This is a genomic window from Actinoplanes sp. NPDC026619, assembly GCF_040638295.1.
Classification (GTDB): Bacteria; Actinomycetota; Actinomycetes; order Mycobacteriales; family Micromonosporaceae; genus Actinoplanes.
The window spans coordinates 106514-164184 of sequence record NZ_JBEZYA010000017.1; the positions used below are offsets into that span (position 1 = coordinate 106514).

The window sequence follows — 57671 nt, forward strand, 5'->3', positions numbered from 1 at the left end:
GCTCCGTCCGCGTTCAGCCCGCTCTCCGCCGCGCTGGGCGCGTCCGGCCCAGCTTCCCTGGGGCGCCCTGCCGAGCGTGCGTCCGATTCTGAGGAGCTGGCGGCTCCGTCCGCGTTCAGCCCGCTCTCCGCCGCGCTGGGCGCGTCCGGCCCAGCTTCCCTGGGGCGCCCTGCCGAGCGTGCGTCCGATTCTGAGGAGGCGGCCGCTCCGTCCGCTTTCAGTCCGCTCGCGGCCGCTCTGGGTGCCTCCGGCCGGGCTTCCCTGGCGCCGGCCACCTCCGGCCGGGCTTCTCTGGGTTCGGTTGCTCGTGAGCCGGAGTCGGCGGAGCCCGCGGCCCCGGCCGCCTTCAGCCCGCTGGCCGCGGCCCTGGCCGCCTCGATTCCAGCCGCCTCGGCTCCCGCCGTCACCCCCGACATCGACGAGCCGGAGGCCGACTCCGAGCCGGAGACGGATTTTGCGGCGGACGCGTCGGCCGAGGTCGAGTGGGACGAGGAGGACGAGGAGGAGGACGACGAGGACGAGCCGCTCCGGCTGGCGTCCCGGCCGCTCGGCCAGGCGCCGCTCCTCGACTCCGACCCGCTCCCGGCCACCCGCCCCGGCATGCTCCGCCCGCGTTCCGCCGACGACAACCCGGCCGGCGAGGGTTTCTCGCTGCCGGTCCAGCGGCCGGCCTTCGACCTCGGCTCACCGGCCGACATCGCCTGAGCCCAGCCGCCAGCCCGCTGGGCGGGCCGCCGGCTCGAGTGGTTACTTGTTCAGGGTGTTCAGGAAGTTTTCGACGATCGGCACGGCTGCCTCGGAGCCGGCGCCGCCCTTCTGGACCATCACCGCGAAGGCCACGTCGCCCTGGTAGCCGATGAACCAGGAGTGCGTGTCCTTGCTGTTGGTGTCGAACTCGGCGGTGCCGGTCTTGCCGAACACCGGCTTGCCCTTGACGTCCTCCAGCGCCGTACCGGTGCCGCTCGTGACCACCTCGCGCATCATCGACTTCAGCGCGGTGATCGCGGCCGGGTCGAGCGCGGCGCCGTCCGCGACGGCCTTGGCCGGTGCCGGGTCGAGCACGACCTTCGGCTGCTTGAACTGGCCGCGGGCGACCGCGGCGGCCACCGAGGCCATCGACACCGGGCTGACCGCGGTGGCGCCCTGGCCGAAGGTGGCCGCGGCCAGTTCGGTCGGGGTCTCGGCGGCCGAGACCTTGCCGCTGAACGCGTCGATGCCGAGATCCCACTGGCCGCCGAGGCCGAGCGCGGTGGCTGCCTCGTTGAGCCCGGCCGCGCCGAGCTTGCCGGAGAGGTTGACGAAGGCCGTGTTGCACGACTTCGAGTAGTCCTCGTGGAACGGCACCTTGCCGAGCACCTCGCCACCGGAGTTCTTGAACTCGCGGCCGTCGACGGTGATCGTCTTCGGGCAGTCGACGGCGGTGTCGGCGGTGACGGCCTTCTTCGACAGCAACCCGTACGCCGAGACGGTCTTGAACGTGGAACCGGGCGGCACCTGCCCGGTCAGCGCGGTGTCGACGGTGCCGCCGTCCGGCCCGTTGGCGACCGCGAGCACCGAGCCGTCGCTGACCTTGATGGCGACCAGCGAGCTGGGCTGTTTCTGGGCGGCGAGGGCCGCGTCGGCCGCGTTCTGGGTGTTGGTGTCCAGACTGATTTTGATCGGCTTACCGTCGACCGGCTTGGTGCTGAACAGCTGCGAGTCGGTGACCGTGCCGTCGGCCGCTTCCCGGGCGATCACGACCGAGATCCCGGCCGCGCCGCGCAGGGCCGTGTCGTACCGCTGCTGCAGGCCGCCGTGCCCGACCACATCGCCCTGGGCGACCGAGTCGGGATTGGCGTCGATGTCCTCGCGGGTGGCCACGTCGGCGGTGCCGAGCAGGGCGCGGGCGAAGGTCCGGGTCGGCGCGAGGGGTTTGGTGCTCTCGTTGAAGACGGTGCCCTGGTACGTGCGTACCTTGTTGCGGATCTTGTCGTAGTCCGGGCGGCGCAGCGTGACCAGCTCGACGAAGGCGTCCTTGTCGGCGTTCTTGACCCGGTCGGCGAGGTTCGACATGTCGACCGTGACCTTGATGCTCTTGAACGCCGCGTCCAGGTCCTTCTGCAACTGTGCCAAGTTTGCGACCCGCTGCGGTTCGACGCCGATCGTGACCACCTCACGCGGGGTGACGATCGGGGCGCCCGAAGAGTCCAGGATGTCGGCGCGTTTCGAGGCGACCCGGCGGACCCGCAGCTTGTCGCCGGTGGCCATGTCGGCCTGCACGATAGGCGGCTCCCACACCACCCGCCAGCCCTTGCTGCCCTGCTTGGTGAGGCGAACCGTGCTGTTGTACGACCACGGCGTGCCGCCGGGCAGCGTCCAGTCCAGCTTGACCTCGGCGGAGGCGATGTCCCCGGTCGTCTTCGGGTCACCGACCGGAGTGAGCACCAGCGACTGTTTCTTCAGGTCACCGGAGAGTTCCTGCAGCTGGGTCACCACGTCGTTGGCCGAGACCTTCGCGCCGTCCGCGCTGACGAAGCCCACCGGGGTCAGGTCGCCGCTGCGCCAGCCGGCCAGGAAATCTTTGAGAGTGTCGTCCGGGCCGTCCTTCGAGCAGGCTGCTAAACCACTCGCAACCAGCGTCAACGCGGCCGCCAAAGCGACCGTTCGGTAACGGGTCAGTTGCCGGCGGTAGAGCATGAAGCACCTCTTTCTGGGTACGCCTTTGGGGCGACGCTACGGAACGGTAACTAAAGGGCGCACGTCCTGCCGACCCGGCCAGGGTGACGTGGAGCTATTTCGGCGACGTTCGGCCCGAACCCACTACGGGTCTGATCCTCCGACGTTGTGTCAGCCGTAGGCTGTGGGCGACACGTTCGAACCCACAGTGTCGTGGGTGAGGGGAGCGCCTGGCCATGTCTGTCGCCGACGAGGCTGCGACGGAATCTGATCCGTCCGTCGATGATTTAGATCTTTCCCAAGGTCCCGGATTGGCCCTGACCGGCCGCCTGGGCGCCTCCGAGGACGGGGAGCTCGACGAACCGCTGCCGAACGGCGAGCGCCTGGTTGAGCAGGCCGTCGAGGTGGCCGGCGCCGACCACGCGACCGCGTCGCTGGTCGGCCGGTTCTGGCGATTCGCGCCTGACGAGGAGTTGGTCGGGCTCGATGCGAAGGAGATGTTCGACGCCGCCGTCGCGCATCGCGAGCTGGCCGCGGTGCGGCTGCCCGGTGAGCTGAAGCTGGCGATCACTCCGCCGGCCGGCGAGCAGTGCCACACCGTTCTGCAGATCGTCACCGACGACATGCCGTTCCTGGTCGACTCGGTGATCGCCCTGCTCACCGCGCACCAGTTGCAGGTGCATCTGATGGTGCACCCGTTGATCGTGGTGCGTCGCGAGCCGCTGGGCGCGATGGCCGAGCTGGCCGCCGACGTGGAGCCCGACGACGCGATCGACGGCGACCTCGTGGAGAGCTGGATCCGCATCGAGATCGATCCGATCCGGCGCGACGATGCCCGCGAGCAGTTGCACAACGAGGTCCGCCGGGTGCTGACCGATGTGCGCGAGGCGGTCGAGGACTGGCCGCGGATGCGTCAGCGGGCCCTGGTGATCGCCGACGAGCTGGCCACCGCGCGCGGCTCCGAGACCAAGCTGCCGGTTCCGGACAAGGACGTCACGGACTCGGTCGAGCTGCTCAAGTGGCTGGCCCACGACCACTTCACGTTCCTGGGCTACCGGGAATACCGCCTCGACGGCGACGTGCTCAAGGCGATCGACGGCACCGGGCTGGGCATCCTGCGGGGCGATTCGACCCCGCGGCAGCTCTCCTCGATGACCCCGGAGGCTTACCAGCGGGCCCTGGAGAAGCGGCTGCTGGTGATCACCAAGGCCAACTCGCGGGCGACCGTGCACCGCTCGGCCTACCTCGACTACATCGGCGTGAAGCTCTTCGACGCGGCCGGCAACGTGATCGGCGAGCGTCGCTTCCTCGGCCTGTTCTCCTCGTCGGCCTACCGCACCAGCGTGCGCGAGCTGCCGGTGGTCAAGCGCAAGGTGATGGAGGTGCTGGACCGCTCGGGCCTGTCCCCGCGCGGCCATTCCGGCAAGGACCTGCTCCAGATCCTGGAGACCTACCCCCGCGACGAGCTCTTCCAGATCAAGACCGACGACCTCTACGAGGCCGTGATCGGCGTGCTGCGCATGGCGGGCCGTCGTCAGCTGCGGCTTTTCCTGCGGCGTGATGGGTACGGTCGTTTCATCTCCTGCCTCATCTACCTGCCGCGCGACCGCTTCACCACCGGCAACCGCCTTCGCATGCAGGAGATCCTGCTCCGCGAGCTGAACGGCATCGGCGTCGACTACACGACCCGGGTCACCGAGCGGATGCTCGCCCGGGTGCACTTCATCGTGCGGACCGACCCGGCCGACCCGCCCGGCCGGGTCGACCCGAACACGCTGGCCGAGATGCTCGCCGACGCCACCCGCATGTGGGACGACGACTTCTCCCTGGTGCTCGAGCGCAAGCTGGGCGAGGAGCCGGCCCGCGACCTGTTCACCCGCTATGCGGCCGCCTACCCGGACAGCTACAAGGACGGGCACACGCCGTACGAGGGCATGCAAGATCTCGCCAAGCTGGAGCTGCTCGAGGAGCCCGGCCAGCTCGAGATGCACCTCTATCGCAAGCGGCACCCGGGCAAGGGCGGCGAGCCGGAGCCGGACGATCACGACGTGCGGTTCAAGGTCTACCGGTACGGCGAGGCGATGATGCTCTCCGCCGTGCTGCCGGTCCTGCACTCGCTCGGTGTCCAGGTCGTCGACGAGCGGCCGTACGAGATCCGCCGCACCGACGGCACCGTCTACCTGTACGACTTCGGGCTGCTCCCACCGGCCGCCCACCGCGAGCTGGCCGAGGTGCGCCCGCAGGTGGAAAATGCGTTCGCGGCGGCCTGGCGTGGTGAGGCCGAGGTCGACGGGTTCAACGAGCTGGTCCTGCGGGCCGGGCTGACCTGGCGTCAGGTGGTGGTGCTCCGCGCGTACGCCAAATATCAGCGCCAAGCCGGCGGCGTCTTCTCCCAGCGCTACATCGAATCGACCTTCATCGCCTACCCGGAACTCGCCCGCCTGCTGGTGACGCTGTTCGAGACGCGTTTCTCGCCCCGGCTGGAAGCCGGCGAGTCGGAGCGGAGCCGGCTTGCCGGCGAGCTGGTGGAAAAGATCACCGAGCTGCTGGACGGGGTGGAGAGCCTCGACCAGGACCGGATCCTCCGGTCGTACCTGACGTTGATCCAGGCCACTCTGCGCACCAGCTTCTTCCAGCGGGGCGCCGACGGCCGGCCGAAGTCCTATGTGGCGTTCAAGCTCGACCCGCAGGCCATTCCCGACCTGCCGCAGCCGCGTCCGAAGTTCGAGATCTTCGTCTACTCACCGCGGTTCGAGGGCGTGCACCTGCGCTTCGGCGCGGTCGCCCGCGGTGGTCTGCGCTGGTCGGACCGGCGCGAGGACTTCCGCACCGAGGTCCTCGGCCTGGTCAAGGCGCAGATGGTGAAGAACGCGGTGATCGTGCCGGTGGGCGCGAAGGGCGGCTTCGTGCTGAAGCAGAAGCCGGGCGACCGCGACGAGGCCGTCGAGTGCTACAAGCGGTTCATCACCGCGCTGCTCGACGTCACCGACAACATCCACAGTGGCAAGATCGTGCCGCCGCCGGACGTGGTCCGGCACGACCACGACGACCCCTACCTGGTGGTGGCGGCGGACAAGGGCACCGCGACGTTCAGCGACATCGCCAACGAGATCTCGGTGGCCAAGGACTTCTGGCTCGGCGACGCGTTCGCCAGCGGTGGTTCGGCCGGCTACGACCACAAGAAGATGGGCATCACCGCCAAGGGCGCCTGGGAGTCGGTCAAGAAGCACTTCCGCGACCTCGGCACGGACACCCAGACCGAGGACTTCACGGTGGTCGGCGTCGGTGACATGAGCGGCGACGTGTTCGGCAACGGGATGCTGCTCTCGCAGCACATCCGGCTGGTGGCCGCGTTCGACCACCGGCACATCTTCCTCGACCCCAACCCCGACGCGGCCACCTCGTTCGCCGAGCGGCAGCGGTTGTTCGACCTGCCCCGGTCGTCGTGGGCCGACTACGACGCGATGCTGATCTCGGCCGGGGGCGGGATCTTCCCGCGGACGGCGAAGTCGATCCCGGTCTCACCCGAGGTGCGGGCCGCGCTCGACCTCGGCGAGGTCACCGCGCTCAGCCCGACCGACCTGATGCGGGCCATCCTGCGGGCGCCGGTCGACCTGCTGTTCAACGGCGGCATCGGCACCTACGTCAAGGCGCTGAGCGAGACGCATGCCGACGTCGGTGACAAGACCAACGACGCGATCCGGATCAACGGGTCGCAGCTGCGGGTCAAGGTGGTCGGTGAGGGCGGCAACCTCGGGCTCACCCAGCTCGGCCGGATCGAGTTCGCCCTCGCCGGTGGTCCTTCCGGCGGTTCGGGAAAGCACGGTTCGGGCGGACGAATTTTTACCGACTTCATCGACAACACGGCCGGCGTCGACTGCTCCGACCACGAGGTCAACATCAAGATCCTGCTGGGTGGCGCGGTCGCCGACGGCGACATGACGCTGCCCCAGCGGGACGAGCTGCTGGCCACGATGACCGACGAGGTCGCCGCGCTGGTGCTGCGGGACAACTACGAGCAGGCGATGGCGCTCGGCAACGCGCGGGCGCAGGCCCACTCGCTGCTGCCGGTGCACCGGCGCATGCTCGACGACCTGGAGTCCAGCGGGCAGCTCAACCGCGAGCTGGAGGCGCTCCCGTCGGACGCCGAGCTGGCCAGCCGTTACGAAGCGGGCGACGGTCTGACCGCGCCCGAGTTCGCCGTGCTCCTGTCGTACGTCAAGATCTCGCTGGAGCAGAACATCCTCGCCGATGAGCTGGTCGACGAGGCCTGGACGGCCGGCGTGATGGCGCGCTACTTCCCGACGCCGCTGCGCGAGCGCTTCGCCGGCCGGATGGCCGGCCACCGGCTGCGCCGGGAGATCATTTCCACGGCGCTGGTCAACGAGATGGTCAACCGCGGGGGTACGTCGTTCGTCTACCGGGCGATGGAGGAGAGCGGCGCGTCCGCGGCCGACGTCATCCGGGCATATGTGGTGGTCCGCGAGGTGTACGGCCTGGCCGACATCTGGGCCGCCGCCGAGGGCCTGGACAACCAGGTGCCGACGTCCGCCCAGACGCTCGTCTTCCTCGAGTCCCGGCGGCTGCTCGACCGGGCCGTCCGCTGGCTGGTCAGCACCCGCCGCTCGCCGCTCGACGTGGCCGGCGAGATCGCGAAGCTGGAGCCCGGCGTGCGCGCGCTGTTGCCGCAACTGCCGTCGGTTCTGCGTGGCGTCGAGCGGCGCTCGATGGACGAGCACGTGGCCACGCTGTTCGACAAGGGCGTGCCGATGGACCTGGCCGAGCAGGTCACCTGGTGCAACTACGGCTTCGGCCTGCTCGACGTGCTCAGCGCGAGCGCGGCGACCGACCGCGACCACACCGAGGTGGCCCAGGTCTACTTCGTCCTGTCCGAGCGCTTCCAGTTCGACCAGTTGCTCTCACACATCTCGAAGCTCCCGCGCGGCGACCGCTGGGAGACCCTGGCCCGGATGGCGCTGCGCTACGACCTGTACGCCGCGCTCGCCGCCCTTACCATCGAGGTCCTCCAGTCGACGACGGCGGAGTCGGCGGCGCCCGACCGGGTGTCGCAGTGGGAGCACCTCAACGCGGCATCGATCGCCCGCGCGTCGAACGCGATGGGCAACGTCGACGACACCCCGGCCGAGCTGGCCGCCCTGTCGGTGCTGCTGCGACAGATCCGCACGATGGTCAAGACCTCGGCGGCTTGATCCTCTTTTAACGCCGGCCTTCTGGCACGCCGGTCCGATGCCTCCTGCACCGGGCCGGCGTTCCGACTGATCAAGCCGACGGCGCCCAGTCGCGGCCGAACCAGCGCCGGATCCGCTCGGTGCCGAAGGCGCTCTTGTCGGCCATCAGCTCGGCCGAGGGACCCTGCAGGCTGCCGATCGGGCGCTGGCCGGCCACGAACCTGACCTCCACCTTCGCCATCTGGCCGGCGCCCATTTCGAGGTAGCAGACGCCGAGGCCGTCGTACTCCGCGCCGGATGTCTCGCCGTTGATCGTGGCGACGATGCGGGTCGCCGCCACGGCCGCCTGGCCCTCGGCGAAGACGCCCGCCTTCGGGGTGCCGACGCTGGTCACGTCGCCCACCGCGTACACCTCGGGGAATGATGTTTCGAGCGTCAGCGAGTCGACCGGAATCCAGCCGTCCACGGCCAGCCCGGACTCGACCACCACCGCCGGCGCCCGGTGGACCGGCACGCCGAGGAACAGGTCGTAGGGGATCTCCTCGCCGTCGCTGAGCACCGCTTTCCCGTCGGAGAGGGACCGCACCAGCTTCTCCGGCTGCCACTCGATGCCCCGCTCGGCGAACGCGGCCAGCACCGCCTTGGACGCGTCCGGTGACGGCGGGATCGGCGCGCCCAGCGGCATGATCAGGGAGATCTCCGACGAGTCGCGCAGGCCCCGCTCGGTGAGGAACTCGTGCAGGAGCAGCGCGGTCTCGCTCGGCGCCGGCGGGCACTTGAACGGTGTCGAGGTGACCGCCACGACGATCTTGCCGCCGGTGAACTTGTCGAGCGCGTCCCGGGCGGCGAACGCGCCGGGCACGGTGTAGAACTCGTTGCCGCCCTCGAGCAGGCCCGGCGTCGCCTCCGGGTGCAGGTCAGCGCCGAGCGCGACCACCAGGATGTCCGCCTCGAACGTGCCCGCGCTGGTCGTCACCCGCTTCGCCGCCGGGTCGATCGCGGTGATCTCCGCGCGGACGAAGCGCACGCCCGGATTGACCATGTCGGCGTAGCGGTGCAGCACCTGCTCGGCGCCGGCCCGGCCGAACATGACGTCCAGCTTCGAGAAGCCGAAGACGAACCCCTCGGATTTGTCGATCAGGGTCAACTCGACCGCGTCGCCGCACTCCCGGGCCACCACGGTCGACAACTCGAGCCCGCCGAAGCCGGCTCCCAGAACTACCACACGTGTCGTCACCTGCGAAGATTATCGCGCTGATCTTGGACTAGGGCTCCACCGACGAGGCGAAGTCGGCGATCGCCCCGGCCAGACGAAGCAGGAGCTGCTCGACGGCATGGCGTCGGCGATCATCGTCGCGGCCGGGATGGGTCCGCCGCGGGAGGATCCCGACGAGGCGTTCGAGCACGGGCTGAGCGTGCTGGTCGCGGGCACCGAGGCGGTGCTGGGATCTGTACCCCAGGGGGGTATAGACTAGGCCCGTGCCTCAGGTGATCGAGCTGGAGATCGGCGGGATGACGTGCGCGTCGTGCGCGTCCCGCATCGAAAAGAAGCTGAACCGGCTCGACGGCGTGACCGCGACCGTCAACTACGCGACCGAGAAAGCGCGGGCGACGGTCCCTGGGTCAGTTACCGCGGCCGACCTGATCGCCGTGGTGGAAAAAACCGGATATACCGCTTCCGAGCCGGTTACTGAGCCGGTCGTGGCTTCGACCGCCCGTGATCCACTTCGGGACCGGCTTCTCGTCTCCGCCGTCCTCAGCCTTCCGGTGATCGTCCTCGCGATGGTTCCGGCCTGGCAGTTCGACTACTGGCAGTGGCTGTCGCTCGTGCTGGCGTCACCCGTCGTGGTCTACGGCGGCTGGCCGTTCCACCGGGCCGCGTTCGTCAACCTGCGGCACGGCGCGGCCACCATGGACACCCTGGTCTCGGTCGGCACTCTCGCGGCGTACGGCTGGTCGCTCTGGGCCTTGTTTCTTGGCGATGCCGGGATGCCCGGCATGACCCACCCGTTCTCCCTCACCGCGAGCGCCGGTGACGCGATCTATCTCGAGGCGGCCGCGGGCGTGACCACGTTCCTGCTGGCCGGGCGCTATCTGGAGGCGCGCGCGAAACGCCACGCCGGCGACGCCCTGCGGGCGCTGCTCGAGCTGGGCGCGAAGACGGTCACGGTGCTGCCTTCCGGATCTCGCGAGGAGCGCGAGATCCCGGCGGCCGAGCTGCGGGTCGGCGACCACTTTCTGGTACGGCCGGGGGAGAAGGTCGCCACCGACGGCGTGGTGATCGACGGCGCCTCGGCCCTTGACCTCAGCCTGCTGACCGGCGAGTCGGTGCCGGTCGAGGTGCGCCCGGGCGACCCGGTGACCGGCGCGACCGTCAACGCCGGCGGCCGTCTCGTCGTGCGCGCCACCAAGGTCGGCGCCGACACCCAGCTGGCCCAGATGGCCCGCCTGGTCGAGGACGCGCAGAACGGCAAGGCGGCCGTGCAGCGCCTCGCCGACCGGATCTCGGCCGTCTTCGTCCCGGTCGTGATCGCCCTGGCCGCCGGAACGCTCGGCTTCTGGCTCGGCACCGGCCGCGACACGACCGCCGCCTTCACCGCCGCGGTCGCCGTGCTGATCATCGCCTGCCCGTGCGCCCTCGGCCTGGCCACCCCGACCGCGCTGCTGGTCGGCACCGGCCGCGGCGCCCAGCTGGGCATCCTGATCCGCGGCGTGGAAGCCCTCGAGTCCACCCGCCGCGTCGACACGATCGTCCTCGACAAGACCGGCACGGTGACGACCGGCCGGATGTCGGTGGTCGCGATCGTGCCCACCACCGGGATCACCGACGACGAACTGCTCCGACTGGCCGGCGCGGTCGAATCAGCGTCGGAACACCCACTCGGCCGGGCCGTCGCCGCAACGGCGAATGAGCGTTTTACCTTGCCGCCGGTGACCGACTTCCTGGCGACCGCCGGTGTCGGGGTCCGCGGCCGGGTCGACGGTGTGCTGGTCGAGGTGGCCACGGGAACGCCTCCCACCGATCTGCCGACCGCCCGGCTTGCGCCGGTCGCGGACCCTGCGGCCGACCGGCTTTCGCCAGGGGCGGATTCCGCGACCGTTCGGCTCGCGCCGGGCGCGGATTCCGCGACCGTTCGGCTCGCGCCGGTTGCGCTTTCCGCGGCTGACTCGGCGACCGTCCGGTTGCCGGCCGCCGGCCGGCCGGCGGCGGCGACGTGGATCGAGGTTCGGGTCGACGGTGAGGCGCGCGGTTGGCTTGCGCTTGCTGATGCCGTACGGCCGAGCAGCGCCACCGCCATCACCGCCCTTCGCCGCCTGGGCCTGGAACCGATGCTGGTCACCGGCGACAACCCGGCGGTGGCCCAGGCCGTGGCCGCCGAAGTCGGCATCGACCAGGTCTTCGCCGGCGTGCTCCCGGCCGGCAAGGTCGACGTGGTCAAGCGCCTGCAGGCGAACGGCCGCTCGGTCGCGATGGTCGGCGACGGCGTCAACGACGCGGCCGCCCTCGCCCAGTCCGACCTGGGCTTGGCCATGGGCGCCGGCACCGACGTGGCCATCCAGGCCTCGGACCTCACCCTGGTCCGCGACGACCTGACCGCCGCGGTCGACGCCGTCCGGCTGTCCCGCCGCACACTCGGCATCATCCGCGGCAACCTGTTCTGGGCCTTCGCCTACAACGTCGCCGCCCTGCCCCTGGCGGCCGCCGGCCTGCTGAACCCGATGATTGCCGGCGCCGCCATGGCCCTGAGCTCCGTCTTCGTAGTCCTCAACAGCCTCCGCCTGCGCCGCTTCGCCCCGCGTTGATCTCCGTCCACTTCGAACCCGGCGGCCGTTACCGTCGTGTGTAGGTAACGGGGCAGAGAGTGATTGTCTCCATCGATATGATGGGGAGTCGCGGTTCGGGAACGGGGAGGAAACGTGTCCGGCGGAGTGCAGATAGACACCGACGGGGTCGGTGACTTCGGAACAGGTATGCAGAAGCAGTCGACCAACGGTTTCGCTGACATCGCGAGCCGGGGCGCCGACCTTCATCGGCAGGGCGTGGGCTTCGGCTCCCGCATGACGCCGAGCGACATCGTGCATCAGGCCAAGGTCCGCTACGCGGAGGCGCTGGCGCACGCCGAGGCCAACCTGCGCGCCTATCAGACGGCAGCCGGGGTGTTCGCCGCGGTGGCGGAGCAGATCGCGCGCCAGTTCGCCACGGTCGACATGAACTCAGAGCAGGCCCAGCAGGAGGTGCAGCACCTCATGGCGCAGGCGACTCAGGCGGCGAACCGGGCGCTGACCCTCGATGGCACAAACGGAGCTGTCTGATGGCCGGCGCGAACTGGGAAAACTACAACCTGCCGGCGATCTTGGCGATGATCGAGCCAGACAATGTCTGCACGGGCGCGGACAAGGTGCTCGCCTGGGACTCGCTGGCCACCTCGGTCCAGGATCAGCATGACCGGCTGAAGGCCGCGGGTCAGAAGCTGGCCGACTCGTGGCCACCGGAGAAGAACGACTCCGCCAAGATCTTCCTCACTCAGATCGACGTCCTGCTCGATTCGATGAAAGAGACGATGACCGCCGCGGCGAATACCCATGCCGGGCTGCGCGGGGTCATGGGTGCAATCAGCAAGGCGCAGGCCGACGTCCGGCAGTGGTCCGGAGACCGCGAGGGCGTCAGCACCGACCTGATGCCACGGTTCATCGACCACGCCGAGGACGAGTACGACGCCAAGGCTCAGCAGGCGATGCGCGACATGGAAGCCACGATCGCCGACCACAGCTCCCAGATCACGGCACCTTCGCTGTACACCCTGCGCTCCGACATCAACGACCCTGGGGAACCTGAACTGGGCGGTAACGGCTCATCAGGGGGCGGTTCGGGTTCCGGCTCGGGTGTGCGAGCTACGCCAATACCGGTCCCGGTGCCCCATGACCCGGTGCTCCCAGATCCGGGAACAGGCTCGAATACCGGTGGATCCGGAACAGGGAACGGTGTGGGTTCGGTCACCGGTCCGGGAACCAATCCGGGAACCGACCCCTCGCTGGGCATCGGTCCGGGTCTTAGCGGAGTCACCACCCCGCAGACCTCATTGCCTCTTACCGGTCCGATCTCCACATTGGGATTGCCGACCAATACCGGACTTGGCACCGGTGGATTGCCTGGTGGGCTGCCCACCGGAATGGGACTGCTTCCGGGCGGCGGCCTGGGCGCGGGCGGCGGCTTGGGTGGGTCTGGCGGTGTGGGCGGGCTCGGTATGCCGGGAATGGGCGGCGGCCGGGGCGCGTCAGGTTCTCGGCGAGCGGTGTCGATGCGTCGGGGCCTACCTTCGGGCGCGGTGCTTGGTGAGGGCGGGCTTGGTGGCGGCCGTGGTGCGGGCGCGGGTCAGATGCCTATGGGAGGCCAGCCCGGCCGACGTGGGCAGCGTGGCGAGAACGAGGAGCTGATCGGTGGGGAAGCGGACGAGCAGTGGGAGACCGCCGAAGGCGTGGCTCCGGTGATCGCTCCCGATGACACTCAGGTGCGGCACGATCCCGGCCCCGGCGTTCTTGGCTTCGGTCGATGATCGGACGTGTGCTGGCCGGTGCTGCGGCTGCTCTCACACTGGTGGGGGTCACCGCGGCGCCGGCCGTCGCCGACACGACTCGTGATCGGCAGTGGTACCTGACGGATCTGAAGATCGCCGAAGCTCAGCAGATAAGCCGCGGCCAGGGTGTCATCGTCGCGGTGATCGACTCCGGCGTCGACCCTGACCACCCTGACCTCGCGGGTGCGCTGCTTCCCGGCATCGATACGACGGACAGCAATCTGGCCGGCCGCAGCGGCACTGAAGACCTCGATGGACATGGCACTGCTATGGCCGGACTCATCGCGGGCCGTGGGCACGGATCCGGCGCGGGAGTGTTGGGTATCGCCCCGGCGGCGAAGATTCTGCCGATCGTGTCGCCAGCCGACTCCCTCACCTCGTCGACGTTCATGACCAAAGCGGTCGACTTCGCGATCCAGCAACACGCCAGCGTGATCAATATGTCGTTCATCAAGGCCGACGATGACGTGTTGCATGAGGCGATCCGGAAGGCCCAGGCTGCCGACATCGTGCTGGTCGCTGGTTCGGGTAACAACAACGACAAGAGCAAGGACGTCGACAAATACCCGGCTAAGTACCCGGAAGTGCTTGCCGTGGGTGCGTATGGCAAGGACCGGAAGATCGCGCCGATTTCCGTCACCGGCTCATACGTCGATCTGACCGCTCCAGGCGAGCAGATCGTGTCCACCGGCAAAGATGGTGACTACCAGGTCAGCGACGGCACCAGTGACGCGACCGCGATTGTCAGTGGGGCGGCGGCGCTGTTGCGGGCTAAGTACCCGGAGATGAGTGCGGCTGAGGTTGTTCACCGGCTTACCGCCACTGCGGATGACGCTGGGGCGGATGGGCGGGACGACACCTATGGCTATGGGCTGTTGAACGTCGTCAAAGCGCTCACTGCCGATGTCGCGCCGCTGCCGGCTGCCGGGGCGTCCGGTGGGGCGATTCAGGCGGCGCCGCCGGCTAGCTCGGACGACGATCTGCCCAAGCCGGTTGGAGTGTTGGTGCCGGCGCTGATCGTCGTTGGGCTGGTGCTGCTGGCCGGGGTTGTGGTGGTGGCGCTCGTGATGCGGCGGCGTCGGGCCGGCTGACCGGAAGCTTCTGGAACGACGTGAGCCGGGCTGCGGCTGGACTGCTCCCGAAGTCTGCCGCGCCCGGCTCACCGTTTCGGTCGCGGAAGGCTCGGACTGGTCCCGTTAGTCCGAGACGTCGCGACGTCCCCAGATCCACCTGCGAACATCACGCTACGTGCCGACTTGGCCGGGTTGGAAGCGTTCCGTACGCAAAATGTCCGTTCGGCTAAGCCAACATAGGCGACAGATCCGGAAATCGCCGGACAGCGGTGCTCATATTGCGTTACGGCGTTACTCAGCGTGAACAGGTGGATCAATTACCCGCAGTGACTAATCGTCCCGGCGGACCGATTCGATCAGGGACAGGATCTGGCGGAGGGCGGGGCGCAGCACCCGCAGCCGGGACAGGCTCACCAGGCGGTCGATCAGCGGGACCGCGCCGTCGATGAGGCGGCGGGTGCGGCGCTGGTCGGGTGACTTGTCGTAGACCCAGAACAGGATCACGCCCATCCAGCCCAGCCAGAGCAGTTCGGGCAGTTCCTTGCGTAGCTCGGGGTCGAGCTTGGCCGACGAGCCGTCGATGACCTCGCGGAAGATGGCGATCGAGGCATCCCGGGCCGGTGACGACTCCCGGGAGAACGGGCTGAGCGGCGACGACGGCTCGGCCGCGCTCTTGAAGAGGGTGCCGGCGAAGGCGTGGTAGGGCGCGTTCACCTCGATCCCGGCGTGCATCACCCCGCGCAGCCGCGCGGCGAACTCCTTCTCGCCGGCCAGCACCAGCTCGGACGCCGTCCGCATCTCGCCCTGGTTGCGGTCGTAGAACCCCTGGATCAGGTGTTCCTTGGAATCGAAGTAGTAGTACGCGTTGCCGACCGCGACCCCGGCCTCCTTGGCGATGGCCCGCATGGTCGTTTCCGCATAGCCCCGCTCGCGGAACAGGCGCAGCGCCGTCTCGAGGATCAGCTGCCGCGTCTGCTCACCCCTGGCCCGCCGAGCGGGGTCCGGGGAAGCGGGTTCAGTGGCAGCGGTCGTCACATTGGTCACCGTAGTCCGCCGCGGCGGACTCGTCGGGCCCTGGGGAGCGGGTCTGCTCGCGGACAGCGGAGATCGCCGCGATGAACCGCCGGGCGCCGGGCAGCAGGCGCGGCGAGGAGAAACGCTCGGCGGTGGCCCGGTAGTCGGCCAGCGCCCACAGGCAGGCGAACCAGGCGGCGTCGCCGGCGTAGTAGGCGCCGTCGTCGCCGATCACGGTCAGGTCCCGCAGCGTGGCCGAGTGATCGAGTTCCGGGAACAGGGCGCGCGCGGTGGCCGACCCGGCCGGCACGAAGGTCAGCGGCACCAGCTGGGCGCGACCGGAGAGCCACCGCCGGGCGGTGCGGCAGATCGGGCAGCTCTCGTCGTAGAGAACGGTGAAGGACCCGACCCGGCCGGCCCCGTGACCGGCCGGATCGGAGCTCGCGCCGATCATGCGTGGGCCGGCGGGGCCGGCGGCGGCATCATCGGCCGCTGCGGGTGCTGCGGGTGCTGCGGGTGCTGCGGCTGCTGGGGGTGCATCGGCAGCCGGCCGGTGGGCGGGAGCGGCGGCTGGCCCTGCTGCTGGCGGAGCCGGCCGCGACGGTAACGCCCGAGGAAGAACACGTTGCAGAAGTGCAGGACGCCGAGCACGAGCAGCACCAGGCCGACCTTCGTGGAGAGCGTCTCCAGCGCCTTGCTGGTGTCGTCGACCTGGGCGCTGGACCGCATCGCGAAGGTCACGTAGCCGAGGTTCAACAGGTAGAAGCCCATCACCAGCAGCTGGTTGACGGCCTTGGCGAGCTTTTCGTCGGCGAAGACGTCGGCGAGGAAGACCAGCCCGTTGCGGGACAGCGTGGTCGCCACCCACACGGTCAGCCCCACGCTGACCGCGAGATAGACCAGGTACATCCAGACCTTCGGGTCCATCGGACCACCTCTCTTGAACGTGTTCAACTTACCTGAGCTCAGAGTAGAACACGAACTTGAACGCGTTCAAGATGGATGTGACGCGAGAGTCAGTCGAGGCCGAGGAGGTCCATCACGGCGCGGCCGCTGGCCCAGCTCGCGCCGTAGGTGGTGACGAAGGCCCGGACTCCGGCCGGCCGCCACGACGAGGGCCAGCCCATCTCGACGACCACGACCGGGCGGGCCGCCGCGAGCTGTTCGATCAGGGCGCGGTCGGCCGGGTAGTTGTGCAGCCGCCGGCCGACCACCACGACCGGCCGACCGGCGGGCAGGGCCGAGGGATCAGCCAAGGAGGTGTGCGGCGCGAGCCCCCATGGCACCCGTCCCGCGGCGATCGACTGAGCCGCGTCGAGCTGCACGACGAGCGGCGCCGAGAACCCGTCAAGTGATCCTTCGATGCGGACGGCCCGCCTGGCGGCAGAGGCGCCGACGGCCCGCCTGGCGGCAGAGGCGCTGACGGCCCGCCTGGCGGCAGAGGCGCTGACGGCCCGCCCGGCGGCAGGGACGCCGACGGCCCGCCTGGCGGCGGCAACCCCGATGGGTGAGAGCGCTCTTCCGGATGGCACGCTCCGGGACGCCATTTCCGCCGTACGGGAAACCGCTTCTTCCAATCGCCGAAGGGCGAGTCGCCCGTCCCGGGCCGCCGTGGCGATCTCCGTCGCGATCGCCTCGATCAGCCCCGCATTGACCCGCGACCCGAGACACAGCAGGTCAGCCCCAGCATCGAGGGCCCGCACCGCCCCCTGCGCGATCCCGCCCGCCGCGAGCACCGCTCCGCTCATCTCCAGCGCGTCGGTGACCACGACGCCACCGAAGCCGAGTTCGCCGCGTAGAAGAGAGAGCGCTTCCCGGCTGAAAGTCGCCGGATCATCCGCGGTCAGCGCGGGCACCCGAAGGTGCCCCGTCATGATCGCCCGGACCCCGGCGGCGACGGCGGCCGCGAACGGCGGCAGATCCCGCGAGCGCAGCACGCCGACCGGCACGTCCACGGTGGGCAGGGCGAGGTGCGAGTCGGTGACCGTGGCGCCGTGCCCCGGGAAGTGCTTCGCGCAGGCCGCCACGCCCGCCTCCTGCAGTCCCACGACGGCGGCCGCCGCGTGCCGGGCCACCAGCGCGGTCGACGCCCCGAACGACCGCGTCCCGATCACCGGGTTGGCGTCCGCGGTGTTCACGTCGACCACCGGCGCGAGGTCGAGGGTGACTCCCGCCGCGACCAGTTCCGCGCCGATCGCGGTGTAGACCTCCCGGGTGAGTTCGAGGTCGTCGATCACGCCGAGTGCGGCGTTGCCCGGGTAGGGGCTGCCGGTCCGGTGCGCGAGCCGGGTGACGTCGCCGCCCTCCTCGTCGATCGCCACCAGCATGTCGCCACGTGCCGCCCGCAGCCCGGCGGTCAGCGTCGCGAGCTGCTCGGGCGTCTCGACGTTGCCGCCGAAAAGCGTGTATCCGGCCAGCCCGTCGGCGAGCAGCGACAGCGCCCACGGCGGCGCGGCCGGCCCTGGAAACGCTCCCAGAATGGTGCCGAGGGCGAGCCGACGGAGACCGTGATCGATGACCATGCTGTCCTTTCGATGGGCGTAAGTGTGGCTGACTGGGCCCGCGAGCTGCCATGATCGCTCCGAGTCGATGATGTGCACTGCGGACGGCTACGATGCCGACGGTTACTCTGCGGCTACAGCGTCGGGCTCGGAAGCCAACTGAAAACAATATTTAGTTACTAGGGGACGTAGTTATGGCCGCCACCCGCCTTCCGGGCACGCCTCGGCTGCTGCGCGCACTCAACGACCGCGCCGCGCTGGAACTGCTGCTCGACCGGGGCCCGCTCACTCGCGCGCAGCTCGGCGAGATGACCGGGCTGAGCAAGGTCACCGCTTCCCAGCTGGTGGAGCGCCTCGAGCAGCGAGGCCTGGTGCGCCGGGTCGGCGAGCAGGCCGGCGGCCGCGGGCCGAACGCGCAGCTCTACGCGGTCACGCCCGGCAGCGCCCACGTGATCGGCGTGGAGGTCGGCCCGGAGCGGGTCGCGGCCGCCTGCGCCGACATCACCGGCGCCATCGTGAGTCGCGTCGAGCAATCCACCAAGGACACCGACGACCCGGTCGGGGTCGTGCACAACGCGGTCGTGCAGGCCGCGGCCGAGGCCGGCACCGACATGAGCTCAGTCCGCCGGGTCGTGCTCGGCACCCCCGGCCTGGTCGACCCGGTCAGCGGCGAGATCTCGTTCGCCTGGGACCTTCCCCGTTGGCACCGTGGCCTGCTCGACGACCTGCGCCGCGACCTGAGCAGCCCGGTCGTCTTCGGCAACGACGTCAACCTGGCCGCGATCGCCGAGCAGAGCACCGGCGCGGCCAAGGGCGTGCGCGACTTCGTGCTGATCTGGATCGGCCGCGGCGTCGGCCTGGCCAGCGTCATCGACGGCCGGCTGCACCACGGCTCGACCGGCGCGGCCGGCGAGATCGGCTACCTGCCGGTGGCCGGCGCCGAGGTGCCCCGCAACCAGTCGAAGCGGGCCCAGAAGGGCGGCGTGCGCGGCGGGTTCCAGAGCATCGCGGGCGCCGACGCGGTCAAGGCGATCGGCAAGAAGTACGGCTTCCGCGGCGCCGAGGCCTCCGACGTGGTCCGCTCGGCGGTCGACGCGGGCGAGGCCGGCGACCAGGTGCTCGACGAGCTGGCCGAGAAACTGGCCCTCGGCGTGGCCGCCACCTGCGTGGTCCTCGACCCGCCGCTGGTCGTGCTGGCCGGCGAGGTCAGCCAGGCCGGTGGCGTTGGTCTGGCCGAGCGGGTCGAGCGCGAGGTCGCCGCGATCACCCTGGTCACGCCGCGGGTGGTGATCACCGAGGTGGAGTCGGAGCCGGTGCTGCACGGCGCCCTGCACACCGCCCTGGACGCGGTCCGCGACGAGGTGTTCGGATCCACAACCGGGTGAGCCGGGCGGGCGTGGAAGGATGAAGCCGTGCTGATCCCGCCCCACGACGACACCGTCATCGCGTTCGACCGGGTGAACGTCATCCGGAATGGCAACTACCTCGTCCGGGGTCTCTCCTGGCAGGTGGAACTGGACGAGCGCTGGGTGGTCCTGGGTCCGAACGGGGCGGGCAAGACGACGCTGCTCAACCTGGCGTCGGGCCGGTTGCACCCGTCCCGCGGCACGGCGTACGTGCTGGGTGAGCGTCTCGGCCGCACCGACGTGAACGAATTGCGTATGCGGATCGGCCTGTCCACCGGCCAGTTCGGCGAGCGCATCCCGCCCGACGAGCGGGTGCTCGACGTGGTCGTCACGGCCGCCTGGTCGGTGGTGGGTCGCTGGCGGGAGAGCTACGACCCGCAGGACGAGGGTCGCGCCCGCCAGTTGCTCGGCCAGCTCGGCATGGGCGCGCTGGTCGACCGCGAGTTCGGCACCCTCTCCGAGGGCGAGCGCAAGCGCACCCTGATCGCCCGTGCGCTGATGACCGACCCCGAGCTGATGCTGCTCGACGAGCCGACCGCCGGGCTCGACCTGGGCGGCCGGGAAGACCTGATCGCCCGCCTCACCGAGCTGGCCCTCGACCCCGACTCGCCGGCCATGGTGCTGGTCACCCACCACGTCGAGGAGATCCCGCCCGGCTTCACCCACGCGATGCTGCTGCGCGAGGGCACGATCGTGGCGGCCGGCTCGCTCGGCGAGGTGATGACCGCCGAAAACCTGTCCAAGACCTTCGGCCTGCCGCTGGTGGTCGACCGTTTCGGCGACCGCTTCACCGCCCGGGCGGCCTGACCCATGGCTCCGCGCATCGTGGTGGCCGGCAGCGCCAACATGGACCTGGTCGGGCTGGCCGAGAGGCTGCCGCTGCCGGGCGAGACGGTGCTCGGCGACGACTTCGTGATGATGCCCGGCGGCAAGGGCGCCAACCAGGCGACCGCCGCGGCCCGGGCCGGCGGTGACTCGGTCTTCCTCGGCGCGATCGGCTCGGACGCGTTCGGCGTGACGCTGCACGCCCGGCTGAGCGCGGCCGGCGTGGACGTCTCGCACATGCGCACCAGTTACGGCGCTTCCGGCGTCGCGGTGATCATGGTGGACCACGCCGGGGAAAACTCGATCCTGGTCTCGCCCGGCGCGAACAGCGCGTTCACCGACCTGACCGAGGCCGAGGCGCGGCTGATCGCCGGCGGCGACGTGCTGCTCTGCCAGCTGGAGATCCCGGTCGCCACGGTCACCGCGGCCTGCCAGGCGGCTCGCGCCGGCGGCGCCCGCACGGTCCTGAACGCGGCGCCGGCCCGGGAGTTGCCGACCGAGCTGCTGGCGGCGGTCGACCTGCTGGTGGTCAACGAGCTCGAGGCGCAGACGATCGCCGGCTCCGAGCGTCCGGACGTGGCCGCGCTGCTGGCCCTGGTGCCGCGGGTGGTGCTGACGCTGGGCAGCGCCGGCGCCCGCTACGCCGACCGGGACGGCCGCGACGAGACCGTGCCCGCCTTCCCGGTGGAGCCCACCGACACCACGGCCGCGGGCGACGCGTTCACCGGCGCTCTCGCCGTGGCCTGGGGCGAGGGCCGCGACCTGATGGAGGCGGTGCGCTGGGCCAACGCGGCCGGCGCCGCCTGCGTCCGCAAGCTGGGCGCCTCGAACGCGCTGCCCACCCGCGACGAGATCGACGGGATCTACAACAGCTAGTTCTGGCGCGCCGTAGCCATGAAGCGGTGGAACCGGGACAGACGGCCGGAACGGCCGAATTCAGCGCGCGACGCGGCGGGCCCAGAGGATCAACGGCAACTGCAAGGGCAGCCGGCCGTACGCGATGGCCCGCTTGCTCGGCGGGGCGTTGCGCCAGTCGTACGCCATCTTGATGTTGGCCGGGAAGACCCCGACGAAGAGCGCCGCGGCGGCCAGGGCCCCGAGCCGGCGGGTGCGGGGGTGCGCGACGGCGGCCGCGATGGCCAGCTCGGCGGCGCCGCTGACGTACGTGTAGGTACGCCGGGACCCCGGCAGCGACCGCGGCACGATCGAGTCGAACGGCTTCGGCGCAACGAAGTGCAGCACTCCCGTGGTGGCCAGCAATCCGGCCAGGCCCATCGCCTGCTTGTCCATGATCGGGAGCCTAGCCGAAGTTACCGGCGGGTAGCACTCTGTGGTTCGAGAGCCCGCTGAAGTGCCCGATAGATCCGGCCGAAGCGGGACGCATCCGCCGTGTGCAGCAGCCGCACCTCGCCGGCCGGGGTGCGGGCCCAGATCTCCAACTCCCGGGAGCCTCGGTCGTGCGAACGGTCCACCTGCTCGAGCAGGATGTCGGCGAGCGGCGCCGCGGCCAGCCCGACCAGGATGCCGCCGCCGATCAAGCCGATCGTCACCGCGGTGGACGCGTCGATCACCAGCGCCACGCCGACGCCGAGCACGCCCACCAGGATGGGCAGCAGCATCGCCAGGCCGATCGCGCCCCGCCCGGCGACCTTGCCCCACGACCTGCGCCCACGCCGGTGCCACACCTGGCGCAGCTCGGGCAGCGCGAAATCGCGCCCGTCCATCCGCACGCCGGCCGATGTCACCCAGACTTCGCGATCCCGGTAGTAGGTGGTCATTTACTCTCCGTACCCGTCGTAGGCTTCCGCTTAACCAACACTCAGGGAGGCGTGTTTCGTGGGCGAGTTCGTGAAGCTGGAAATCACCGACGGTATCGGCACTATTCGGCTCGACCGGCCCCCGATGAACCCGCTCAGCACGCAGGTACAGGAAGAGCTTAGAGAGGCCGCGCATTCCGCCGCGAGCTCCGACGTGGTCAAGGCGGTGGTGGTGTATGGCGGGGAGAAAGTCTTCGCCGCGGGCGCCGACATCACCGAGTTCACCACCCAGAGCTATCCGGACATGGTGCTGCGGGCCGGCGAGCTGTCCAGCGCGTTCGACTCGGTGGCCCGGATCCCCAAGCCGGTGGTCGCCGCGATCACCGGTTACGCCCTCGGCGGCGGCTGCGAACTGGCCCTGGCCTGCGACTGGCGGGTGGTGGCCGACAACGCCAAGCTCGGCCAGCCCGAGATCAAGCTGGGCCTCATCCCGGGTGCCGGCGGCACTCAGCGGCTGGCCCGGCTGGTCGGCCCGGCCAAGGCGAAGGACCTGGTGTTCTCCGGCCGCATGGTGGACGCCGAGGAGGCGCTGCGGATCGGCCTGGCCGACCGGGTCGTTCCGGCCGCCGACGTCTATGCGACAGCGATCGAGCTGGTAAAGCCGTTCGTGACCGGCCCGACGCTGGCGCTGCGCGCGGCGAAGCAGGCGATCGACGGCGGCCTGAACACCGATCTCGCCTCCGGGCTGGCGCTGGAGTCGCAGTTGTTCGCCGCCCTGTTCGCCACCGACGACCGCACCGAGGGCACCTCCGCCTTCGTGGCGAAGCGTAAGCCCACATTTACCGGGCGCTGATACTCGCCTTCATCGATCGGGTGCCATAAAGTCCGTCGGGTGGAATCGGTTCCCGCCACAGGCACGGTGCGACGTACCGTCCGGGTGGCGGTTGCCCTCGTCGTGGGGCAGGCGCTGCTCTGCGCGCTGATCGGCTATCTCACTCTGGGCCGCGCCGGCGGCTCCGGCTCGGTCACGCAGATGGCCGAGCCCCCGCCGGCGCCGGCGCCGACCTCGTCGAGCGCCTACGCCGCGCCATCCGCCTCCGCCACCGGGTTGTCCGCGACCGCCACCAGCAAGGCCACCCACCGGGCCCGTGACCTCGCCGCCACGCGCACCAGGGCGGCGCCCGACCCGGTCCCGCCCGCGCCGCCGGCCGCTCCGGAGCTCCCGCCGGAAACGCTGATCTCGACGCCGCCGTCGAGCGCCGCCACCACCGTCTCGCCCCCACCGCTTGCGGGTCTGCTCCCGCCGCTGCCACCGACCACTTCGCCCAGCGCCGCGGTGCAGCAGCCAGTGACGATCGGCGACCCTTGTGCCCCGGAATGGGCGTTCGGGCGGACCGCGGAAGACACCCTCGTTCGCTGTCTGCGCACGCCCCATCACCGCCCGCGCTGGAAGATCGCCTAGCTGCGCGCACCCCCTAGACTCACCGCATGGCCAACGACCCTGGGGGCCCGAAGCGGCACGCCCTCGGCGTGGACTTCGGCACGTCGAACACCGTTGCGGTGGCGCGCTGGCCCGACGGCCGCGCCCGCACCATCCTGGTCGACGGTTCGCCGCTGCTGCCCTCCGCCGTCTATGCCGAGCCCGGCGGCGAGCTCAGCGTGGGCCGGGACGCCGTGCACAGCGCCCGCCTCGATCCGGCCCGCTTCGAGCCCAACCCGAAGCGGCGCATCGACGACGGCGAGATCCTGCTCGGCGACCAGGAGTTCCCGGTCGTCGACCTGATTGCGGCGGTGCTGGCCCGGGTCGCCGAGGAGTGGCACCGCGCGGTCGGCCCGGTGCGGCCCGATGTCACCCTGACCTGCCCGGCCACCTGGGGCGCGACCCGCCGCACGCTGCTCGCCGAGGCCGCCGCGCGGGCCGGCCTCGAGGGCGCCCGCCTGGTCGCCGAACCGGTCGCCGCCGCCACCTACTTCGCCGAGGTGCTCGGCCGGGACGTGCCGATCGGCTCGGTCGTGGTGGTGCACGACTTCGGCGCCGGCACGTTCGACGCCAGCGTGGTGGCCCGCACCGCGTCCGGCTTCGAGGTGATGGCCGTCGACGGCCGGGACGACATCGGCGGCCTCGACGTGGACGCCGCGATCGTCGAGCACCTGCGCACCGACGAGTGGCAGCGGCTGCTCGAGCCGACCACGGTCGAGGAGCGCCGCGCCCGCCGTCAGCTGTGGGACGACGTGCGGATCGCCAAGGAGCGGCTGTCGCGCACCCAGTCGGCCGACTTCATGGTGCCGCTGCTCGACACCGAGGTGCACCTGACCCGTGACGAGCTGGAGAAACTCGCCCGCCCGGTGCTCGACCAGACGGTTCGCATCACCCAGGGACTGCTCCGCTGGGCCGACCTGCCCGAGGGCCGGCTGGCCGGGGTCTTCCTGGTCGGCGGGGCCAGCCGGATTCCGCTGGTCGCCACCCTGCTGCACCGTGAGCTCGGCGAGGCGCCGGTGGTCATCGAGCAGCCCGAGCTGGTGGTGGCCGAGGGCAGCATCCTGGCCGACGCCGCCCTGCTGACCACCGGGGCGGCCGCGCCGGGGCCGACGGCCGAGCTGCGGCTGGTGTCGACCCGCCGGGCGGAGAACGGCGCCGCCGAGAGCGCCGAGGAGCGCGGTGGCCCGGACGAGAACGAGACCGTGCCGGTGCCGCGCAGCATCGTCGCGGCGCACATCCCGGGCACCACGGGGCTGCAACCGCCGGTCGATCCGTGGCCCGATGCCGATCACGGGCACTGGATCCCCGACCCGCAGGCCACGGTCGCGACCCCGAAATTCGAGAGGCTGCCACGCGTACAACCGCCGCCGCCTGATCCGACGCCGAGCGGAAGCCGGCCGATGTCGGCCGCGATGGCCCCGGCCCGGCCCGTTTCTCCGCCGCCGCAGGCAGCGCCGCGCGCGAAGGTGACGCGTTCGCAGCCGGTGACCCCGATGGCGCCGCCGGCCCGGGTCGCCAAGGCCAAGCCCTCGAAAGCCGAGCCGCCGAAGCAGCGCCGGAAACGCCGCCGTGGTCGCTTCGTGCGCTTCCTGCAACTGCTGTTCAGTTTCGCCGTGATGATCGCGGTGCCGCTGGCCGCGCTGGTGCTGGCCTACGGCTACGGAAACGGCGAATCGATCGAGCAGGACGCCGTCAACGTCGTGAAGGACATCCTTCGCTATGCCGGGATCCGGGAGTGAGTAGGTTTCATCCATGGCTGAAGTGATCGAGGGGCATGGCGGCGATCTGGCGCTGGCGGCGCTGCGGGCGTTCGGGGTGCGGGAGATGTTCACCCTCTCCGGCGGGCACGTCTTCCCGCTCTACGACGCGGCGCATAAGGGCAACTTCCCGATCTATGACGTACGCCATGAGCAGTCCGCCGTTTTCGCGGCTGAGGCCGTCGCCAAGCTGCAGCGCCGGCCGGGCCTCGCGGTGCTCACCGCCGGCCCCGGCGTGACCAACGGCATCTCCGGTCTGACCAGCGCGTTCTTCAACGCCTCGCCGGTGCTCGTGCTCGGAGGTCGGGCGCCGCAGTTCCGCTGGGGCTCGGGCAGCCTGCAGGAGTTCGACCACGTGCCGCTGGTCGCCCCGGTGACGAAATACGCGGGCACGGTCACCGGCACCGACAACATCCCCGGCGAGATCCGGGCGGCGCTCACCGCGGCGCTCACCCCGCACCGCGGGCCGGCCTTCCTCGACCTGCCGCTCGAGGTGGTCTTCTCCTCCGGCGAGGCGGCCGCGCCCGGCGAGCCGGCGGTGCCGGTGCTCGAGGCCGATCCTGACGAGGTGCAGCGGGCCGCGACGCTGCTGGCCGGCGCCCAGCGCCCGGTGATCATCGCGGGCTCGGACGTCTGGGGCGGTGGCGCGGTCGGCGAGCTGCGGGCCGCGGCCGAGGCGTTGCAGGTGCCGGTCTTCACCAACGGCATGGGCCGGGGCGCGTTGCCGCCGTCGCACCCGCTCGCATTCGCGAAAGCCCGGCGGGCCGCGCTCAACGAGGCCGACGTGGTCTGCGTGATCGGCACGCCGCTCGACTTCCGGCTCGGCTTCGGCGAGTTCGGCGAGGCCCAGGTCATCCACATCGTGGACGCGCCGACGCAGCGGGCCACGCACGTCACCCCGGTCGTCTCGCCCGCCGGTGACCTGCGGCGGATCCTGGCCGCGCTGGCGGGTTCCGGCGGCGATCATGCCGAGTGGATCGAGGGCCTGCGCGCCGCCGAGGATGCCGGCAAGGCCCGCGACGCCGAGGCGATGGCGGCCGAGACCGACCCGATCAAGCCGGCCCGCGTCTACGGCGAGCTGCGCAAGATCCTGGCCGAGGACGCGGTCACCATCGGTGACGGCGGCGACTTCGTCTCCTACGCCGGCCGCTACCTCGAACCGGCCCAGCCCGGCACCTGGCTCGACCCCGGCCCGTACGGATGCCTCGGCACCGGCATGGGTTATGCGATGGGGGCCCGGGTGACCTATCCCGACCGGCAGATCTGCGTGCTGCTCGGCGACGGCGCGGCCGGTTTCTCGCTGATGGACGCCGAGTCGCTGGTGCGGCAGAAGCTTCCGGTCGTGATGGTGGTCGGCAACAACGGCATCTGGGGCCTGGAGAAGCACCCGATGAACGCGATGTACGGCTACGACGTGGCCGCCGACCTGCAGCCCGGCCTGCGTTACGACGACGTGGTGCGCGCCCTCGGCGGTGCGGGGGAGACGGTCGAGAAGTCCGCCGACCTGGCGCCGGCCCTGGCACGTGCCTTCGACGCGGGTGTTCCGTACCTGGTAAACGTGCTGACCGACCCGGCCGATGCCTATCCTCGCAGCTCCAACCTCGCTTAGTTATTTCTCGTCGTCGCCGTTCTTCTTGAACTCCCGCTCCCACCGATCGAGGGCCTCGCGGTCGCGGCGGGACTGTTCCGAGTTCATCTTGCGCAGGAAGTCGGGATCGTCGTCCGGTGAGGACGGGCGCGAGCTGCCGCGATGGGCGGGCGGCCCGCCCTCCCGGGGTGCGGCGACCGGGCGGCCCCACAGGAAGTAGGCGAGCGGGCCGAGCAGCGGGATCAGGATGATGATGAGCACCCAGAGGGCGCGCGGCGCGTTGCGCACACGCTCGACGGACAGCGCGCTGATCAACGCCAGCACAAAAAGGATCAGCTGCAGAGCAGCCAGGAAGATGAACACCCGCACCATGAGCCAATGATGACTCGGCGGCGGCCTTCCGGCGACGTCAGAGCATGACAACTAACCCGCCGAGCGCGGCCAGGGCCGCGGTGATCAGCGCATAGACGGGCACGGCACGGCGGGCCGGCTGCGGTGGAGTCCGGCCCAGGGCGTACGAGCGGCGGTAGGCGAGCGCGATCAGGGCCACCCAGCCGAACATGGCCGTGGCCGCCACCAGCCAGGCCGGCACGCCGGCGTCGGGCCGGAAGGCGGGGCGGGCGGCGAGCAGCCCGACCGCGGTGGCGGAGAGGCCGGTGCGCCGCCACGCCATCCGGGTGCGTTCGGCCGAGGCGCCCGGGTCGGGACTCACTCGACCGCCTTGATCACAACCGCGACGACCAGAAGCAGCGCGCCGGCCGCGACCACGATGGCGAGGATCGCGGGGAACTTCGAGCCCGGCAGCTCCCGGCCCAGCCGCATGGCCCGCTCGGTGCGCGCCCAGTGGTCGACCGCGCGCAGCGCCACCATCCCGCCGAGCAGCAGCAGGGCGATCGCGATCACCTCGCGCAGGTACGCGACCGGCAGCGGCGGCAGGAACTGCGCGCAGGCCAGGCCGCCGGCGATCAGCGCGAGGCCGGTGCGGATCCAGGCCAGGAACGTGCGCTCGTTGGCCAGCGAGAACCGGTAATCCGGGGTGCGGCCGACGGTGGGTTGCTTCTCCGGATCGAACCACTGCCGCAAGCCACCGAGCACCGGTTGATTATTGACCGGATCGGTCAAGAAGGCTCATCCAGAGACTGCGGACTTCGTCACTGACGCACGATTCACGGGTGCGTCCGCAGCGGCACCACGGCGAGTCCGGGCCGGTTCGACCATGGGACTGCATCGCGGGGCCGAGTGGCCGTGGTACAGAGTGGGGGACGGGCGGGCGAAACCCGTCGAGTAGTGGAGCGATTTGGCCGGACATATCGCGACACCTCCTCAGCCCATCATGGTGAGGTGTGTCACTCTGGGTGGCTGTCACGTCTAAGCTACTGGCGGGTAACCTTCCAGCAGGTGTCCGATCGCAACGGTGCGTTCATAAACAGGAGGGTCGTAGGAGCGCGATGAACATCGTCGTTTTGGTGAAGCAGGTGCCCGACTCCGGTGCTTCGCGTGAGTTGGCGAGCGACAACACGGTCGATCGTGCCTCGGCGAGCAACGTGATCAACGAGATGGACGAGTACGCCATCGAAGAGGCGTTGAAGATCAAAGAGGCTCACGGCGGCGAGGTCACGGTGCTGACCATGGGTCCCGCCGGTGCCACCGAGTCCATCCGTAAGGCGCTCTCGATGGGCCCCGACAAGGCGGTCCACGTGACCGACGACGCCCTGCACGGCTCCTGCGCCGTGGCGACCAGCAAGGTCCTGGCGGCCGCGCTGAGCACGCTGAACGCTGACCTGATCATCGCCGGTGCGGAGAGCACCGACGGTCGCGTGCAGGTCATGCCGCACATGCTGGCCGAGCGGCTCGGCATCGCGGCGCTGACCGGCGCCCGCAAGCTCACCGTCGAGGGCTCCCAGCTGACGGCCGAGCGCCAGACCGACGAGGGCTACGAGGTGGTCACCGCCGCCACGCCCGCCGTGGTGAGTGTCTGGGACACCATCAACGAGCCGCGCTACCCATCCTTCAAGGGCATCATGGCCGCCAAGAAGAAGCCGGTGCAGACCCTGTCGCTGGCCGACCTGGGCGTGAGCGCGGACGAGGTCGGCACGGCCGGCGCGACCAGCCAGGTGCTGGAGTTCGCCAAGCGCCCGCCGCGCAGCGCCGGCACGAAGGTCACCGACGAGGGCGACGGCGGCTCACAGCTCGTGTCGTACCTGGTCACCGAGAAGTTCGTCTGAGGAGGCTGTCGTGGCTGAAGTTCTGGTCGTTGTAGAGGCCTCCGCATCCGCCGGGGTCAAGAAGGTCACGCTCGAGATGCTGACCATCGCCCGCACGCTGGGCACGCCCAGCGCCGTGGTGCTGGGCGGCGCGGGCGCCGCCGATGCTTTCAAGGACAAACTTGCCGAGTACGGCGCGGAGAAGGTCTACGCCGGCGAGGGTGACGAGGTGGACGGCTACCTGGTCGCCCCCAAGGCCACCGTCGTCGCCGAGCTGGTCAGGAGCGTCCAGCCGGCCGCGGTCCTGCTGGCCTCGACCCAGGAGGGCAAGGAGATCGCCGGCCGCCTCGCGGTCAAGCTGGACAACGGCCTGCTGATCGACGCCGTGGCGCTGGACGCCGACGGCGCCGCCACGCAGGGCATCTTCGCCGGCAGCGCGATCGTGAAGTCCAAGGTCACGCGCGGTCTGCCGATCGTGACGATCCGCCCGAACTCCACCACCCCTGAACCCGCCCCGGCGGCGGGCACGGTCGAGCAGCTCCCGGTGAACGTGAGCGACGCCGACAAGCTCACCAAGGTGGTCGAGCGGGTGGCCGAGAAGAAGGGCTCCCGCCCCGAGCTCACCGAGGCCTCGATCGTGGTGTCCGGCGGCCGCGGGGTGGCCAGCGCCGACAACTTCAAGCTGGTCGAGGAGCTCGCCGACCTGCTCGGCGGCGCCGTGGGCGCCTCCCGGGCCGCGGTCGACTCCGGCTTCTACCCCCACCAGTTCCAGGTGGGCCAGACCGGCAAGACGGTGTCGCCGCAGCTCTACGTGGCTCTCGGCATCTCCGGCGCGATTCAGCACCGGGCCGGCATGCAGACCAGCAAGACGATCGTCGCGGTCAACAAGGACCCCGAGGCCCCGATCTTCGAGCTGGCCGACTACGGCGTGGTGGGCGACCTGTTCAAGGTCGTGCCCCAGGCCGCCGACGAGATCCGCAAGCGCAAGTAAGGCCTCCGGCTGGCGATGGGTGCGCAACCACACTCCGGTCGTGCACCCACGCTAGGCATAAGCTTGGCGACTGATGGCCTATCTGGATCACGCGGCGACCACCCCGATGCTCGAGGAAGCGCTGGAGGCATACGTCTCCGCTTCCCGCTCGGTCGGTAACCCGTCTTCGCTGCACGCGGCCGGCCGTTGTGCCCGCCGCCTGGTGGAAGAGTCGCGCGAGCGCATCGCCGCGGTTCTGAACGCCCGCCCGTCCGAGGTGATCTTCACCAGCGGCGGCACCGAGAGCGACAACCTGGCGACCAAGGGCATCTTCTGGTCCCAGCGGACCGCCTCCCTCAACCGCACCAGGGTGATCGCCTCGGCGGTCGAGCACCACGCCGTCCTCGACGCCGTGGACTGGCTCAACACCCACGAGGGCGCCGCGGTCAATCTGCTGCCGGTCGACCAGCAGGGCCGGGTCATCCTGGCCGACCTGGAAGAACTGATCACCCGCTACCGGGACGAGATCGCGGTGATCAGCGTTCAGTGGGCGAACAACGAGATCGGCACCATCCAGCCGATCCCCGCCCTGGCCCACCTGGCCGCCGAGGCCGGCATCCCGTTCCACACCGACGCCGTGCAGGCGGTCGGCCAGGTCCCGGTGGACTTCGCCGCGAGCGGCGCGGCCGCGATGACGATCACCGGCCACAAGCTGGGCGGCCCGGTCGGCGTCGGCGCTCTCCTGCTCGGCCGGGACGTCGCCTGCACCCCGCTGCTGCACGGCGGCGGCCAGGAACGCGACGTCCGCTCCGGCACCCTGGACACCGCCGGCGTGGCCGCCTTCGCGGTCGCCGTCGAGACCACCGTCAAATCCCAGCAGGAGTACGCCACCCGGGTCGGCGCCCTGCGAGACGACCTCGTGACCCGGGTCCGGGCCGTGGTCCCCGACGCCATCCTCAACGGCGATCCGACGGACCGTCTCGCCGGCAACGCGCATTTCAGCTTCCCCGGCTGCGAGGGCGACGCCCTGCTGCTCCTCCTCGACGCCCAGGGCATCGCCTGCTCGACCGGGTCGGCCTGTTCGGCCGGCGTGGCCCAGCCCAGCCACGTGCTGATCGCGATGGGCGCCGACGACGACCGTGCTCGATCCTCGCTCCGCTTCACCCTCGGCCACACCAGCGCCACCGCCGATGTCGACGAACTGCTGACCGCGCTCCCCGGCGCCGTCGAACGCGCCCGACGCGCGACCGCCTGGAAGACGCCGCGCTAGTAGGCTTGCGGCATGCGAGTTCTTGCGGCCATGTCCGGCGGTGTCGATTCCGCTGTCGCCGCCGCGCGCGCCCACGACGCCGGCCACGACGTCACCGGGGTGCACCTTGCGCTGGCGCGTAACCCCCAGACCTACCGAACTGGCGCGCGGGGCTGCTGCACGCTGGAAGACTCCCGCGACGCCCGGCGTGCCGCGGACGTGATCGGCATCCCGTTCTACGTCTGGGACATGGCCGACCAGTTCCACGAGAACGTCGTCGACGACTTCGTCGCGGAATATGCCGCCGGCCGCACCCCCAACCCCTGCCTGCGCTGCAACGAGAAGATCAAGTTCGCGGCCGTGCTGGACCGGGCGGTGGCGCTCGGCTTCGACGCGGTCGTCACCGGCCACCACGCCCGCCTCGGCGCCGACGGCCTGCTGCGCCGCAGCGTGGATATGCCGAAGGACCAGTCCTACGTGCTGGCGGTGCTGACCCGCGAGCAGCTCGACCGCTCGGTCTTCCCGCTCGGCGACTCGACCAAGGCCCGGGTGCGGGAAGAGGCGGCCGAGCGCGGCCTCGCGGTGGCCGACAAGCCCGACTCGCACGACATCTGCTTCATCGCCGACGGCGACACCAAGGGCTTTCTGGAGCGCAAGCTGGGCTCGGCGCCGGGTGACATCGTCGATTCGCGTACGGGTGAGAAGCTGGGCACCCACAACGGCGCGTTCGCCTACACGATCGGCCAGCGCAAGGGCCTCGACCTGCGGGTGCCCGCGCCCGACGGCCGGCCGCGATACGTGCTGTCGATCACGCCGAAGACCAACACCGTCACCGTCGGGTCGCGCGAGGAACTGGCCGTCGACACGGTCACCGCGAGCCGGGTGATCTGGCACGGTTCGGCCACGCCGCTCGAGTGCGAGGTGCAGCTGCGTGCGCACGGCGAGGTCGTGCCCGCCTCGGTGGTGGTGGAAGGCGGCACGCTGACCGCCCGGCTGCACGAGACGGCCCGGGGGGTGGCGGCCGGCCAGGCGATCGTCGCCTATCGGCGCGACCCCGCCGGTGACATCGTGCTCGGCTCGGCGACCATCACGGCCGGTTCCCTATCGGCCGACCTGCAGACCTCTGGCGGTGCGGCACGTGCCTGACTTTCCCTGGCCGACCGGGGCGGCCACCGGGATCGGGTCTCTTCCGGGCACCGACGTCGTCGAGGCGCAACGCCTCGTCCTCGGCGAGCTGCCCGACCTGCCTCACCTGCCCGAGCTGCCGGACCGCGGGCCGGGCGCCGACATCATCGGCCGCACCGCCGGGCTCCTGGTGGAGATGCCGGTGCAGCTCTACGCCGGGCGCTGGCAGATGGCGCCACGGCCCGGAAAAGACCTGCGCCGCACCACCGACCTGCTTGAACGCGACCTGGACCAGATGACCGAGGCGGGCGACGGGTTCGCCGGCACGTTCAAGGTGCAGGCGGCCGGGCCGTGGACCCTCGCGGCCGGCATCGACCTGCTGATCGGCGGGCGGGTGTTGCGCGATCCGGGTGCGGTGCGCGACCTCACCGACTCGCTGGCCGAGGGGTTGCGCCGGCACGTGGAGGACGTGCGTAAACGGCTGCCGCGCGCGACCGTGCTGCTGCAGCTCGACGAGCCGTCGCTGCCCACGGTGCTGGCCGGGCACGTGCGCACCGAGAGCGGCCTCGGGGCCTATCCGGCGGTCGACGGGCCGGCCGCGGCCACCGCGCTGCGGACGATCGTCGAGCAGGTGGGTGTGCCGGTCGTGGCGCATTGCTGCGCTCCCGCCGTACCGTTGCAGGTTTTTCGGGATGCGCAGGCCGCGGCCGTCGCGTTCGACCTGTCGCTGCTGAAAGATCTTGATCCGCTGGGTGAGGCGATCGAGGCCGGTCTCGGCCTCTTCGTCGGCGCGGCGCCGACCTCCGGGCCGTCGCCGGACGGCAAGCAGGTGGCCGAGCGGGTGCGCAACCTCTGGTCCCGGCTCGGGTTCCCGGCGGCGCGGCTGCCGGAGCAGGCGGTGATCACTCCGGCGTGCGGTCTGGCGGGGGCCTCTCCGGCGTACGTCCGGGCCGCGCTGACCGCCTGCCGGGAAGCCGGGCGGCGGCTCGCCGAGGCCTGACGCGCCCCGCGAAATTGTCGTACCCGGCGACTACCGTTCCTCCTAGCTCAAAGAGTTACGGAGGTTGCGGTGGCCGAGAAGCAGGACGACGTCGAGGTGGTGGCTCCCACTGCTGAGCAGGAGGCCGCCGCCGGCAAGGACCCGACGTCCGAGGCCAGTGGGCGCCATGCCGAGCTGGCCGAGGAGCTCCGCGGGCACCAATACCGGTATTACGTGCTCGACTCGCCGACCATCTCCGACGCCGATTTCGACAAGATGCTGCGGGAGCTCTCTGCGCTGGAGGAGGAGTTCCCGGCGCTGCGCACCCCCGACTCACCCACACAAAATGTCGGCGGCACCTTCTCCACGCTGTTCACCCCGGTCGAGCACGCCGAGCGCATGCTGTCGCTCGACAACGTCTTCGACACCGACGAGCTGGCCGCGTGGACCGAGCGCACGATCCGCGACGCCGGCGGTCCGACCCCGTTCATCTGCGAGCTCAAGGTCGACGGTCTGGCGATCAACCTGACCTACGAGAAGGGCAAGCTGGTCCGCGGCGCGACTCGGGGCGACGGGCGCACGGGTGAGGACGTCACGTCCAACGTGCGCACCATCCGCGAGATCCCCGAGCGGCTCGCCGGTGACAACCCGCCCGACCTGCTCGAGGTGCGCGGCGAGATCTACTTCCCGGTGTCCGCGTTCGCCGACCTCAACGCGTCGCTTGTCGAGCAGGGCAAGGCGCCGTTCGCCAACCCGCGCAACGCCGCCGCCGGCAGCCTCCGGCAGAAAGACCCGCGCATCACGGCGTCGCGCGGCCTGCGCATGGTGGTGCACGGCATCGGCGCCCGGGTCGGCTTCACCCCGACGTCCCAGTCGCACGCCTACGAAGCGCTGAAGGAGTGGGGCCTGCCCACCAGCGACCGGTGGAAACTGGTCGACGACCTGGCCGGCGTGCGGGATTACGTCGCCTACTACGGCGAGCACCGGCACGACGTCGAGCACGAGATCGACGGCGTCGTGGTCAAGATCGACTCGGTGTCGATCCAGGGCCGGCTCGGCTCGACCTCGCGGGCGCCGCGCTGGGCGATCGCCTTCAAATACCCACCCGAGGAAGTCACCACCAAGCTGCTCGACATCGCGGTCAACGTCGGGCGCACCGGCCGGGTCACCCCGTTCGCGATCCTCGAGCCGGTCAAGGTGGCCGGCTCCACGGTCGCCCAGGCCACCCTGCACAACGCGCGCGAGGTGGAGCGCAAGGGCGTGCTGATCGGCGACACGATCGTGCTGCGCAAGGCCGGCGACGTGATCCCCGAGGTGCTCGGTCCGGTCATCGACCTGCGCCCCGACGACGCCCGCGCCTTCGTGATGCCGACCGACTGTCCCTCCTGCGGCACGACACTCGCGCCGGCCAAGGAGAGCGACATCGACATCCGCTGTCCCAACACCCGGTCCTGCCCGTCGCAGTTGCGCGAGCGGGTGTTCCACCTGGCCGGCCGGGGCGGGTTCGACATCGAGGTGCTCGGCTACAAGGCCGGCCAGGCCCTGCTCGACTCGCACGTGATCGGTGACGAGGGCGATCTGTTCGCGCTGACCGAGGAGCAGTTGCGCCAGTCCCCGTTCTTCGTCAACCAGGACGGCAGCCTCGGCAGCAACGCCGTGCGCCTGCTGGAAAACCTGGAGAAGGCCAAGCAGCAGCCGCTGTGGCGAGTGCTGGTGGCCCTGTCCATCCGGCACGTGGGCCCGACGGCGGCGCAGGCGCTGGCGCGCGAGTTCGGCTCAATGGAGGCAATCGAGCAGATCGTCCAGACCAAGCCTCCGCTCGCGGAGCCCGCCGCCGACGAACCGGCGGCTTCGGCCCCCGCCGCCTCCGAGGAGTCGCCTGCTGACGCCGCGGCCGTTTCCCCGGCGGGCGCCGTAGCCGGCTCCTCGGCGGCGGAGACAGCGGAGGCGGTGGTTGCTGCGGATGGGGCGGCGGAGGGCGCTGCCGGCGAATCGTCCGGGAAGGCGGGCGCCAAGCGTAAGCCGAAGGCCGAGCCTGACCCGCTGTCATCGGTGGAGGGCGTCGGTCCGACGATCGCCGAGAGCCTGCGTGAGTGGTTCGGCGTCGACTGGCACCGTGACATCGTCCGCAAGTGGCGTGAGGCCGGCGTGCGCATGGCCGACGAGCGGGTCGACACCGGTCCGCGCCCGCTCGAGGGGATGACTCTCGTGGTCACCGGGACGCTGTCGACGCACTCCCGCGATCAGGCCACCGAGGCGGTGACGTCGCGAGGCGGCAAAGTGAGTGGCTCGGTCTCGAAGAAGACCGCGTTCGTCGTGGTGGGCGACAACCCGGGCAGCAAATACGACAAGGCCCTGCAGCTGAAGGTTCCGGTCCTCGACGAGCAGGGCTTCGCCGTCCTGCTCACCGACGGCCCCGAGGCCGCCCGGGCGATCGCCGAGATGGCACCCGAGCCGACCGCCGAAGGCTGAGCCGAGGCCGATCGGGTTGTCACTCGGGAGAGGTAATTTTTAGAGAATGAGCGTTTGAAGGCTTATGCCGATTTGATAACGCCCTAGCTGTTTCGCGGCTTGCGGACAATGCGGATCTATGGTGAAAACCATCGGTTGATCCCGCCATTGTGGAGGTCGCATGGACGCCGCACGCCGTCGCAGGGTGGGCGGTCGCGTGGGGGGCGGTGGCGCCGAGGGCGGCCGCGTCCGGGGCGATCGTGCCGAGGGGCGTTCCGACAGTGGTCGCGATGAGCCGGAGAGCGGGCGGGGTGCGGCTGGGCGGCGGCGGGCCGTTCTGGTGACCGTTGGGCTGGCTGTGCTGGCCGATCTAGTGCTGTGGGTCTGCGGGGTCGGGACGTTTGCGGCGCTGCCGGGGGCGTACTGGCTGATGGCCGGGTTGGCCGTGGTCGTTGATGCCCGGCCCTATGTGGTGGCTGATCGGCGGGCGAGCTCGGTGATCCTGCCGTCCATCTGTTTTACCTTTGCCATTGCTCTGGCCTGGGGGTTTGTGCCGGCGCTGGCGGTGCAGCTGGGTGCGGTGGCCGTGGCGGGGCTGCGGATGCGGCAGCCGGTGCGGCGCACGGTGCATCTTGCTTTGCAGCATGCCGTTGCTACCGGTGCGGCGGCGGCGGTTGCGGCGGTGGTCTCGCTGCACATCGGGCCGCGCCCGGACTGGGATGACGCGCTGCTCACCGTGGCGGCTGCGGCGGCCTGGATTCTTGCTCGGTACGGGCTGGCCGCGCTCGTTGCCCGGGCCGGGTCGCATCGGCGGCGCCGGCGGGCTCGGAAGCAGGGGGTCGAGGTGCTGGCCACGGCGGCGTTGCTGCTGCTCGGGCCGGTGGTGCTGGCTACCGCTCAGGTGGGGCTGGCGTTTGTGCCGCTCGTTTTGCTGGCGCTGCACGCGGTGCACCGGATGGTGCGGTCGGCGGGGGAGTCGGAGCGGGCCGCCCGGGTGGACGCGCTCACCGGGCTGCCGAACCGGCGGGCCCTGCAGTCGTCGGTCGGTGAGGGTGGGCGGGAGCGGGCGCTGCTTCTGCTCGACCTCGACCGGTTCCGGGCCGTCAACGACGCGCTCGGGCATCGGGTCGGTGACCAGCTGCTCGTCGAGGTGGGGCGGCGGCTCTCCGACGTGGTGCCGGCCCACGACCTGGTGGTGCGGCTCGGCGGGGACGAGTTCGCGGTGCTCGCCAACCGGGTCGACGGCGTGCCCGAGGCCCGGCGGATCGCCTATCACCTGGCCGAGGCGTTGAACCGGCCGTTCGCGATGGACGGCCTGCCGGTGGACGTAACCGCCTCGATCGGCATCGCTCTGGAGGGCGAGCCCGACGCCGACTGCGCCACGCTGCTGCGTGAGGCCGAGGTGGCCATGTACGACGCCAAGCAGCGCGGGGACCAGGTGGCGGTCTACGGGCCGGACGCTGCCCACCACTCGCCGGACCGCCTCACTCTGCTGGCCGACCTGCGCCGCGCGCTCCGGGAGGACGCGCCCGACGACGGGATCATGCTGTTCTATCAGCCGCAGATCGCCATCGCGACCGGCGAGGTGGTCGGGGTGGAGGCCCTGCTGCGCTGGCAGCACCCCGAGCGCGGGATGGTCGGCCCGGAGGAGCTGATCCGGGTGGCCGAGCCCACGCCGGTGATGCGCCTGCTGACCGGGCGGGTGCTGCACGACGTGGTGGCGCAGCTGGCCGCGTGGCGCGACGCCGGCACGCCGCTGCGCGCCGCGGTCAACGTCAGCGCCCGCGACCTGCACGCCGGCGGCATCGCCGACCGGGTGGACGAGCTGCTGCGCGAGTACGACGTGCCGGCCGACCTGCTGCAGCTCGAGATCACCGAGAGCGCCCTGATGGCCGACCCGCACCGGGTTCTCAACACGATCACCCGCCTGGACCGGATGGGGGTGGCCATCTCGCTCGACGACTTCGGCACCGGCTATTCGTCCCTGCAGCATCTGCGCCGGCTGCCGCTGGCCGAGGTGAAGATCGACCGCTCGTTCGTGCTCGGCATGGCCGGCGACCGGGGCGACGCCGCGATCGTCCGCTCGGTGATCGACCTGGCCGAGGCGCTGGGCCTGCGCGCGGTCGCCGAGGGCGTCGAGGATGAACGCACCTGGCGCATGCTCGCGGCGGCCGGCTGCCACGCCGCGCAGGGCTGGTTCCACGCCCGCCCGATGCCCCCGGCCGACCTGGCCACCTGGCTGTCCCGCTACCGGCCCCTGCGCCCCGGCCCACCCCCGCTTGCCATCCCCAGCTCCGCGCCGTGACAAGGCCACTTACGCAGGTCGCCCGGGTGGGGCGAGTGGTTTGGACGCGTCAGCGGCCAGCTCGGCCCGCCCGGGTCCCGACGGGAGTGACGGTCCGTACCCACCACCCAGGCACGACATGCAGATCTTGATCTTGGCAGTGATGTCGTCCCGGCGGGAGGCTCGGTTGGCGGGCGAAATAGACTCGCTCGGTCAGCTTCGGACTCGAGAAAGTAGGGGCATGATGGCCGCCATCTCCCGCGAAGAGGTTGCGCACCTCGCGCGCCTGTCGCGGCTCGCCGTGACCGAGCAGGAACTGGATCAGTTTGCGGGGCAGCTCGACGTGATCCTGCAGTCGGTCGCGCGGGTCGGCGAGGTGGCCGCGGATGACATTCCGCCCACCTCGCACTCCGTGCCGCTGACCAACGTTTACCGCGATGACGTTCCGCAACCGTCCCTCACGCAGGACGAGGCGCTCTCCGGCGCGCCCGATGCGTTCGAGGGTCGCTTCCGGGTGCCGCGGATCCTGGACGAGGAGGCGTGACGATGTCCGACCTGACCAGGATGTCGGCGGTCGAGCTGGCCGGCAAGATCGCTTCGAAGGAAGTTTCCGCGGTTGAGGTGGCGCAGGCTCACCTCGATCGGATCGCGGCCGTCGACGAGCGCGTGCACGCGTTCCTGCACGTCGACGCCGAGGGGGCGCTGGCCGCCGCAGCACGCGTCGACCGGGGCGAGGTCACCGGGCCGCTGGCCGGCGTGCCGGTTGCGGTCAAGGACGTGATCGCCACCAAGGGTGTGCCGACGACCGCCGCCTCCAAGATCCTCGAGGGGTGGCGGCCGCCCTACAACGCGACGATCGTGGAGCGGCTGCAGGCGGCCGGCACGGTGATGCTCGGCAAGACCAACATGGACGAGTTCGCCATGGGGTCGTCGACCGAATACTCGGCTTACGGCGCGACCAACAACCCGTGGGACCTCGGGCGCATCCCGGGCGGCTCCGGCGGTGGGTCGGCGGCGGCGCTGGCGGCCTACGAGGCGCCGCTGGCCATCGGCACCGACACCGGCGGGTCGATCCGGCAGCCCGGCGCGGTCACCGGCACGGTCGGGGCCAAGCCGACCTACGGCGGCACCTCCCGGTACGGCCTGATCGCGTTCTCGTCGTCGCTCGACACCCCGGGCCCGTGTGCTCGCAACGTCGAGGACACCGCGCTGCTGCACTCGGTGATCGCCGGCCACGACGTGCGCGACTCGACCTCGATCCCGCAGCCGGTGCCCGACGTGGTGGCGGCCGCGCGGCGGGGCGCGAGCGGCGACCTGACGGGCGTGAAGCTCGGCCTGGTCAAGGAGTTCGCCGGTGACGGCTCCGAGCCCGGTGTGGCCGCGGCCTTCCGCGAGTCGCTCGAGGCGCTGGTCAAGCTGGGCGCCGAGGTGGTCGAGGTGTCCTGCCCGAACTTCCAGTACGCCCTGCCGGCCTACTACTTGATCGCACCGAGTGAGTGCTCCTCCAACCTGGCCCGCTTCGACGGCGTCCGCTACGGCCTGCGGGTCGGCGACGACGGCAACCGGTCGCTCGAGGAGGTCATGTCGCTCACCCGCGACGCCGGCTTCGGCCCGGAGGTCAAGCGGCGCATCATTCTCGGGACGTACGCGTTGTCCAGCGGCTACTACGACGCCTACTACGGTCAGGCGCAGAAGGTCCGCACGCTGATCACGCGGGACTTCCAGAAGGCGTTCGAGCAGGTCGACGTGCTGGTCTCGCCGACCACGCCGTTCGTGGCCTTCCCGTTCGGGTCGCGCACCTCGGACCCGTACCAGATGTACCTGGCCGACCTGTTCACGATCCCGACCAACCTTTACGGCGGTCCGGCGATCTCGGTGCCGTGCGGGCTGTCCGAGGGGCTGCCGGTCGGCTTCCAGATCATGGCGCCGACCATGGCCGACGACCGGATGTACCGGGTGGGGGCGGCGCTCGAGTCCGCGGTCGGGACCCTCACGCCGCCGGCCCTCTGATTTTCTTGAAACGACGCCGGAGCCGTTATGGCTTCGGCGTCGTTTTGCCGTCCAGCCATGCGTTGATCAACTTGGTGAAGTCGCGACCGGTCTGCTTGTTGACGAACGCGGTGAACGACGCCCGGTCCTGCTGGGTGCCCTTCTGCGTCTGCACCCAGGCCTTGGCCAGCGCGAAGAACTTCGCGTCACCGAGCGCGTCGTTGAGCTCCTTGAGCATGGCGGCCGGGCAGATGTAGACGTTGCTCTCGGCGAAGTTGGCCGCCTTGGGGTGCGCCGGCGGGCCCAGCTTCTTGCGGTACTGCGCGTCGTATTTGCGCAGGTAGTCCTCGAGCTGCTTGCCGGTGAGGTGGTAGAGGTCCTTCTCCCAGAGGAACTGCGCGTACATCGCCCAGCCCTCGTTGAGCCACAGGTCGTTCCAGTCGCTCGGGGTGACCGCGTCGCCGAACCACTGGTGTGCGTACTCGTGGAGCAGGTCCTCCTCGAAGAACGCGGCGTCGAACTTCTTGACCTCCCGGCCCATCGTGATCATCTGCTGGGTCTCCATGCCGGAGGGCGAGTCGACCAGCACGATGCCGCCGGAGGGGAACGGGTACGGCCCGAAGCGCTTCTCCAGGAACGTCAGGAATTTCGGCGACTTCTTCAGCGAGACCAGCATCTTGGCGTCGGTCTTGTCGCGGTACCAGTACGTCAGCGGGATGCCGCGCGGGCCCTTGGCGGTGGCCTTCTTGTATTTGCCGACGGCCAGCGTCTGCAGGTAGGACGCCATCGGGTCGGCGCTGTGGTAGCTGAACGTGTTGCCCTCCTGCGCGGCGGGCGTGCCGGCCGCGATCGCCGACCAACCGGCCGGGACGGTCACCGCGATGTCGTAGAGCGCCTTGTCCGACGGCTGGTCGTTGGCCGGGTACCACGTGTACGCCCCGAAGGGCTCCTGCATCGTGAACAGGCCGCCCTCCTTGGTGATCGTCAGGCCGAGCGGCTCGGCGTCACCGCGGTGCGACGGCATCGGGGTGGTGGCCGGCTTGCCGTGGTAGCCGACCGTGAGCGTGACTGGTTTGTCCTTCGTCACGGCGGCCGGCACGACGAGGCGCTCGGCGGTGACCTTGGCGTCCGGCACGGCGGTGTCGTCGACCGTGACCTTGTCCAGCGTGTAGGGCTTGAAGTCGAGATTTATCGAGGCGGCGTCGGCGGCCGGCCGGATCTGCAGGGTGGCCTCGCCGGTCAGGATCTTGGTGCTCGGGACCCAGGAGAGCTTGAGGTCGTAATGCAGCACGTCGAGCTCGGCGTTGCCGTGCGCCGGGTAGAGCGGGTCCTTGACCGGGGCGGACGTGCCCTTGGTCCAGGCCGCGTAGTCGATCTTGGCGGCGGGCGCGGCCGGCTCAGCCGACGCCGGCGTTTCGGCCGTGAGCTTGTCGGCCTTACTGTCGCAACCGGCGACGAGAACAGCCGCGGCGAGGGCCACGGCCAGGAGTGGGGTGCGGTGCATGGGCCCGGACGCTACCCAACGGATCACTCGCTGTGGGGGCAGCACGAGGTCGGCGAAAATTCTGTCGGTGGGCCCGACTAGGCTGGAGCCTGAAATCACCGGGTACAGATCGGGAGTTCACCAGCATGACGACCATCGCCCTGCCGACGTATGAGGACGCCATCGCGCGTTACGAGCCGGTCATCGGCCTGGAGACGCACGTCGAGCTGGGCACGCAGACCAAGATGTTCTGCGGCTGCCGCACCGAGTTCGGCGCGGAGCCCAACACCCAGGTCTGCCCGGTCTGCCTGGCCCTGCCCGGCGCGCTCCCGGTGGCCAACCGGGCCGGCATCGAGGCGACGATCCGCATCGGCCTCGCGCTGAACTGCTCGATCGCCGAGTGGTGCCGGATGGCCCGGAAGAACTACTTCTACCCGGACATGCCGAAGAACTTCCAGACCTCGCAGTACGACGAGCCCCTGTGCACCGAGGGCTACGTCGACGTCGAGCTCGACGGCAAGAAATACCGCATCGGCATCGAACGGGTGCACCTCGAGGAAGACACCGGCAAGTCGCTGCACGTCGGCGGCGCGACCGGCCGCATCCAGGGCGCCACCGAGTCGCTGGTCGACTACAACCGGGCCGGCATCCCGCTCGTCGAGATCGTCACCAAGCCGGTTCCCGGCCTGGGCGCGCTCGCCCCCGAGGTGGCCAAGGCCTACGTCACCGAGCTGCGCGACATCATCCGCTCGCTCGGCGTCTCCGACGTGCGCATGGAGCAGGGCTCGCTGCGCTGCGACGTCAACACCTCGCTCAACAAGCCGGGCGAGGAGTGGGGCACCCGCACCGAGACGAAGAACGTGAACTCGTTGCGCTCGGTCGAGCGCGCGGTCCGCTCCGAGATCATCCGGCAGACGAGCCTGCTCGACGAGGGCACCCGCATCATCCAGGAGACCCGCCACTTCCACGAGGACCGCGGCGACACCAGCCCCGGCCGCTCGAAGGAGACAGCCACCGACTACCGGTATTTCCCCGAGCCCGACCTGGTGCCGATCGCGCCCGACCCGGCCTGGGTGGCCGAGCTCAAGGCGGCCCTGCCGGAGCGGCCGAGCAGCAAGCGGGCCCGGCTGCGCCAGGAGTGGGGGATCAGCGAGCTCGACATGCAGTCGGTGGCCAACGCCGGCGCGGTCGAGCTGATCGAGGAGACCATCGCCGCCGGCGCCTCGCCGGCCGGCGCGCGCAAGTGGTGGATGGGCGAGCTGGCCCGCCGCGCCAACGAGACCGGCATCGACCTGTCCGCCATCGGCGCGACCCCGGCACAGGTTGCCCAGCTGCAGAAACTGGTCGACGAGGGCAAGCTCAACGACAAGCTGGCCCGCGCGGTGCTCGAGGGCGTCGTGGCCGGCGAGGGCGACCCGGCGGCGATCATGGCGGCCCGCGGCCTCGGGGTGGTCAACGACGAGGGCGCGCTGACGGCCGCCGTCGACGAGGCCATCGCGGCCAACCCCGACGTCGCGCAGAAGATCCGCGAGGGCAAGGTGGCGGCGGCGGGTGCGCTGGTCGGCGCGGTCATGAAGACCACGCGAGGCCAGGCGGATGCCAAGGCCGTCCGCGACCTGATCCTGGCGCGTCTTTCCTGAGAAGTACGCCGTAGCGAAAGTCCCGTGGCGCACGGCGAGCAGGGTGGCATCCCGGCCTCCCTGCCGCCGGCATCCGGGCGGGCCCGCAACTAACGGCTGGGTTCCGCCCCCGCCGGGGCGGAGGGGGACGGCGACTGCGTCGCCTCGCCCTTGGCGCCGACCACGTTTCGCTGCATCTCCACGTTGGATTGCCCGGTGCCGCCGAGCTGGATGTCGTCGTAGGCCTTGAGCTGGTGGTTCTCGTCGAAGTAGAGGACCGACAGGCTCAACGGCGTCGGCTCCTCCTTCTGCAGGCCGCGCAGGCCCGCGCCACCGGTCGAGCCCTCGACCATGAGCCGGGTTTGCACCGGCGCCTGGGCCACGGTGGTCACCGACGGCGTCGGCGCGACCGACTCGCCCGAGGCCGAGGCGGCCGGTTCCGGCGTGGGCGCGGGCAGCAGGCTCACCTCGCGCTTGTGCAGGTGCCCGGCCAGCACCAGCGGCACCACCCCGGAGAGCGGCTGCGCCATCGCCGGGTCGTGCACGAGTGCGATGTCCACCGGCTTGCCGTACTCCTCGATGGTGTCGGCGAGCTGGCTGCCGGCCACCTTCAGCGGATCGTTCGCGTCCTCGGCGACGGCGGCCGGCGTCTCGCTCTTGTCCGGGGTGAACTCCGGGTCGCCGATGCCGGCGATGGTCAGCCCGTCCACCTCGACCACCTTGTCGTCCAGCACGATGGCGTCCTTCTGCCTCGCCACCGCGGCCTGGATCGCCGTCGAGTCGTGGTTGCCGCGCACGTAGATGTACGGCACGCCGACCGACGGGATCGAGCTGACATAGCCGGTCTCGGCGCTCGAGCCCCAGTCGACCATGTCGCCGGTGTCGACCACCGCGTCGATGTCGAAGGTCTGCACCACGGTGCGGATCAGCCCCCACGACGACGGGTTCAGGTGCAGGTCGCTGACGTGCAGGATGCGGGTGGTGTTGCCGGCCGGCTCGTAGACCGGCAGGGCCGAGACGGTGGTGTAGAGCCGGCTCACGTTGCTGACGATCTGTTGCAACTGATCGGCGTACCGCCCGTAATTGTCGGCGATCCGGCGGGCGTCACCGACCACGGCCGGGGCGTTGACCAGCAGGCCCTCGTAACGGGGCTCGGCGATCGAGTCGGGGCGCAGCGTGCCGACCGCGAGACCGAGGCTGCCCAGCGTCACCACCGTCGCCGTCACCATCGCACCGGCGACCCGCCGGATGTTCCGGAAGATCAGCGCGGACAGGATCATCGCGCTGAGCACCGCGATGCCCAGCGAGCGCACGCCCAGCCGGATCACTCCGCTGCGGACATCGTCGACCGCGTTCTCGCCGGCCGAGCTGATCGCGGCCGGGTCGTCGATCAGGGCCTCGGTGCGGTTCTGGTCGAGCGACCCGAGGTTGACCTTGAGGTGGATCGGGCCGTCGTGGCTGTCCAGATGCAGCGAGCCCAGCGGCGGGATGTCCACCTCGGTGCCGCCCTGGATCGACGGAGTGATCGACATCTCGGCCCGGAACGGGCCCACGTTGAGGCCGGCGTGCCCGAACAGCATCGTGCCGATCACCACGCCGCCGATGCTGACCAGGCCGACCGCGGCGGCGATCCGGACCCGGACGGCCCACCGGTGACGCGCGAAGCGGCGGACGGCGGACCAGGCGTTCTGGAGACGGCGCACCCATTGGTGATCGGTCATCGGAGGATCACCTTGCCCATCGCGGCGGTCATCAAACTCAGCTACGGCCGGCGCCGCCGCTGGAGAACACCAGGCGGATGATGCGGTCGTCGTCGGGGGCCGGCTGGCCGCCCTCCTCCTTGTTCGAGGTGCTCGCCCACAGCGAGCCGTCCGGCGCGAGCACCAGGGCACGCAACCGTCCGTACTCCCCGGTCAGCAACTCCTGCGGGGTGCCCAGGACGGTGCCGTTGCCGGTGACGTTGAGCAGCCAGACGCGCTGGCCGAGCAGGCAGGCGGCGGCCACCGCCTGTTCGACGGGCGCGACGCCGGCGCAGTAGGAATCGGCGATCGGCCAGGTCTGCATCGGGTTGGCGAGCGTCGCGTCGTTGCCCGCGCCGTCGACCTTGGCCCAGCCGTAGTTCTTGCCCTTCTCGATGACGTTGAGCTCGCCGTTGCGGGGCTGGCCGCTCTCCGTCGCATACATCTTCTTGTCCGGGCTCCAGGTGATGCCCATGACGTTGCGGTGGCCGGAGCTCCAGACCAGCGAGTCTTTCACCGGGTTGTCCGGAGCGGCTTTGCCGGCCGTGGTCATCCGCAGGATCTTGCCGCCCAGGCTCTTCGGGTTCTGCGCCTGCGTGCCGGTGGTCGCGTCGCCGGTGCCGGCGTAGAGATAGCCGTCCGGGCCGAAGGCCAGCGCGCCGCCGTTGTCGGTCGCCGCGCGCGGGATGCCGGTGACGATCGGCTGCACGGCGCCCTTGAGCGTCAGCTTGCCGATCCGGTTGTCCTTGGCGGTCGAGTAGTACACAAAAACGGTCTTGTCGGTGTCGTATTTCGGGGAGACCGCGATGCCGAGCAGGCCGCCGTCGCCGGACGGCTGCACCTCGGCGAGCTTCTGCACCTCGGCGACGACCAGGCCGTTGGCATCCGACTCGGGGCCGACCTGCAGGATGCGGCCGGTGTCACGCTCGGTGACCAGGGCCGCTCCGCCGGGCAGGAACGCGATGCCCCACGGCACCTGCAGGCCCTTGGCGAGCGCGGTGACCGCGACCTCTTGATCGCCGCCGGCCCCCTCGGAGATCGACAGCGACGGTTTCGGCAGGTTGGGCGGGGCGCCCTGCTGATCGGGATCAGGCGGACCGAAGCTGCAGGCGGTGGTCAGCGCCAGCACGGCGCCGAGCGACACGGCCGTGGCCCGGGCCCGGCGGGAACGCACGATCACGCGACCTCCTCGACTTGACGCCCCCAGGGTAGCGGCGCGAGCTGGGAACGCTGGGGCGATCACTCGTCCTGCTTGATCTCCTGCTTACCGGCGGCCAGGACTCGAGGAAGATTCGTCTGGGTGACGCCGGTCAGACGGATCACGTTGCCGTTGTCGAGCAGCGCGGAGATCTGCCCGGACGGGTCCGGGGCCAGCTCGGAGATCCGCTGCCAGGGCACCCGGGTGCTGCCGGCCAGGGCCCGGACCCGCAGCTCATCGGGGTAGACGTCGGTGCCGGCGCGCCACGCCCAGGCGAAGGCGGCGATCGGCAGGAGCAGGATCGGGGTCCACTCCCACCCGGCCCCGGCGAGCGGGACCGCGCCGACGAACGCGATCACGGCGGCGACCAGGAGCGCGCCGGTCTTGCGGACGCGAAGGAGGGGCTTTGATCTCACCGGCTCATTGTCCCATCCGCCGTCTGAGCGGCCGGAGCAGGTGACGGTTGTCCACAGGCGACAAACTGTCCGTGCGGTGGCCGGGCCCCGGCCGTAACCTGTTCGAGGGACGGTCGTTGATCCGAGGCAACGCCCCCCGTTTAGCTAGTTACCCCTTGTCCGTCCGGCTTCAGAGGATCCGTCGACGTGGCTGTGCAACCCCCCATGCACGCCCGGCACACCGACCGGGCGACGTTCCTCGGCGTGCCGGTGGTCGCCGTGATCGTGCTGCTGGCCGGCCTTTTCGGCGGCACCCCGCCCGCCGTCGCGCTGGCCATCGCCGTCGGCGGCACCGGCCTGTGGGCCGGCATCCACCTGATCCGCACCGCCTACGAGACGCACCACCGGGACGGCACCGTCGTCGCCTGCCGGGGCGCCGGGTTCATCGGCCTCGGCTCGCTGGCCACCGCCCTCACCGCGATGATTCCGCTCTGGGGCCCGCCGTCGCCGGGCGTCTGGGCCACTTCGGCGTTCGCGGTGGTCGTCGCCCTCTTCTCGACGGGTGTGCTGTTCCTTCCCGGCTGGGCCGACAACTGGCAGGTCCGCACCCGGCGAGCCTTCGACGGCGCCGGTCTCGGCGTGAGCCTGACCTTCGCGGGCTACCTGATTCCGGTGGTCCGCTCCCCGCACCTGATCATCCTGCCGGCGATCATGCTCAGCGCGATCGGCATCTCGATCACCGTGGTGGCGGTGCTGCGCGGCCGCCCGCACCGGCTGCCCTCGGTGCGCTGCGGCATCGGCGTGGTCGTGGCCCTGTTGGCGCTCGTCGTGATCGTCGCGCTGGCCACGCTGGGCCGGGGCGAGCTCGCGCTGCCGGTGCTCGGCCTGCCGATCGTGGCCGGGCTGACCGCGGTGGCCGACGGCGGCAGCCGCCGTGGCCTGGCGCCGTCCCCGCTCGAGCCGCGCCACCCCGACCAATACCTGGCGAGTTATCCGCTGCTGGCCGTCCCGGCCGCGGTCGGCGTGGTGGCCGCGCTCTGGCACCTGATCACGGTGCGCGCGTTCGACACCACCGGCGTCATCCTCGGCATCAGCATGGTGGCCGTGCTGGTCATGCGCGAGCTGCTGGTGGTGCGCGACATCCGGCGATACGCCGGTCAGCTGCAGACCGCCGAGGCGCACTTCCGCTCGCTGGTGGCCGGCGCCACCGACCTGACCCTGGTGCTCGACGAGCGGTTGCGCATCCGCTGGCAGTCGCCGGCCGCGTCCCGGCTGTTCGGCCTCGCCGACGACGAGGTGGTGGGGCGCACCTTCACCGACCTGATCCATCCCGACGACGCGGCCGACGCCCAGGCGGTGATCGACGCGGTGCTGGCCGGCGAGCACGCCGAGGGGCCGCCGGCGCTGGTCAGCGCGCGCCTGCGGGACGGCGCCGAGCTCTGGCGCGACACCGAGTCGAGCATCGCCGACCAGCGAGCGGTGCCCGAGGTCGCGGCGCTTGTGGTGCACGTGCGTGACGTCGGCGAGCGGCGGCACCTCGAGCGCACGCTGCACAAGATGTCCTACAGCGACCAGCTCACCGGCCTGGCCAACCGGCGGGCGCTGATGCGCGACCTGCTCGCCCACCGCCGCCGGGCCGGCCAGCAGGGCACCCTGCTGGTGATCGACCTGCACGGTCTCGCTGAGATCAACGACAGCCGCGGCCGCGAGGTCGGCGACGTGGTGCTGATCGAGGTGGGCCGCCGGATCAGGACGCTGCTGCGCGCGGAGGACGTGCCGGCCCGGCTGGGCGGCGACGAGTTCGCGGTGCTCACCTCCGACGGGGCCGTGCTGGCCTACGCTCTGGCCTCCCGGATCGCGACGGTGCTCGCCGAGCCGCATCAACTGCCGGGCGCGACCGTCGAGGTGCACACCAGCATCGGGCTGGCCGAGCTGGCAGGCGGCGGCGACTCCGACGAGGTGCTGCGCCACGCCGACCTGGCCCGCAAACGGGCCCGGCAGCTGGGCCTCGATCGAGTGGAGTGGTACGACCCGGACGTCGAGATGAAGCTCAACCGCCGGATGGAGCTGGAGCAGCAGTTGCTCGGCGCGGCCGAGCGGGGTGAGCTCGACATGGTCTTCCAGCCGGTGATCGATCTGCGCGAGGGTCAGCCGGTCGGCGTCGAGGCGCTGCTGCGCTGGCGGCACCCCGGGCTGGGCACGATCCTGCCGGCCGAGCTGCTGCCGATCGCCCGGGCGGTGGGCATCAGCGCCGAGATCGACGAGTGGGTGCTGGACGCCGCGTGCAAGCACCTGACCGCCTGGTCGGCCGGCGGCGACGGGTTCTGGCTGTCGGTCAACGTGTCGCCGCGCGAGCTGCTGACCGCCCGCTTCCCCGACCGGGTGGCGTCGACGCTGCGGCGTTACGGCCTGGCCCCCGAGCGGCTGGTCGTCGAGGTGGCCGAGGACTGGGTCGCCGAGGACGTGCCGGCGATCGTGGCGTCGCTGGCCGGGCTGCGCAAGCTGGGCGTGCGGGCCGCGCTCGACGACTTCGGCGCCGGCCAGGCCTCCCTGTCGCACCTGCGCCGCCTGCCGGTCGACATGTTGAAGCTGGACGCCTCCCTGGTCAACTCGTCGTCGGAGGCGACGGCGCCGGGCGCCGGGCCGGCCGTCATCGACGTGGTGGTGAGCCTGGGCCGGCTGCTCGGGCTGGAGATCGTGGCGAAGGGCCTGGAGACGCGCGAGCAGATCGACCGCGCCGCGAAGGCGGGCTGCGTCTTCGGCCAGGGCTTCGAGCTGGGCCGCCCGGCCCCGGCCGAACGCATGGAGGCCTACCTCGACAGTCACCGCGCGTAACGAGAGTCAGGCACCGCGCGTAACGAGAGTCAGGCACCGCGCGTAACGAACGTTAGCGGGGCGGCGCGGTGCTTCCACGGGGCGTGAGGTGCGCGGTGCCGGCCTCGACGTTGGTGACCTGCTTGCCGTCGATCGAGGCCAGCAGCTCGCGGGCGGCGTGCGCGCCGTACTCGGCGATGTCGCGGGTCAGGGCGGTCAGCGGCGGGTGCACGAGGCTGCACAGTGGTGAGTCGTCCCAGGCCACGATGGACAGATCGCCGGGCACGGCCAGGCCCATCTCCTGCGCCACCGCCAGGCCGGCCACGGCCATCACGTCGTTGTCGTAGATGATCGCGGTGGGCCGCTCGGTGTCGATCAGCAGCCGGCGGGTGGCCCGGCTGCCCTCCTCGCCGGTGTAGTCGGAGGGCACGGTAACCGCCTCGAGCCCGAGCGACGTGCAGATGTCGTTGAACGCCCGGGTGCGGGCCTGGGTGTGCAGCAACCCGGGCAGACCGCTGACCCGGGCGATCCGCCGGTGACCCAGCGCGACGAGATAGCGAACCGCCTCGGTGATCGCGCCGGCGTCGTCCGACCAGATCTGGGCGATCTTGCCGGTCTCGCCGGGGCCGCCGATCACCACGGCGGGGAGCTGTAACTGCTGGAGGACCGGGATGCGGATGTCGTTTTCCCGCAGGTCGGTGACGATCACGCCGTCGATCCGGCGCTCGCCCCACCAGCGGCGGTAGACCTCCACCTCGAGCTCGGGGGTGGCCACGACCTGCAGCGTCAATGCGTAGGACCGGGCGGACAGCTCGGCCTCGAAACCGCTGATCAGGCCCATGAACCAGGGCTCGATGCCGAGAATGCGGGCCGGTCGGCACAGCGTCAGGCCGACGGCGCGCGCGCTGGCGCCGGACAGCGCGCGAGCAGCACTGTTCGGGTTGAACCCGATTTCCTGGGCGATGGCAACGATGCGCTGCCGGGTCGCCTCGGAGACTCCGGGCTGTCCGTTGAGCGCGTATGAGACGGCGCCCTTGGACACGCCCGCCCGCCGCGCGATGTCGGCGATCGTGGGCCGCTTCACTCGGTCTCCCTCTGAACTTTCCGGCTGAAGCTTACCGGCAGCTGAAATCGGTAGAGCGCTCTCACGCGGTGGCGCGGCGGGATGAACAAGCGTGGGGGTGGGGGCTTGATCGGTTAAGTGTTACGGGACACAAGCCCGCTTGTAAACGCCGATCGGCATAAAAGTCCGATCTGTCCCACTTAACTGTCACTGACAACGTTGGTAGATCACCGTTGTAACACGCTATTGACACTCATCGAGGTGAGGCTTAGCGTCTCCACAACTTACCCGGTTCAGTAAATTCTCTCCTCTGTGGAGGCGCAATGAAAAACTTTGGCAAGCGCGGGCTGGCGGCAGCCGCCGCGGCAACGCTGCTTCTTGCAGGCTGCAGCGGTCAGAGCCTCGAAGACAGTGGCAACAAGGGCGGCACCGCCACCACGACCCTCAAGATCGCCTTCTGGGGCGACATGGGTCTCGACAAGCTCAAAACGGCGTACGAGGCCGCCCATCCGAATGTCAAGATCGTTCTCAACTCGGGTGAGTACAACGCCCAGCACGAGGACCTGCAGAAGAAGCTGGTCGCCGGCTCCGGGGCCCCGGACATCTCGGCCATCGATGAGGGCTTCATCGTCCAGTTCCGCAGCCAGGCCGACAAGTTCGTGAACCTCAACGACAAGGGCGCCGCGGAGTACGAGTCGAAGTACCTGCCCTGGAAGTGGAAGCAGTCGCTGTCCACCGATGGCAAGCAGATCGGCCTCGGCACCGACGTCGGCGGCCTGGCCATGTGCTACCGCTCGGACCTGTTCGCCAAGGCCGGCCTCCCGACCGACCCGGCCGCGGTCAGCAAGCTCTGGCCCGACTGGGACTCGTTCATCAACGTCGGCAAGCAGTACGTCGCGAAGACGAACAAGAAGTTCGTCGACTCCGGCACCAACATGTTCAACCCGGTGCTCGCCCAGCAGCCGGTCGGCTTCTACGACGAGGGCGACAAGCTGCAGATGGACGGCGGCCCCAAGGTCGCGTTCGACGCCAGCATGAAGGCCATCGACGCCGGCATCTCGGCCAACCTCGCCAGCTTCCAGCCCAACTGGGACCAGGGTTTCAAGAAGGACCAGTTCGCGGTCCTGGCCTGCCCGGCGTGGATGCTCGGCCACATCCAGGACACCGCGCCCGACCAGAAGGGCAAGTGGAACATCGCGGCCATCCCCGGTGGCGGCGGTAACTGGGGCGGCTCGTGGTGGACCATCCCGGCCCAGGGCAAGAACGTCGACGCCGCGGTGGACTTCGTGAAGTGGCTGGTCGCTCCGGAGCAGCAGATCGAGGTCTTCAAGACGGTCGGCAACCTGCCCTCGCAGCCGGCGCTCTACAAGGACGCGGCGGTGCTGGACTACAAGAAGGAGTTCTTCAGCAACGCGCCCACCGGCCAGATCTTCGCGTCCACCGCGGAGAACCTGAAGCCGCAGTACCTGGGCAAGAAGGCCGGCCCGACCCGCGTCGCGGTGGAGAACGTGATCACCCAGGTGCAGCAGGGCAAGCTCAAGTCGGCCGCAGCCTGGGCCGAGGCGGTCAAGCAGGCCGAGAAGGCATCCAACTCCTGATCTTCGAAACAGGCGGCGGGGCGGCGTAGAGCCGCCCCGCCCTTCCCATAGGAGTGGTCGTGTCTCTCACCCAGCTCCGGCCGTCGCCGCAGCACGCGGCGCCTCCGGCCAAGCCGAGCCGGGCCAAGCTGTGGCTCTACCGGTTCGACACCAAGGCGATCCCGTACGTCTTCATCGCCCCGTTCTTCATCATCTTCGCGATCTTCGGGCTTTTCCCGATCATCTTCAACGGGATCGTCTCGCTGCGGACCTGGCGGCTGGACGACCCGGACAAGGACGGCTGGGCCGGCTTCGCGAACTTCAGCAAGCTGCTCACCGACTCCGACTTCTGGAACGCGCTCTACAACACGATCGGCATCTTCATCCTGTCGACGGTGCCGCAGCTGCTGATGGCACTGATCTTGGCGAACCTGCTGAATCGCAAGCTGAGCGGCCAGACGTTCTGGCGGATCGGCATCCTGCTGCCCTACCTGACGCCGGTGGTCGCGTCGACGCTGGTGTTCGCGGTGTTCTTCAGTCGCGACAGCGGCATGGCGAACTGGTTCCTGTCCCTGGTGGGCTACGGCCACGAGCAGCCGCTCGACTGGCGCGCCGACAAGTGGAGCAGCTGGATCGCGATCGCCACGATGGTCAACTGGAAGTGGATCGGTTACAACGCGCTGCTCTATCTCTCCGCGATGCAGGCGATTCCCAAGGACATCTACGAGGCGGCGTCGGTCGACGGCGCCGGGCCGTGGCGTCAGCTCTGGCGGATCACCGTGCCGATGATCCAGCCGGTCGTGGTGTTCACCGTGATCCTGTCGACCATCGGCGGGCTGCAGCTGTTCAACGAGCCGATGATGTTCGACGAGAACCCGCAGTCGGCCACCGGTGGCTCCGCCCACCAGTTCCAGACCATCGCGCAGCTGATCTACAAGGTCGGCTGGAAGGACCTGAATCTCGGGTACGCCGCCGCGATGTCCTGGGCGCTGTTCCTCCTCATCCTGATCATCGCGGCCATCAACGCCACGCTCACCAAGCGCATCGGAGGGGACCGGTGACCTCGCTCGTGAACCGGGCGCCGCAGGACACTCGCGGCACCTGGAAGACGTACCTCGGCCTCTCCCTGATCTTGATCTTCTCGGCCTTCCCGGTGTACTGGATGTTTGTCATCGCGACGAGCACCGACGCGGCCGTCACACAGATCCCGCCGTCGGTGATCCCCGGCGGCGAGCTGATGAACAACCTGCGTGAAGTCTTCACGATGAGCGACGTCTACTTCACGGCGTCGCTGATCAACAGCTTCATCGTCTCCACCGTGATCACCGCCTCGACGCTGTTCTTCTGCTCGCTGGCCGGGTTCGCCTTCGCGAAGCTGCGCTTCCCGGCCCGGAACGCGCTGATGTTCGTGGTGATCCTGACCCTGACCGTGCCCAACCAGCTCGGCGTCGTGGCCCTCTACATCCTGATGGGCAAGATCGGCTGGAACGGCACCCTGCTCGCGGTCATCGCGCCCGGCCTGGTCAGCGCGTTCGGCGTCTTCTACATGCGGCAGTTCATCGGGCACGCGGTGCCGGACGAGCTGGTGGAGTCGGCGCGGATCGACGGCGCGATGACGATGCGGGTCTACTGGAGCATCGTGCTGCCGGCGATCCGGCCCGCCCTCGCGGTGCTCGGCCTGCTGACCTTCGTGATGGCCTGGAACGACTTCCAGTGGCCGCTGATCACGCTGAACGGCACCGAGTTCCCCACCTCGATGGTCGCGCTCAGCGACCTGGCCAGCGGCAACTATGTGATCTACCGCCGGGTGCTGGCCGGCGCCTTTGTGGCTACCGTTCCCTTGATCGTTCTGCTGCTCGTCGGCGGCCGGCAGATCGTTCGAGGGATCATGGAAGGCGCAGTCAAGTCCTGATTTTCCCTTTAAGGGAGATCCGTTCAAAGGGAGAAAAGTGAACCACCTGCACGAAGGCTGGACGATCTCCGGCGGCGACGTCAGCGACCTGCCGGCCGACGTGCCGGGATGCGTGCACACCGCGCTGCTCGCCGCCGGCCGCATCGAGGATCCGTACCTGGACGAGAACGAGACGAAGCTGGCCTGGATCGGGCGCACCACGTGGGAGTACACGACCACGTTCACGCCCGGCCTCGGCGCGCCCCGGATCGACCTCGTCTGCGCGGGCCTCGACACGGTCGCCACGATCGAGCTGAACGGCTCGCCGATCGGCCGGACCGCCAACATGCACCGGGGTTACCGGTTCAGCGTGCAGGATCTGCTCCGCGACGGCAGCAACTCCCTGAAGATCAAATTCGACAGCCCTTATGTGTACGCCGAGCAGGAGCGTGCACGTCTGGGCGACCGGCCGAACGCGTACCCGGAGCCGTTCAACTTCATCCGGAAGCAGGCCTGCAACTTCGGCTGGGACTGGGGGCCGACCCTGGTCACCGCCGGGATCTGGCAGCCGATCGGCCTGCACTCCTGGTCGGTGGCCCGGCTCGCCGAGGTCCGCCCCCAGGTGACGGTGGCGCCGGACGGCACCGGCCGGGTCGAGGTGCGGGTGCGACTCGAGCGGGCGGCCGAGGAACCGGTGACCATCACCGCCTCGGTCGCCGGCCGCCGAGCGACCGCCACCGTCGACGGCATCGAGGCGCTGCTGATCCTCACCGTCGACGAGCCGGATCTGTGGTGGCCACGTGGCTTCGGTGCCGCGTCGCTCTACGACCTCGACGTGGCGCTCTCCTCATCACAAGGGGAGCAGCTCGATTCCTGGTCGCGGCGGATCGGCTTCCGGAAGGTGCGCGTCGACACCGCCGGCGACGCGTTCACCCTGCACGTCAACGACGTGCCGATCTTCGTGCGCGGCGTCAACTGGATCCCCGACGACGTCTTCGCCGACCGCATCACCCGTTCCCGGCTGCGGGAGCGGTTCGTCCAGGCGGCCGGCGCCAACGTCAACTACCTGCGGGTCTGGGGTGGCGGGCGGTACGAGTCGGAGGACTTCTACGAGCTGGCCGACGAGATGGGTTTCCTGGTCGGGCAGGACTTCCTGTTCGCCTGTGCGGCGTACCCGGAAGAAGAGCCGTTCCGCGGTGAGGTCGAGGCCGAGGCCCGGGAGAACGTGATCCGCCTCAGCTCGCACCCCAGCCTGGTCATCTGGACCGGCAACAACGAGAACCTCTGGGGCCACGAGGACTGGGACTGGAAAGCGCCGCTGGCCGGCCGCACCTGGGGCGCCGGCTACTACTTCGACCTGCTGCCGCGCCTCGTCGCCGAGCTCGACCCGGCGCGTTTCTACTGGCCCGGCAGCCCCTACTCGGGGGCTCCGAACCGTTACCCGAACGACCCGGCGGCCGGCACCACGCACATCTGGGACGTGTGGAACACCGACGACTACACCAAGTACGCGGCCTACCGCCCCCGCTTCGTCGCCGAGTTCGGTTTCCAAGCGCCGCCCGCCTTCGCGACCCTGGCGCGCGCCCTCTCCGACGACCCGCTCGCCCCCGACTCGCCCGGCATGGCGCACCACCAGAAAGCGATCGGCGGCGACCAGAAACTCGAGCGCGGCCTCGCGAACCACCTGCCCGCGCCGCGCGACTTCGACGACTGGCACTATCTGACCCAGCTCAATCAGGCACGCGCGGTGGCGTACGCCATCAAGCATTTTCGCTCTTTGCGTCCGCTGTGCATGGGCAGCATCATGTGGCAGCTCAACGACTGCTGGCCGGTCACCTCCTGGGCGGCCGTCGACGGCGACGGGCGAAAGAAGCCGTTGTGGTACGCCATGCGTGACGCCTACGCCGACCGCCTGCTGACCCTCCAGCCGCGGACGGCCGCCGCCCCGGTCGCCGGCGGTCCGGACGAGACGACGCCCGGCGAGATCTTCACCGCGCCCGGCGCCCCGGCCCTGGTCGCGGTGAACGACGGCGGCGAGCCCTGGATCGTCAGCGCCACCGTGACCCGCCGCAACCTGTCCGGCGACATCCTGGCCGCCTCGTTCCTCAACTTCACGGTGGCCCCGGGCGGCGCGGTGACGATCCCGCTCCCGGCCGACCTGACCACCCCGGAGGACCCGGCGACCGAGCTGGTCGTGGCCGAGTCCGGCGACGACCGCACGTTCTGGTTCTTCGCCGAGGACAAGGACATCGCCTGGCCGGCCCCGTCCTTCACCACGTCGGTGACCAGCGACTCCGAGTCCACAAAGGTCACGGTGACGGCGACGTCGATCCTGCGGTCGCTGACCCTCTACCCGGATCGGCTGGACCCGTCGGCCGAAACGGACAAGGCCGGAGTGACGCTGCTTCCGGGCGACACGGTGACATTCAACATCCTTTCCGCCAAGCCGCTGGACGGTACGGAATTGACGAGCCGGCCGGTCCTGCGCTGTGTGAACGACATCGCCTGACAAACAATTCGGTCTCCGTCTGTGGCACCTTTTCCGTCGTGGAAGTTGCGACACCGGCGGGGACGCGAATTGACCTTTTCGGCGGCTTCCGGGTCGTTGCCGGCGGGCGGCCGGTGCCACCCGAAGCGTGGTCCCGGCGCAAGACGGCGGCGCTGGTCAAGCCGGCTCGCGCTGGCTTCCGGGCACCGGCTGCGGCGCGAGCAGGTGACCGACCGGCTGTGGCCGGATCTCGAGCCCGCGGCGGCCGCGGCGAATTTACGGTCGCGACGCCGGTGAACTGGCAGCAGGGCCAGGACGTGGTGATCGCCGGCTCGGTCTCCAACGAAACGGCCAAGGACATCTTCGGCAGCTGGGCCGAGCCCAAGCCGTACATCCGGATCGTCCCGCAGCCCACGTCCTGACCCGCCCCGGCCGTCAGGCTCGAGGCGTCGAGGTGGCGAACGCGGTCGGGTTGCCCAGCACGATGTCGTGGTCGGTGTGGTCGCCGGTGAGCTGGACGCGGCCCGCGACCGGGGCGTGACCGCTCGCGGCGATCGTGTAAACCCCCGGCGGCAGGTCGCGTAGTTCGTAGCGCCCCTCGCCGTCGGTGGTGGTGGAACCGGCGACCTCGCCCAACTCGTTGACCGCGACCACCGACGCCTCCGGGATCGGGCGGCTGGAGACGGCCGCCCGGACCACGCCGGTCAGGGTGCCGCCGATCGTCAGGACCAGGTCGGCCTGGCGGGTCCGGCCGGGGGAGATGATCCGGGTGGCCGGGCGGGCGTGCTCGGCGGTGGCGGTCAGCATGTAATCGGATTCGTCCAGGCCGGACAGTCGGTAGTGGCCGTCGGCGTCGGTGGTCGCGGTGGCGACCACGGCGCCGGACAGGTCGGTCAGGGTGACGGCGGCGCCGGGAACCGGGCGGTCGCGGCGGTCGGTGATGCGGCCCTCCACGTGGCTTGCGCCGGCCAGTGACAGGACCCGGCGGATCTCGCCGGAACCGGCGTTGACCAGCACGGCGGCCGGTTGGTGGTCGTCGGCCGCGCAGATCAGCATGAACGTGCCGCCGTGCGGGAGCACCAGCCGGAACTCGCCGTCGGCGCCGGTGGCGGCATGCGCGACGTGGCCGCCCTCGAAGTCGGCGACCGTCACGGTCGCGCCGCTCAGCACCGCGCCGTCGGGACCGTCGATCCGGCCGCTGATCACCGGGCCGGGAGCGGAGGCCGAGCGGTGCTCGGCGTGGGCGGTCATGGCAGCCGGCACGTCCACCGGCCGAGCCACCTCAGCGGGCGGCGCGGCGGCGGGCGGCGCGGCGGCGGGCGGCGCGGCCGC

General features: G+C 70.5%; 46 protein-coding genes and 1 pseudogene (1 of these 47 cut by a window edge). 29 read left to right on the forward strand and 18 right to left on the reverse strand.

Annotation, left to right across the window (positions count from 1 at the left end):
* Positions 1-705: pseudogene (locus tag AB0E90_RS32185) on the forward strand (hypothetical protein); the annotation flags it as partial.
* Between the two features lie 42 nt (positions 706-747).
* Here the strand turns inward: AB0E90_RS32185 and AB0E90_RS32190 are convergent.
* The gene (locus tag AB0E90_RS32190; RefSeq protein ID WP_360414366.1) at positions 748-2676 is read right to left on the reverse strand and encodes a penicillin-binding transpeptidase domain-containing protein; all 1929 of its coding nucleotides are present in this window, start codon (positions 2674-2676) and stop codon (positions 748-750) included.
* 215 nt (positions 2677-2891) lie between these two features.
* Between AB0E90_RS32190 and AB0E90_RS32195 the strand changes: the two genes are divergently transcribed.
* Positions 2892-7865: an NAD-glutamate dehydrogenase gene (locus tag AB0E90_RS32195; protein ID WP_360414369.1), complete on the forward strand. Its 4974-nt coding sequence runs from the start codon at positions 2892-2894 to the stop codon at positions 7863-7865.
* A gap of 70 nt (positions 7866-7935) precedes the next feature.
* Here the strand turns inward: AB0E90_RS32195 and AB0E90_RS32200 are convergent, their stop codons facing one another.
* Positions 7936-9081 (reverse strand): FAD-dependent oxidoreductase, encoded by a 1146-nt coding sequence (locus tag AB0E90_RS32200; protein ID WP_360414372.1) that lies wholly within the window; start codon positions 9079-9081, stop codon positions 7936-7938.
* A 28-nt stretch (positions 9082-9109) separates the two neighbouring features.
* Complete coding sequence (locus AB0E90_RS32205) at positions 9110-9250, reverse strand: hypothetical protein (protein WP_360414375.1); 141 nt, start codon at positions 9248-9250, stop codon at positions 9110-9112.
* Positions 9251-9323: 73 nt separating this feature from the next.
* Here AB0E90_RS32205 and AB0E90_RS32210 point away from each other — a divergent pair, with 73 nt between their 5' ends.
* The 4 genes from AB0E90_RS32210 (at position 9324) to mycP (ending at position 14511) form a co-directional block, all read left to right on the forward strand.
* Positions 9324-11648, forward strand: a complete 2325-nt coding sequence (locus tag AB0E90_RS32210) for a heavy metal translocating P-type ATPase (RefSeq protein WP_360414378.1) — start codon at positions 9324-9326, stop codon at positions 11646-11648.
* Positions 11649-11762: 114 nt separating this feature from the next.
* Positions 11763-12158 (forward strand): hypothetical protein, encoded by a 396-nt coding sequence (locus AB0E90_RS32215; RefSeq protein ID WP_360414381.1) that lies wholly within the window; start codon positions 11763-11765, stop codon positions 12156-12158.
* Positions 12158-13399 (forward strand): hypothetical protein, encoded by a 1242-nt coding sequence (locus AB0E90_RS32220; RefSeq protein WP_360414384.1) that lies wholly within the window; start codon positions 12158-12160, stop codon positions 13397-13399. Before AB0E90_RS32215 ends, AB0E90_RS32220 begins: the two co-directional genes overlap by 1 nt.
* A complete protein-coding gene (mycP, locus tag AB0E90_RS32225) occupies positions 13396-14511 on the forward strand; it encodes a type VII secretion-associated serine protease mycosin (protein ID WP_360414387.1) in 1116 nt (371 codons plus the stop codon). Before AB0E90_RS32220 ends, mycP begins: the two co-directional genes overlap by 4 nt.
* 312 nt (positions 14512-14823) lie before the next feature.
* Here the strand turns inward: mycP and AB0E90_RS32230 are convergent, their stop codons facing one another.
* The 4 genes from AB0E90_RS32230 to AB0E90_RS32245 all read right to left on the reverse strand — a co-directional run bounded on the left by AB0E90_RS32230 (position 14824) and on the right by AB0E90_RS32245 (position 18029).
* Positions 14824-15528 (reverse strand): TetR family transcriptional regulator, encoded by a 705-nt coding sequence (locus AB0E90_RS32230; protein WP_360414390.1) that lies wholly within the window; start codon positions 15526-15528, stop codon positions 14824-14826.
* A complete protein-coding gene (locus tag AB0E90_RS32235; protein WP_360414393.1) occupies positions 15509-15961 on the reverse strand; it encodes a DCC1-like thiol-disulfide oxidoreductase family protein in 453 nt (150 codons plus the stop codon). Before AB0E90_RS32235 ends, AB0E90_RS32230 begins: the two co-directional genes overlap by 20 nt.
* Positions 15958-16434 carry a hypothetical protein gene (locus AB0E90_RS32240; RefSeq protein ID WP_360414396.1) on the reverse strand — a complete coding sequence of 159 codons (477 nt, stop codon included), beginning with the start codon at positions 16432-16434 and terminating at the stop codon, positions 15958-15960. The genes AB0E90_RS32235 and AB0E90_RS32240 overlap by 4 nt, the downstream gene beginning before the upstream one ends.
* An 89-nt stretch (positions 16435-16523) precedes the next feature.
* Positions 16524-18029 carry a glycoside hydrolase family 3 N-terminal domain-containing protein gene (locus tag AB0E90_RS32245; RefSeq protein ID WP_360414399.1) on the reverse strand — a complete coding sequence of 502 codons (1506 nt, stop codon included), beginning with the start codon at positions 18027-18029 and terminating at the stop codon, positions 16524-16526.
* A gap of 173 nt (positions 18030-18202) precedes the next feature.
* Here AB0E90_RS32245 and AB0E90_RS32250 point away from each other — a divergent pair, with 173 nt between their 5' ends.
* The 3 genes from AB0E90_RS32250 to AB0E90_RS32260 are packed head-to-tail and all read left to right on the forward strand — an operon-like array spanning position 18203 to position 21115.
* Entirely contained in the window at positions 18203-19393 is a 1191-nt protein-coding gene (locus AB0E90_RS32250) for an ROK family transcriptional regulator (RefSeq protein WP_360414402.1), read from the forward strand.
* Positions 19394-19420: 27 nt separating this feature from the next.
* Positions 19421-20221 carry an ABC transporter ATP-binding protein gene (locus AB0E90_RS32255; protein ID WP_360414405.1) on the forward strand — a complete coding sequence of 267 codons (801 nt, stop codon included), beginning with the start codon at positions 19421-19423 and terminating at the stop codon, positions 20219-20221.
* A 3-nt stretch (positions 20222-20224) separates the two neighbouring features.
* Entirely contained in the window at positions 20225-21115 is an 891-nt protein-coding gene (locus AB0E90_RS32260; protein WP_360414408.1) for a ribokinase, read from the forward strand.
* Positions 21116-21175: 60 nt separating this feature from the next.
* Here AB0E90_RS32260 and AB0E90_RS32265 read toward each other — a convergent pair whose 3' ends face one another.
* A complete protein-coding gene (locus AB0E90_RS32265; protein ID WP_360414411.1) occupies positions 21176-21529 on the reverse strand; it encodes a MauE/DoxX family redox-associated membrane protein in 354 nt (117 codons plus the stop codon).
* A gap of 20 nt (positions 21530-21549) precedes the next feature.
* The gene (locus tag AB0E90_RS32270) at positions 21550-22017 is read right to left on the reverse strand and encodes a DUF6232 family protein (protein ID WP_360414414.1); all 468 of its coding nucleotides are present in this window, start codon (positions 22015-22017) and stop codon (positions 21550-21552) included.
* A gap of 58 nt (positions 22018-22075) precedes the next feature.
* Here AB0E90_RS32270 and AB0E90_RS32275 point away from each other — a divergent pair, with 58 nt between their 5' ends.
* Genes AB0E90_RS32275 through AB0E90_RS32290 form a run of 4 tightly spaced genes read left to right on the forward strand, consistent with a single transcriptional unit; the run spans position 22076 to position 26842 of the window.
* A complete protein-coding gene (locus tag AB0E90_RS32275) occupies positions 22076-22849 on the forward strand; it encodes an enoyl-CoA hydratase-related protein (RefSeq protein WP_360414417.1) in 774 nt (257 codons plus the stop codon).
* 39 nt (positions 22850-22888) lie between these two features.
* Positions 22889-23458: a hypothetical protein gene (locus AB0E90_RS32280; protein WP_360414420.1), complete on the forward strand. Its 570-nt coding sequence runs from the start codon at positions 22889-22891 to the stop codon at positions 23456-23458.
* A gap of 26 nt (positions 23459-23484) precedes the next feature.
* Complete coding sequence (locus AB0E90_RS32285; RefSeq protein ID WP_360414423.1) at positions 23485-25215, forward strand: Hsp70 family protein; 1731 nt, start codon at positions 23485-23487, stop codon at positions 25213-25215.
* Positions 25216-25228: 13 nt separating this feature from the next.
* Complete coding sequence (locus AB0E90_RS32290) at positions 25229-26842, forward strand: acetolactate synthase (protein WP_360414426.1); 1614 nt, start codon at positions 25229-25231, stop codon at positions 26840-26842.
* Here the strand turns inward: AB0E90_RS32290 and AB0E90_RS32295 are convergent, their stop codons facing one another.
* From AB0E90_RS32295 to AB0E90_RS32305, 3 genes are read right to left on the reverse strand one after another with little or no spacing between them, the layout of a single operon-like run.
* On the reverse strand, positions 26843-27193 hold the full coding sequence (locus tag AB0E90_RS32295) for a PLDc N-terminal domain-containing protein (RefSeq protein WP_360414429.1): 351 nt from the start codon (positions 27191-27193) through the stop codon (positions 26843-26845). It lies immediately after the preceding gene.
* 37 nt (positions 27194-27230) lie between these two features.
* A complete protein-coding gene (locus tag AB0E90_RS32300) occupies positions 27231-27533 on the reverse strand; it encodes a DUF202 domain-containing protein (RefSeq protein ID WP_360414432.1) in 303 nt (100 codons plus the stop codon).
* Entirely contained in the window at positions 27530-27916 is a 387-nt protein-coding gene (locus tag AB0E90_RS32305; RefSeq protein ID WP_360414701.1) for a DUF202 domain-containing protein, read from the reverse strand. Before AB0E90_RS32305 ends, AB0E90_RS32300 begins: the two co-directional genes overlap by 4 nt.
* 353 nt (positions 27917-28269) lie before the next feature.
* Between AB0E90_RS32305 and AB0E90_RS32310 the strand changes: the two genes are divergently transcribed.
* The 9 genes from AB0E90_RS32310 to gatA all read left to right on the forward strand — a co-directional run bounded on the left by AB0E90_RS32310 (position 28270) and on the right by gatA (position 40093).
* The gene (locus AB0E90_RS32310) at positions 28270-29046 is read left to right on the forward strand and encodes an electron transfer flavoprotein subunit beta/FixA family protein (protein WP_360414435.1); all 777 of its coding nucleotides are present in this window, start codon (positions 28270-28272) and stop codon (positions 29044-29046) included.
* 10 nt (positions 29047-29056) lie between these two features.
* Positions 29057-30016 (forward strand): electron transfer flavoprotein subunit alpha/FixB family protein, encoded by a 960-nt coding sequence (locus AB0E90_RS32315; RefSeq protein ID WP_360414438.1) that lies wholly within the window; start codon positions 29057-29059, stop codon positions 30014-30016.
* 73 nt (positions 30017-30089) lie between these two features.
* Positions 30090-31265: a cysteine desulfurase family protein gene (locus tag AB0E90_RS32320; protein WP_360414441.1), complete on the forward strand. Its 1176-nt coding sequence runs from the start codon at positions 30090-30092 to the stop codon at positions 31263-31265.
* Between the two features lie 12 nt (positions 31266-31277).
* Positions 31278-32390: a tRNA 2-thiouridine(34) synthase MnmA gene (gene mnmA / locus AB0E90_RS32325; RefSeq protein ID WP_360414444.1), complete on the forward strand. Its 1113-nt coding sequence runs from the start codon at positions 31278-31280 to the stop codon at positions 32388-32390.
* Positions 32383-33369: a methionine synthase gene (locus AB0E90_RS32330; protein ID WP_360414447.1), complete on the forward strand. Its 987-nt coding sequence runs from the start codon at positions 32383-32385 to the stop codon at positions 33367-33369. Before mnmA ends, AB0E90_RS32330 begins: the two co-directional genes overlap by 8 nt.
* Before the next feature lie 96 nt (positions 33370-33465).
* Positions 33466-35820, forward strand: a complete 2355-nt coding sequence (ligA, locus tag AB0E90_RS32335) for an NAD-dependent DNA ligase LigA (protein ID WP_360414703.1) — start codon at positions 33466-33468, stop codon at positions 35818-35820.
* A gap of 337 nt (positions 35821-36157) precedes the next feature.
* Positions 36158-38104 (forward strand): EAL domain-containing protein, encoded by a 1947-nt coding sequence (locus AB0E90_RS32340; protein WP_360414450.1) that lies wholly within the window; start codon positions 36158-36160, stop codon positions 38102-38104.
* 223 nt (positions 38105-38327) lie between these two features.
* Positions 38328-38627, forward strand: a complete 300-nt coding sequence (gene gatC / locus AB0E90_RS32345; protein ID WP_360414705.1) for an Asp-tRNA(Asn)/Glu-tRNA(Gln) amidotransferase subunit GatC — start codon at positions 38328-38330, stop codon at positions 38625-38627.
* Between the two features lie 2 nt (positions 38628-38629).
* Entirely contained in the window at positions 38630-40093 is a 1464-nt protein-coding gene (gene gatA, locus AB0E90_RS32350) for an Asp-tRNA(Asn)/Glu-tRNA(Gln) amidotransferase subunit GatA (protein ID WP_360414707.1), read from the forward strand.
* Between the two features lie 25 nt (positions 40094-40118).
* On the opposite strand, the gene AB0E90_RS32355 is transcribed toward gatA, so the two are convergent.
* The gene (locus AB0E90_RS32355) at positions 40119-41576 is read right to left on the reverse strand and encodes a M1 family metallopeptidase (protein WP_360414453.1); all 1458 of its coding nucleotides are present in this window, start codon (positions 41574-41576) and stop codon (positions 40119-40121) included.
* 125 nt (positions 41577-41701) lie between these two features.
* On the opposite strand from AB0E90_RS32355, the gene gatB reads away from it, so the two are divergent.
* Positions 41702-43195 carry an Asp-tRNA(Asn)/Glu-tRNA(Gln) amidotransferase subunit GatB gene (gene gatB / locus AB0E90_RS32360; RefSeq protein WP_360414456.1) on the forward strand — a complete coding sequence of 498 codons (1494 nt, stop codon included), beginning with the start codon at positions 41702-41704 and terminating at the stop codon, positions 43193-43195.
* Between the two features lie 89 nt (positions 43196-43284).
* On the opposite strand, the gene AB0E90_RS32365 is transcribed toward gatB, so the two are convergent.
* Genes AB0E90_RS32365 through AB0E90_RS32375 form a run of 3 tightly spaced genes read right to left on the reverse strand, consistent with a single transcriptional unit; the run spans position 43285 to position 46527 of the window.
* Positions 43285-44895, reverse strand: coding sequence for a metallophosphoesterase (locus AB0E90_RS32365; RefSeq protein WP_360414460.1), 1611 nt, complete (start codon positions 44893-44895; stop codon positions 43285-43287).
* A gap of 37 nt (positions 44896-44932) precedes the next feature.
* Complete coding sequence (locus tag AB0E90_RS32370; RefSeq protein ID WP_360414463.1) at positions 44933-46093, reverse strand: PQQ-dependent sugar dehydrogenase; 1161 nt, start codon at positions 46091-46093, stop codon at positions 44933-44935.
* 59 nt (positions 46094-46152) lie between these two features.
* Positions 46153-46527, reverse strand: coding sequence for a PH domain-containing protein (locus tag AB0E90_RS32375; protein ID WP_360414466.1), 375 nt, complete (start codon positions 46525-46527; stop codon positions 46153-46155).
* A 186-nt stretch (positions 46528-46713) separates the two neighbouring features.
* On the opposite strand from AB0E90_RS32375, the gene AB0E90_RS32380 reads away from it, so the two are divergent.
* A complete protein-coding gene (locus tag AB0E90_RS32380; protein ID WP_360414469.1) occupies positions 46714-49341 on the forward strand; it encodes an EAL domain-containing protein in 2628 nt (875 codons plus the stop codon).
* Positions 49342-49393: 52 nt separating this feature from the next.
* On the opposite strand, the gene AB0E90_RS32385 is transcribed toward AB0E90_RS32380, so the two are convergent.
* The gene (locus AB0E90_RS32385) at positions 49394-50404 is read right to left on the reverse strand and encodes a LacI family DNA-binding transcriptional regulator (RefSeq protein ID WP_360414472.1); all 1011 of its coding nucleotides are present in this window, start codon (positions 50402-50404) and stop codon (positions 49394-49396) included.
* 302 nt (positions 50405-50706) lie between these two features.
* Here AB0E90_RS32385 and AB0E90_RS32390 point away from each other — a divergent pair, with 302 nt between their 5' ends.
* The 5 genes from AB0E90_RS32390 (at position 50707) to AB0E90_RS32410 (ending at position 56761) form a co-directional block, all read left to right on the forward strand.
* The gene (locus AB0E90_RS32390; RefSeq protein ID WP_360414475.1) at positions 50707-51981 is read left to right on the forward strand and encodes an extracellular solute-binding protein; all 1275 of its coding nucleotides are present in this window, start codon (positions 50707-50709) and stop codon (positions 51979-51981) included.
* Between the two features lie 59 nt (positions 51982-52040).
* Complete coding sequence (locus AB0E90_RS32395; protein ID WP_360414478.1) at positions 52041-53021, forward strand: sugar ABC transporter permease; 981 nt, start codon at positions 52041-52043, stop codon at positions 53019-53021.
* Positions 53018-53872, forward strand: coding sequence for a carbohydrate ABC transporter permease (locus AB0E90_RS32400; RefSeq protein WP_360414481.1), 855 nt, complete (start codon positions 53018-53020; stop codon positions 53870-53872). The genes AB0E90_RS32395 and AB0E90_RS32400 overlap by 4 nt, the downstream gene beginning before the upstream one ends.
* A gap of 37 nt (positions 53873-53909) precedes the next feature.
* The gene (locus AB0E90_RS32405) at positions 53910-56360 is read left to right on the forward strand and encodes a glycoside hydrolase family 2 protein (RefSeq protein WP_360414484.1); all 2451 of its coding nucleotides are present in this window, start codon (positions 53910-53912) and stop codon (positions 56358-56360) included.
* 218 nt (positions 56361-56578) lie between these two features.
* A complete protein-coding gene (locus AB0E90_RS32410; protein ID WP_360414487.1) occupies positions 56579-56761 on the forward strand; it encodes a hypothetical protein in 183 nt (60 codons plus the stop codon).
* A gap of 13 nt (positions 56762-56774) precedes the next feature.
* Here the strand turns inward: AB0E90_RS32410 and AB0E90_RS32415 are convergent, their stop codons facing one another.
* On the reverse strand, positions 56775-57671 hold the 3' end of the coding sequence (locus AB0E90_RS32415; protein WP_360414490.1) for an MFS transporter. 1587 nt of this gene lie beyond the right edge of the window; 897 of the gene's 2484 nt are visible here — the last part of the coding sequence; its start codon lies off the right edge, out of view; its stop codon occupies positions 56775-56777.

Bases quoted from the DNA above. Each gene is read 5' to 3' on its own strand.
- gatB (WP_360414456.1), top strand. From the start codon at position 41,702: ATGACGACCATCGCCCTGCCGACGTATGAGGACGCCATCGCGCGTTAC.
- AB0E90_RS32390 (WP_360414475.1), top strand. From the start codon at position 50,707: ATGAAAAACTTTGGCAAGCGCGGGCTGGCGGCAGCCGCCGCGGCAACG.
- mycP (WP_360414387.1), top strand. From the start codon at position 13,396: ATGATCGGACGTGTGCTGGCCGGTGCTGCGGCTGCTCTCACACTGGTG.
- AB0E90_RS32245 (WP_360414399.1), bottom strand. From the start codon at position 18,029: ATGGTCATCGATCACGGTCTCCGTCGGCTCGCCCTCGGCACCATTCTG.
- AB0E90_RS32295 (WP_360414429.1), bottom strand. From the start codon at position 27,193: ATGGTGCGGGTGTTCATCTTCCTGGCTGCTCTGCAGCTGATCCTTTTT.
- AB0E90_RS32290 (WP_360414426.1), top strand. From the start codon at position 25,229: ATGGCTGAAGTGATCGAGGGGCATGGCGGCGATCTGGCGCTGGCGGCG.
- gatA (WP_360414707.1), top strand. From the start codon at position 38,630: ATGTCCGACCTGACCAGGATGTCGGCGGTCGAGCTGGCCGGCAAGATC.
- gatC (WP_360414705.1), top strand. From the start codon at position 38,328: ATGGCCGCCATCTCCCGCGAAGAGGTTGCGCACCTCGCGCGCCTGTCG.
- AB0E90_RS32235 (WP_360414393.1), bottom strand. From the start codon at position 15,961: ATGATCGGCGCGAGCTCCGATCCGGCCGGTCACGGGGCCGGCCGGGTC.
- AB0E90_RS32265 (WP_360414411.1), bottom strand. From the start codon at position 21,529: ATGGACAAGCAGGCGATGGGCCTGGCCGGATTGCTGGCCACCACGGGA.
- AB0E90_RS32365 (WP_360414460.1), bottom strand. From the start codon at position 44,895: ATGACCGATCACCAATGGGTGCGCCGTCTCCAGAACGCCTGGTCCGCC.
- AB0E90_RS32240 (WP_360414396.1), bottom strand. From the start codon at position 16,434: ATGGACCCGAAGGTCTGGATGTACCTGGTCTATCTCGCGGTCAGCGTG.
- AB0E90_RS32220 (WP_360414384.1), top strand. From the start codon at position 12,158: ATGGCCGGCGCGAACTGGGAAAACTACAACCTGCCGGCGATCTTGGCG.
- AB0E90_RS32320 (WP_360414441.1), top strand. From the start codon at position 30,090: ATGGCCTATCTGGATCACGCGGCGACCACCCCGATGCTCGAGGAAGCG.
- AB0E90_RS32310 (WP_360414435.1), top strand. From the start codon at position 28,270: ATGAACATCGTCGTTTTGGTGAAGCAGGTGCCCGACTCCGGTGCTTCG.
- mnmA (WP_360414444.1), top strand. From the start codon at position 31,278: ATGCGAGTTCTTGCGGCCATGTCCGGCGGTGTCGATTCCGCTGTCGCC.
- AB0E90_RS32195 (WP_360414369.1), top strand. From the start codon at position 2,892: ATGTCTGTCGCCGACGAGGCTGCGACGGAATCTGATCCGTCCGTCGAT.
- AB0E90_RS32270 (WP_360414414.1), bottom strand. From the start codon at position 22,017: ATGACCACCTACTACCGGGATCGCGAAGTCTGGGTGACATCGGCCGGC.
- AB0E90_RS32285 (WP_360414423.1), top strand. From the start codon at position 23,485: ATGGCCAACGACCCTGGGGGCCCGAAGCGGCACGCCCTCGGCGTGGAC.
- AB0E90_RS32355 (WP_360414453.1), bottom strand. From the start codon at position 41,576: ATGCACCGCACCCCACTCCTGGCCGTGGCCCTCGCCGCGGCTGTTCTC.
- AB0E90_RS32250 (WP_360414402.1), top strand. From the start codon at position 18,203: ATGGCCGCCACCCGCCTTCCGGGCACGCCTCGGCTGCTGCGCGCACTC.
- AB0E90_RS32190 (WP_360414366.1), bottom strand. From the start codon at position 2,676: ATGCTCTACCGCCGGCAACTGACCCGTTACCGAACGGTCGCTTTGGCG.
- AB0E90_RS32260 (WP_360414408.1), top strand. From the start codon at position 20,225: ATGGCTCCGCGCATCGTGGTGGCCGGCAGCGCCAACATGGACCTGGTC.